This window comes from Alistipes sp. An116, assembly GCF_002161005.1.
In the GTDB taxonomy this organism is placed as follows: Bacteria; Bacteroidota; Bacteroidia; order Bacteroidales; family Rikenellaceae; genus Alistipes; species Alistipes megaguti.
This window is the reverse complement of sequence record NZ_NFLR01000011.1, coordinates 1-57671: the sequence shown is the minus strand read 5'-3', so window position 1 is coordinate 57671 and position 57671 is coordinate 1. Positions and strand designations below refer to the sequence as shown.

At 58.6% G+C, this 57671-nt stretch carries 53 protein-coding genes and 2 tRNA genes (1 of these 55 running past the window's edge); 37 read left to right on the top strand and 18 right to left on the bottom strand.

All coding sequences use genetic code 11. The features are described from left to right. Positions 1 to 59: the 5' end (the start) of a 50S ribosomal protein L34 gene (gene rpmH / locus B5E60_RS08835; RefSeq protein WP_087311176.1), read on the bottom strand. Its footprint begins 103 nt before the window's first position; only the first 59 of its 162 coding nucleotides appear in the window; its start codon is at positions 57 to 59; its stop codon lies off the left edge, out of view. A 225-nt stretch (positions 60 to 284) separates the two neighbouring features. Between rpmH and murA the strand changes: the two genes are divergently transcribed. Continuing rightward, positions 285 to 1610, top strand: coding sequence for a UDP-N-acetylglucosamine 1-carboxyvinyltransferase (gene murA / locus B5E60_RS08830; RefSeq protein ID WP_087311138.1), 1326 nt, complete (start codon positions 285 to 287; stop codon positions 1608 to 1610). Between the two features lie 98 nt (positions 1611 to 1708). Then, positions 1709 to 2302, top strand: coding sequence for a thymidine kinase (locus tag B5E60_RS08825; protein ID WP_087311137.1), 594 nt, complete (start codon positions 1709 to 1711; stop codon positions 2300 to 2302). A gap of 213 nt (positions 2303 to 2515) precedes the next feature. On the opposite strand, the gene B5E60_RS08820 is transcribed toward B5E60_RS08825, so the two are convergent. The 3 genes from B5E60_RS08820 to B5E60_RS08810 form a co-directional block, all read right to left on the bottom strand. Next, positions 2516 to 4060: a sulfatase-like hydrolase/transferase gene (locus B5E60_RS08820; protein WP_087311136.1), complete on the bottom strand. Its 1545-nt coding sequence runs from the start codon at positions 4058 to 4060 to the stop codon at positions 2516 to 2518. 164 nt (positions 4061 to 4224) lie between these two features. Continuing rightward, on the bottom strand, positions 4225 to 4917 hold the full coding sequence (locus B5E60_RS08815; RefSeq protein WP_087311135.1) for a hypothetical protein: 693 nt from the start codon (positions 4915 to 4917) through the stop codon (positions 4225 to 4227). Continuing rightward, on the bottom strand, positions 4898 to 5131 hold the full coding sequence (locus B5E60_RS08810; protein WP_239403295.1) for a hypothetical protein: 234 nt from the start codon (positions 5129 to 5131) through the stop codon (positions 4898 to 4900). The genes B5E60_RS08815 and B5E60_RS08810 overlap by 20 nt, the downstream gene beginning before the upstream one ends. A 245-nt stretch (positions 5132 to 5376) precedes the next feature. On the opposite strand from B5E60_RS08810, the gene B5E60_RS08805 reads away from it, so the two are divergent. The 18 genes from B5E60_RS08805 (at position 5377) to B5E60_RS08720 (ending at position 27106) form a co-directional block, all read left to right on the top strand. After that, positions 5377 to 5448 (top strand) — tRNA-Thr (locus B5E60_RS08805). A 155-nt stretch (positions 5449 to 5603) separates the two neighbouring features. Then, a complete protein-coding gene (locus B5E60_RS08800; RefSeq protein ID WP_087311133.1) occupies positions 5604 to 6818 on the top strand; it encodes a site-specific integrase in 1215 nt (404 codons plus the stop codon). Positions 6819 to 7002: 184 nt separating this feature from the next. Then, positions 7003 to 7926 carry a hypothetical protein gene (locus B5E60_RS08795; RefSeq protein WP_087311132.1) on the top strand — a complete coding sequence of 308 codons (924 nt, stop codon included), beginning with the start codon at positions 7003 to 7005 and terminating at the stop codon, positions 7924 to 7926. A 300-nt stretch (positions 7927 to 8226) separates the two neighbouring features. Beyond that, complete coding sequence (locus B5E60_RS08790) at positions 8227 to 8865, top strand: hypothetical protein (protein ID WP_087311131.1); 639 nt, start codon at positions 8227 to 8229, stop codon at positions 8863 to 8865. A 56-nt stretch (positions 8866 to 8921) separates the two neighbouring features. Beyond that, complete coding sequence (locus B5E60_RS08785) at positions 8922 to 10709, top strand: hypothetical protein (protein ID WP_087311130.1); 1788 nt, start codon at positions 8922 to 8924, stop codon at positions 10707 to 10709. Positions 10710 to 11042: 333 nt separating this feature from the next. Continuing rightward, positions 11043 to 11339, top strand: a complete 297-nt coding sequence (locus tag B5E60_RS08780; protein WP_087311129.1) for a hypothetical protein — start codon at positions 11043 to 11045, stop codon at positions 11337 to 11339. A gap of 414 nt (positions 11340 to 11753) precedes the next feature. Continuing rightward, a complete protein-coding gene (locus tag B5E60_RS08775; protein WP_087311128.1) occupies positions 11754 to 12476 on the top strand; it encodes a hypothetical protein in 723 nt (240 codons plus the stop codon). Between the two features lie 242 nt (positions 12477 to 12718). After that, positions 12719 to 12790, top strand: a tRNA-Thr gene (locus B5E60_RS08770). Between the two features lie 90 nt (positions 12791 to 12880). Then, positions 12881 to 13099 carry a hypothetical protein gene (locus B5E60_RS08765; RefSeq protein ID WP_087311127.1) on the top strand — a complete coding sequence of 73 codons (219 nt, stop codon included), beginning with the start codon at positions 12881 to 12883 and terminating at the stop codon, positions 13097 to 13099. A gap of 198 nt (positions 13100 to 13297) precedes the next feature. Further along, on the top strand, positions 13298 to 13519 hold the full coding sequence (locus B5E60_RS08760; RefSeq protein WP_087311126.1) for a hypothetical protein: 222 nt from the start codon (positions 13298 to 13300) through the stop codon (positions 13517 to 13519). A 500-nt stretch (positions 13520 to 14019) separates the two neighbouring features. Next, complete coding sequence (locus B5E60_RS08755) at positions 14020 to 16866, top strand: TonB-dependent receptor (RefSeq protein WP_239403294.1); 2847 nt, start codon at positions 14020 to 14022, stop codon at positions 16864 to 16866. Between the two features lie 53 nt (positions 16867 to 16919). Beyond that, the gene (locus B5E60_RS08750) at positions 16920 to 18122 is read left to right on the top strand and encodes a DUF4876 domain-containing protein (RefSeq protein ID WP_239403293.1); all 1203 of its coding nucleotides are present in this window, start codon (positions 16920 to 16922) and stop codon (positions 18120 to 18122) included. 113 nt (positions 18123 to 18235) lie between these two features. After that, the gene (locus B5E60_RS08745) at positions 18236 to 19801 is read left to right on the top strand and encodes a DUF6850 family outer membrane beta-barrel protein (protein WP_239403292.1); all 1566 of its coding nucleotides are present in this window, start codon (positions 18236 to 18238) and stop codon (positions 19799 to 19801) included. 29 nt (positions 19802 to 19830) lie between these two features. Beyond that, entirely contained in the window at positions 19831 to 22002 is a 2172-nt protein-coding gene (locus B5E60_RS08740) for a hypothetical protein (protein ID WP_087311125.1), read from the top strand. Beyond that, positions 22002 to 23546 carry a thiol protease gene (locus B5E60_RS08735; protein WP_087311172.1) on the top strand — a complete coding sequence of 515 codons (1545 nt, stop codon included), beginning with the start codon at positions 22002 to 22004 and terminating at the stop codon, positions 23544 to 23546. The genes B5E60_RS08740 and B5E60_RS08735 overlap by 1 nt, the downstream gene beginning before the upstream one ends. An 11-nt stretch (positions 23547 to 23557) precedes the next feature. Continuing rightward, positions 23558 to 23968 carry an HmuY family protein gene (locus B5E60_RS08730; protein WP_239403291.1) on the top strand — a complete coding sequence of 137 codons (411 nt, stop codon included), beginning with the start codon at positions 23558 to 23560 and terminating at the stop codon, positions 23966 to 23968. Between the two features lie 244 nt (positions 23969 to 24212). After that, complete coding sequence (gene lnt / locus B5E60_RS08725; RefSeq protein WP_087311123.1) at positions 24213 to 25802, top strand: apolipoprotein N-acyltransferase; 1590 nt, start codon at positions 24213 to 24215, stop codon at positions 25800 to 25802. 14 nt (positions 25803 to 25816) lie between these two features. Continuing rightward, a complete protein-coding gene (locus B5E60_RS08720) occupies positions 25817 to 27106 on the top strand; it encodes a bifunctional folylpolyglutamate synthase/dihydrofolate synthase (RefSeq protein WP_087311122.1) in 1290 nt (429 codons plus the stop codon). Between the two features lie 339 nt (positions 27107 to 27445). Here the strand turns inward: B5E60_RS08720 and B5E60_RS08715 are convergent, their stop codons facing one another. Continuing rightward, entirely contained in the window at positions 27446 to 27751 is a 306-nt protein-coding gene (locus B5E60_RS08715) for a DUF3467 domain-containing protein (RefSeq protein WP_087311121.1), read from the bottom strand. Positions 27752 to 27949: 198 nt separating this feature from the next. Here B5E60_RS08715 and B5E60_RS08710 point away from each other — a divergent pair, with 198 nt between their 5' ends. The 10 genes from B5E60_RS08710 (at position 27950) to yidD (ending at position 36612) form a co-directional block, all read left to right on the top strand. Then, positions 27950 to 28627: a LysE family translocator gene (locus B5E60_RS08710; protein ID WP_087311120.1), complete on the top strand. Its 678-nt coding sequence runs from the start codon at positions 27950 to 27952 to the stop codon at positions 28625 to 28627. Next, positions 28614 to 29336 carry a (d)CMP kinase gene (gene cmk / locus B5E60_RS08705; protein ID WP_087311119.1) on the top strand — a complete coding sequence of 241 codons (723 nt, stop codon included), beginning with the start codon at positions 28614 to 28616 and terminating at the stop codon, positions 29334 to 29336. Before B5E60_RS08710 ends, cmk begins: the two co-directional genes overlap by 14 nt. 262 nt (positions 29337 to 29598) lie before the next feature. Next, the gene (locus tag B5E60_RS08700; protein ID WP_204246463.1) at positions 29599 to 30465 is read left to right on the top strand and encodes a 4-hydroxy-3-methylbut-2-enyl diphosphate reductase; all 867 of its coding nucleotides are present in this window, start codon (positions 29599 to 29601) and stop codon (positions 30463 to 30465) included. A gap of 21 nt (positions 30466 to 30486) precedes the next feature. Beyond that, positions 30487 to 30969 carry a hypothetical protein gene (locus B5E60_RS08695; RefSeq protein ID WP_087311117.1) on the top strand — a complete coding sequence of 161 codons (483 nt, stop codon included), beginning with the start codon at positions 30487 to 30489 and terminating at the stop codon, positions 30967 to 30969. Then, positions 30962 to 32623 carry a S41 family peptidase gene (locus B5E60_RS08690; RefSeq protein WP_087311116.1) on the top strand — a complete coding sequence of 554 codons (1662 nt, stop codon included), beginning with the start codon at positions 30962 to 30964 and terminating at the stop codon, positions 32621 to 32623. The genes B5E60_RS08695 and B5E60_RS08690 overlap by 8 nt, the downstream gene beginning before the upstream one ends. Positions 32624 to 32651: 28 nt before the next feature. Then, positions 32652 to 33827, top strand: a complete 1176-nt coding sequence (locus tag B5E60_RS08685; RefSeq protein WP_087311171.1) for a sensor histidine kinase — start codon at positions 32652 to 32654, stop codon at positions 33825 to 33827. After that, positions 33824 to 35059: a DUF4271 domain-containing protein gene (locus B5E60_RS08680; protein WP_087311115.1), complete on the top strand. Its 1236-nt coding sequence runs from the start codon at positions 33824 to 33826 to the stop codon at positions 35057 to 35059. Before B5E60_RS08685 ends, B5E60_RS08680 begins: the two co-directional genes overlap by 4 nt. Positions 35060 to 35093: 34 nt before the next feature. Then, positions 35094 to 35957, top strand: coding sequence for a uroporphyrinogen-III synthase (locus tag B5E60_RS08675; RefSeq protein WP_162992820.1), 864 nt, complete (start codon positions 35094 to 35096; stop codon positions 35955 to 35957). Positions 35958 to 36026: 69 nt separating this feature from the next. Next, positions 36027 to 36395, top strand: coding sequence for a ribonuclease P protein component (locus B5E60_RS08670; protein ID WP_087311114.1), 369 nt, complete (start codon positions 36027 to 36029; stop codon positions 36393 to 36395). Next, positions 36352 to 36612, top strand: a complete 261-nt coding sequence (yidD, locus tag B5E60_RS08665) for a membrane protein insertion efficiency factor YidD (RefSeq protein WP_087311113.1) — start codon at positions 36352 to 36354, stop codon at positions 36610 to 36612. Before B5E60_RS08670 ends, yidD begins: the two co-directional genes overlap by 44 nt. A gap of 474 nt (positions 36613 to 37086) precedes the next feature. Here yidD and B5E60_RS08660 read toward each other — a convergent pair whose 3' ends face one another. The 6 genes from B5E60_RS08660 to B5E60_RS08635 form a co-directional block, all read right to left on the bottom strand. After that, positions 37087 to 37992, bottom strand: coding sequence for a cation diffusion facilitator family transporter (locus B5E60_RS08660; RefSeq protein WP_087311112.1), 906 nt, complete (start codon positions 37990 to 37992; stop codon positions 37087 to 37089). A gap of 21 nt (positions 37993 to 38013) precedes the next feature. Beyond that, positions 38014 to 38940: a helix-turn-helix transcriptional regulator gene (locus B5E60_RS08655; protein WP_087311111.1), complete on the bottom strand. Its 927-nt coding sequence runs from the start codon at positions 38938 to 38940 to the stop codon at positions 38014 to 38016. Between the two features lie 78 nt (positions 38941 to 39018). After that, complete coding sequence (locus B5E60_RS08650; protein WP_087311110.1) at positions 39019 to 40860, bottom strand: LTA synthase family protein; 1842 nt, start codon at positions 40858 to 40860, stop codon at positions 39019 to 39021. Positions 40861 to 40865: 5 nt separating this feature from the next. Then, positions 40866 to 41522 (bottom strand): uracil phosphoribosyltransferase, encoded by a 657-nt coding sequence (upp, locus tag B5E60_RS08645; RefSeq protein WP_087311109.1) that lies wholly within the window; start codon positions 41520 to 41522, stop codon positions 40866 to 40868. Positions 41523 to 41540: 18 nt separating this feature from the next. Continuing rightward, positions 41541 to 42758, bottom strand: a complete 1218-nt coding sequence (gene hflX, locus B5E60_RS08640) for a GTPase HflX (protein WP_087311108.1) — start codon at positions 42756 to 42758, stop codon at positions 41541 to 41543. Positions 42759 to 42909: 151 nt separating this feature from the next. Beyond that, positions 42910 to 43596, bottom strand: coding sequence for an energy transducer TonB (locus B5E60_RS08635; protein ID WP_087311107.1), 687 nt, complete (start codon positions 43594 to 43596; stop codon positions 42910 to 42912). A gap of 258 nt (positions 43597 to 43854) precedes the next feature. Between B5E60_RS08635 and rlmN the strand changes: the two genes are divergently transcribed. Continuing rightward, positions 43855 to 44886, top strand: coding sequence for a 23S rRNA (adenine(2503)-C(2))-methyltransferase RlmN (gene rlmN, locus B5E60_RS08630; RefSeq protein ID WP_087311106.1), 1032 nt, complete (start codon positions 43855 to 43857; stop codon positions 44884 to 44886). 25 nt (positions 44887 to 44911) lie between these two features. On the opposite strand, the gene B5E60_RS08625 is transcribed toward rlmN, so the two are convergent. From B5E60_RS08625 to B5E60_RS08610, 4 genes are all read right to left on the bottom strand, one after another. Further along, complete coding sequence (locus B5E60_RS08625) at positions 44912 to 45151, bottom strand: hypothetical protein (RefSeq protein WP_087311105.1); 240 nt, start codon at positions 45149 to 45151, stop codon at positions 44912 to 44914. Positions 45152 to 45527: 376 nt separating this feature from the next. Beyond that, entirely contained in the window at positions 45528 to 46151 is a 624-nt protein-coding gene (rsmG, locus tag B5E60_RS08620) for a 16S rRNA (guanine(527)-N(7))-methyltransferase RsmG (protein WP_239403296.1), read from the bottom strand. A gap of 120 nt (positions 46152 to 46271) precedes the next feature. Beyond that, positions 46272 to 46835: an RNA polymerase sigma factor gene (locus B5E60_RS08615; protein WP_087311103.1), complete on the bottom strand. Its 564-nt coding sequence runs from the start codon at positions 46833 to 46835 to the stop codon at positions 46272 to 46274. Then, complete coding sequence (locus B5E60_RS08610) at positions 46826 to 47980, bottom strand: glycosyltransferase (RefSeq protein ID WP_087311102.1); 1155 nt, start codon at positions 47978 to 47980, stop codon at positions 46826 to 46828. Before B5E60_RS08610 ends, B5E60_RS08615 begins: the two co-directional genes overlap by 10 nt. A 59-nt stretch (positions 47981 to 48039) precedes the next feature. Between B5E60_RS08610 and tgt the strand changes: the two genes are divergently transcribed. From tgt to B5E60_RS08585, 5 genes are all read left to right on the top strand, one after another. After that, complete coding sequence (gene tgt / locus B5E60_RS08605) at positions 48040 to 49170, top strand: tRNA guanosine(34) transglycosylase Tgt (protein WP_087311101.1); 1131 nt, start codon at positions 48040 to 48042, stop codon at positions 49168 to 49170. Positions 49171 to 49173: 3 nt separating this feature from the next. Next, positions 49174 to 50277, top strand: coding sequence for an LptF/LptG family permease (locus B5E60_RS08600; RefSeq protein ID WP_087311100.1), 1104 nt, complete (start codon positions 49174 to 49176; stop codon positions 50275 to 50277). A gap of 13 nt (positions 50278 to 50290) precedes the next feature. Further along, positions 50291 to 51259: a PASTA domain-containing protein gene (locus B5E60_RS08595; RefSeq protein ID WP_087311099.1), complete on the top strand. Its 969-nt coding sequence runs from the start codon at positions 50291 to 50293 to the stop codon at positions 51257 to 51259. Positions 51260 to 51324: 65 nt separating this feature from the next. After that, positions 51325 to 52557 (top strand): RluA family pseudouridine synthase, encoded by a 1233-nt coding sequence (locus tag B5E60_RS08590; protein WP_232009121.1) that lies wholly within the window; start codon positions 51325 to 51327, stop codon positions 52555 to 52557. Between the two features lie 70 nt (positions 52558 to 52627). Further along, positions 52628 to 54649 (top strand): YgiQ family radical SAM protein, encoded by a 2022-nt coding sequence (locus tag B5E60_RS08585; RefSeq protein ID WP_239403290.1) that lies wholly within the window; start codon positions 52628 to 52630, stop codon positions 54647 to 54649. Between the two features lie 63 nt (positions 54650 to 54712). On the opposite strand, the gene B5E60_RS08580 is transcribed toward B5E60_RS08585, so the two are convergent. The 3 genes from B5E60_RS08580 to prmA are packed head-to-tail and all read right to left on the bottom strand — an operon-like array spanning position 54713 to position 56741. Continuing rightward, a complete protein-coding gene (locus B5E60_RS08580; protein ID WP_239403289.1) occupies positions 54713 to 55126 on the bottom strand; it encodes a hypothetical protein in 414 nt (137 codons plus the stop codon). 45 nt (positions 55127 to 55171) lie between these two features. Then, positions 55172 to 55897, bottom strand: a complete 726-nt coding sequence (gene recO, locus B5E60_RS08575; protein WP_087311098.1) for a DNA repair protein RecO — start codon at positions 55895 to 55897, stop codon at positions 55172 to 55174. Between the two features lie 13 nt (positions 55898 to 55910). Then, entirely contained in the window at positions 55911 to 56741 is an 831-nt protein-coding gene (gene prmA, locus B5E60_RS08570; RefSeq protein ID WP_087311097.1) for a 50S ribosomal protein L11 methyltransferase, read from the bottom strand. 68 nt (positions 56742 to 56809) lie between these two features. Here prmA and xerA point away from each other — a divergent pair. Next, positions 56810 to 57671 (top strand): site-specific tyrosine recombinase/integron integrase (gene xerA / locus B5E60_RS08565; protein ID WP_143260701.1); only part of this gene is annotated, 862 nt, incomplete at its 3' end.

Sequence of the window (57671 nt, the reverse complement as noted above, 5' to 3'; positions counted from 1 at the left end):
GCACGGAATCCGTGCTTGTTGATACGCTTGCGACGCGAAGGCTGGAAAGTTCTCTTCATTGCCATAGCTATCTGTTTTTTGTTGTTTCAGACATTTTTACGGATTGCAAAAGTACAACAAAAAAACGATCCGCAAAAATTTTTCACGAAAATATTTCATTTCTACGGGTAAAACCCCCTTTTTCAATTATCTTTGTAGAAGAACAGTTCGCTCCGGAGTCCTCGACATAAACCGTCGCCGCATCCGGAGCCCCTGTTTTACGAATCCGTTAACAAACATCCGAAATGGCTATCTTCAAGGTCGAAGGAGGGCACCGCCTCCACGGTTCGATAACCCCTCAGGGCGCCAAAAACGAAGCCCTCGAAATCCTCTGCGCAACGCTCCTTACCCCCGAACGCGTCGTCGTGAGAAACATCCCACGAATCCTCGACGTCATGCAGCTCATCGAGCTGCTGCGACGCATGGGCGTCATCGTCGAACAGCTGGCCGATGACACCTACGCCTTCCAGGCCCGCGATATTGACTTCGAATACCTCCGCTCGGACGACTACCGACAGCGGTGCACCCGTCTGCGCGGTTCGGTCATGCTGATCGGACCGATGCTGGCCCGTTTCGGAGTCGGATACATCCCCAAACCCGGCGGTGACAAGATCGGCCGCCGCAGGCTCGATACCCACTTCATCGGATTCCAGAAACTCGGCGCCAAGTTCAACTTCGACATCGCCGATGACTTCTTCATGGTCGAGGGCCGCGACCTCCGGGGTAACTACATGCTCCTCGACGAGGCCTCGGTCACCGGTACGGCCAACATCATCATGGCCGCCGTCATGGCCCGCGGCATCACGACCATCTACAACGCCGCCTGCGAACCCTACGTACAGCAGCTCTGCCGCATGCTTAACCGCATGGGCGCCCGCATCTCCGGAATCGCCTCGAATCTGCTCACCATCGAGGGCGTCGACTCGCTCGGCGGCACCGAACACATGCTGCTGCCCGACATGATCGAGGTCGGCAGCTTCATCGGCATGGCCGCCATGAACCGTTCGGAGCTGACCATCCGAAACGTCTCCTACGAAAACCTCGGCATCATCCCGGCACAGTTCGCCCGCATGGGCATCCGCTTCGAACAGCGCGGCGACGACATCTACATCCCCCAACAGGACCACTACAGCATCGAAACCTTCCTCGACGGTTCGATCATGACCATTGCCGATGCCCCGTGGCCCGGGCTGACCCCCGACCTGCTGTCGATCTTCCTCGTCGTCGCCACCCAGGCCAAAGGCGCCGTACTGATCCACCAGAAGATGTTCGAAAGCCGTCTCTTCTTCGTCGACAAGCTGATCGACATGGGTGCCCAGATCATCCTCTGCGACCCCCACCGCGCCACGGTCATCGGTCACGACCACCGCATCTGTCTGCGCGCCACGCGCATGACATCGCCCGACATCCGCGCCGGCGTCGCCCTGCTCATCGCCGCCATGTCGGCCGACGGAGTCTCCACGATCCAGAACATCGAACAGATCGACCGCGGATACAAGGACATCGACGTGCGGTTGAATGCCCTCGGCGCTCGGATCACCCGGCTGGACGAATGTGAGATGCGCAAATAACCGGCCGGAAGACCCGATCGCCCGGACGTCGGTGGCGGCACGAAAAGCCCCGGCGGCCGATGATACCTCGTGTTGTATTCAAAACTTTCCCGATAGTTATGTTTCTTGAAAATGCCAGCCGAAAGGGCTGGATCGAAGTTGTCTGCGGTTCGATGTTCTCCGGAAAGACCGAAGAGCTGATCCGCCGGCTCAAACGGGCCCAGTTCGCCCACCAGCGCGTCGAGATCTTCAAACCCCGCATCGACGTCCGCTACTCCGAGGAAGAGGTCGTCTCGCACGACGCCAACGCCATTCGGTCGACCCCCGTCGAGTCACCGCAGAATATCCTGCTGATGACCTCCGACGTCGATGTGGTCGGTATCGACGAGGCGCAGTTCTTCGACGAGAGCATCGTCGACGTCTGCCGGCAGCTGGCCGACAGCGGGGTGCGTGTCATCGTCGCCGGGCTCGACATGGACTACACCGGCAAACCCTTCGGGCCGATGCCCGCCCTGATGGCCACGGCCGAATACGTCACGAAGGTCCACGCCATCTGCGTCCGCTGCGGCAATCTGGCCCATCACTCCCACCGCCTCACCAGCGACGACAAGCAGGTGATGCTAGGGGCACAGGACAGTTACGAGCCCATCTGCCGCCACTGCTTCCGCGAGTTGCGCCAGGCCGAGTTGGCCAAGGAGCAGGAAAAGGAGTAAAAACAGACGCTCGCCGACACGGACGCTCGAAAAGCAGCGTCACACGCCCGCTGCATCGGAAGGAATGGGGTTGCCGGAGAGACTGGGAAAAAGCGGCGAAGTTCTCCTGAAAAGCCGTTTCAAAGAAAACCCGGCCGTCCATACGACGGCCGGGTTTTCTTTCTGCCCAATCCGAAGAGGGACCCGCTTGAGCGAAGACGTGTCCGGATCCGGTTACCGGACCGTCGGCTTCACCGCCTCGCGCACCTCCGCAAGGCGTGCCGACAGATCGGCCACCACCTCCGGATGTTCGGCCGCCACGTTGTGCTGCTCGCGCGGGTCCTCGCGCAGATCATAGAGCTGCGGCTCGGGCGAGTTGCCCAGTTCGGTCCGGGTCCAGAACTCCAGCGCCGGACCGTCGCTCGGCTCAAGGTATTTCCACGGTCCCGAAATAAGAGCCAGCGTATTGTTCAGATTCTGCTCGACGATGAACTCCCGGTCGGTCTGCGTCTCGCCGAGAAGCACCGGCAGGCAATCGCGGCTGTCGGGGGCGGCCGCGGCGGGAAGTTCGGCACCGGTCAGGGCCGCCAGCGAGCGGTAGACGTCGATCTGCGAAAAAAGCGCAGGCTGTTCGCCCGGCTGCACGCGGGAGGGCCACCGCACGATGAACGGCACACGCGTCCCGGCCTCGTAGAGGCTGTACTTCCCGCCCCGGTAGATGCCCATCGGAGTGTGGCCGTTCAACAGTTCGCGGGCCTGGTCCTGATAGCCGTCGTCGATCACCGCACCGTTGTCCGACGTGAAGATGAAGAGCGTATTGTCGGCCAGCCCCAGGCTGTCGAGCGTGCGCATCACCTCACCGATCGTCCAGTCAAGCTGCAGGATCACGTCACCCCGAGTGCCGAGACCGCTCTTGCCCGCAAAACGCGGATGAGGAACCCGCGGCACGTGGACATCCTGCGTCCCCATATAGAGGAAGAAGGGTTCGTCGCGGTGGCGGGCGATGAAGCGCGTGGCCTTCGCGGTGATCGTGTCGGCGATATTCTCGTCGACCCACAGCGCCGACCGGCCGCCCGTCATCCAGCCGATACGCGGGATACCGTTGATGATCGTATTGTTATGCCCCTGGCTCGGCCGCAGTTTTACCAGTTCGGGATTCTCCGCGCCCGTGGGCCAGTCGCCCACCTTGTGGTCGTAGCTCACCGTGATGGGATCCGACGGATCGAGCCCCACGACACGGCCGTTCTCGACAAAGACACACGGCACGCGGTCGACCGTCGCCGGAATCAGGAACTCGTAGTCGAAACCGATGTCGCGGGCCCCCGGACGGATCTCCGTATTGAAGTCCGTTCCGCCGGCCGGGCCCAGTCCCAGATGCCACTTCCCGACGGCTGCCGTCGCGTAACCCGCATCGTGCAGGGCGTCGGCCAGCGTATAGCACGCCGTGTCGATGATCAGTTCGGAGTTGCCCGGAGCGATGCCCGTATTCTGCTGCCGCCACGGGTACATGCCCGTCAGCAGTCCGAAGCGCGACGGCGTACTCGTCGCCGAAGTGGCGTAGGCATTCGTAAAGCGCTGGCCCTGGGCCGCCAGGCGGTCGATGTTCGGCGTCGAGATCTTCGTGGCGCCGTAGCAACTCAGATCACCGATGCCCAGGTCGTCGGCATAGATGAAGATCACGTTCGGAAGGCGCGGCGAAGAGGTCGTCGTCTCTCCGCAGCCCGAAAGAAGGGCAGCTGCCGGCACGGCAGCCAACAGGCAGTAGAGGTTGGTTTTCATAGTCATCAATATCGAGTTTTTCATGCGATTCTCATACGGCCGGCAAGCTAACGGACAACCCGGACAACCCGGCAAACGGACCTCTGCGCCGGACAAGCGGGAAAACGCCGGCAAACAGCCGCGGCAACCACTTCACACCCCCGCAGGAGCCTCCTCCGGCTCCTTCATCGGGCCGCCCGAAGCGCGTCGATGAAGACCGGCCACAGCGACCACAGATTCTCGGTCTGCAGCCACAGCTCCCGGGCCTGGGCCGCCGCCGTGGGGTGTTCGCTCTCGATGTCGCGCAGGTAGGCCTCGTCGGCCGGGTGCTCCGCAGCCGTAAACTCCTCGAACCACGGTGCAAAGTGGCTCCGGAACCGTTTCAACTCCCCTTCGGGCAGTTTCCCGTCGCGGCGGTAACCCGACCACAGCAACAGCAGCTCCCGCGCCGGAGATTTGTCCGAGAGGTCGTTGATCACCTCGTCGAAAAGTTCGTCCTCGCCCATGGCCAAGTAGTCGAAGGCCAGCAGCTGGCTCCCCTCGAGGTGATCCTCCGGATCGAGGTCGAGCAGCATCTCCAGCAGCGCCGCCGACATCTCGAAATCGTTGATCAGAAAGTGGTCGATGGCCGAGGCATGGATCAACTCCAGCGCCGCACGCGAATTGCGGTGGTTCCACTCGAGATTCACCTCCTCGTCCTCGGGAATCAACTCCGCCAGGCGTTGAAACGCCCGGAAGCGGGCATTGCAGGCCCCTTCGACATCCCCTTCACGCTGCATCCGCCGCGTGTGGGCCAACACCTTCTCAAAATCATAGGGGCCCTCGCCGATCACTTCGAAGGTCTGATCCGGCGTAGGCTCAAGCATCGCCTTTTGCATAGTCGCGTCGCAATTTGAAAATCATCAACAAAAGAACACCCAACGTCACCACGCCTCCCAGCACATAGGCCCAAAGCCGGTTCTCCAATCCGAAGAACTGCTCCGAAACAAACAGAAACGATGCGCAGACATAGGTCATGAAGATCGCCGGAAGCAGCGCCACCCACACATTCCAGCGATGCCGCATCAGGTAGACGGCAATCGACCACAGCACCAGCGTCGCCAGCGTCTGGTTCGTCCACGCGAAATAGCGCCAGACAGATCAGAAAGGTTATCATAACACGACGGGGCGTCAGTTTTTCTGCGAAGATAACAAGAAATGAGAATTTTTTTGCAAAATTGTTGCAGAAAAAAAATTTTTTGCAGATATTTGCAGTCCCAAAGCGAACCGAACGGCTGCAGACCGGCGCTGCGAAGTGAGTCAAGGGGGGGGGTAGGGAAAGGAAATTTACCCCAAAGGCCGAATTAGCTCAGCGGTAGAGCACTTCACTCGTAATGAAGGGGTCCCGAGTTCAAATCTCGGATTCGGCTCTCAAAATCAAGAGGTTACGATTTAAGCAGCCTCTTTTTTTGTGCCGTTTCGGGAGTGAAAAAGGGGCAAAAAGGGGCTTCCGAGCACAAATGTGACACATAATGTTACACATAAAATTCAGACGCCCCGTGTTGTTTGCCTAATACGCAAACACATGAAAATCAAAACAATCTGCCGAAGCGAGATCATTTACAAAAACGGCAAATCCCCTTTGGCGATCCGCTTCACCCACCAACGAGCCCACAAACTCGTCTCGCTCGGCATCTCCGTAGAGCCGCATTACTGGGACAAAGAGGCCGAAATGCTGACAGCGGATTGCCCCGATCGTGCCGCTCTGCAAAGCAAGATCGATGGCACATTAACAGGATTTCAGAAGAAAATCAAAAGGCTGGAGGCGTTGGATATTCCCGTAAACTTCGATACGCTGTTCGAGGTAAAAACCGCCCATATTGCAGGAATCACCATCAAACAAGGATTCAACGAGGAGATCGAACGGTTGGAATCGCTCGGCAAGATTCATTCGGCGACCAAGCACCGATATGCCCTGCAAGTGTTGGAAGGCTACAAACCGACCAGCATGGCCATGGAAGCCATCGACCTCGACTATCTGAAAGGGATGGAACTATACCTGCGGAAACGCGGCAACAAGGACAACAGCATCGCCACACGGTTCGCCATCTTCAAGGCCATCTACAACAAGGCTGTCAAAGAGGGGCGGATCGAGACCAAACAAAATCCGTTCAGCCTTTACCAAGTGGGCAGTTTGTGGGCCAAGACCCGCAAACGAGCCATCGACAAAGAGGACATCCAACGGTTGATTGATCTCGAAATTACCGAGGAACATACGACGGAGTACCGACAACTTGCCAAGGATTTATTCCTGTTCTCCTACTTTACGGCAGGAATGAATTTCGGAGACATGGCACGGTTACGCTACAAGGACCTCATGAAAGGCAGAATCTATTACTCCCGCCACAAAACCCAGAAACTGTTATCCTTTCAGCTCGTGCCGAACGCCTTGCAGATTATCGGGAAATACAGCAGGGACAACCACGCACAAGAAGATTATATCTTCCCGATTCTCGACCGAGCGGAACACAAGACCGCACAGCAGATTTTCAACCGCATCCATAAGGTGCTGGCAAAGATCAATCGGGAATTGAAAGTGCTGGGAGGACAGATCGGATTGGAGGTTCCATTGACGACCTACGTTGCCCGCCACACATACGCAACCGTCCTGAAACGGTCAGGAGTAAGCGTGGCTCTGATTTCCGAATCGTTGGGACATTCCGACCTCTCGACCACGCAAATCTACCTCGATTCATTCGAGAACTCACAGATCGACGAGGCCATGCGGCATCTGTTATAGAGATTCGGACCGACTTGGTCGAGGGGTCTTAAAATAACCCCTCGGCCAAAGTTGGTCCTACCTCTCTATATATGTAAAAAGAGTTATCCGATGAGATTGGATAGTCCTTTTTCTTTTTCTACGTTCTGATGTTGTAGCAAAAAGTGGATTTTTATATATTCGTTCCCATATAAATAGCACCTCCATGCAAGAAGAACAGGTCATTTATTCAATCGAAACCGAATATTTCACGCAATGCCTACCGCTATTGGAAAAATATTTCGGGATTACAGCTGGCTACTTCAACGACGAGCTACAACAAGCTCGATGCCTAATTCCCCATAAAGAGGGAAACTCCATCACATACTCCGTCAAGGAAAACTGCAACCTCTCCTTATGGTTTCGGCATCTCGACTATGACAAATTGACCGCCCAAATAAAAGCCATTCCCGTTACCCCGTTACTGGAAGAGGTCCTCATATTGGTAGCCTATTGCATCCGCGAACGGCAGATCAACGACAACGATCTCAACGATCTGATTCAATTCCACATGTGGGACACCTATCAAAGCGAATGGGCACAACTGGTGCTTTTCATGGAGAAAATGGAGAGTCGATTCGCACAAATGAATCCAGACACAGAACAAACCGCCATCACGATTCAGACCGATAGCGGAATGACGGAAAAAGTTTCAATCCCCAACAGCAACAACTGGCTATTCCGTCTCATTAAAAAGGAACTCTCAAGTTATTTTCCCGAGGTTCAGACCGCAGACGATGCACGAAAAAACATCCTGAATCGTAAACCTACGGCAGGCCGAAAAAAAGACAACGCCATCTATTCCGCCGTTGCATACGGCATCTATCGAATGCTTCATGAGGAAAACATCATCCCCAACCAGCCCGATATGCCGAACGAATTATGCCAATTCATCTACAACTACACCTGCACAACGGAATGCTATCCCGACAACAAGGGTTGGAGCGGGGATTTCAACCCCAAGATACTCCGAGCCGATCTTTCCGCCTACCAAAAACGGGCTGCCTCCAACCAAGCCCCAAAATTCAGACCGATATATCTACGGAGACTCATCCTCTCACAGGACTTCAACTCCCCGATATTGGACTGACCGCCCCCCACATCCATGTTCATCCAAGGAACCATTGAAACGGTTCCTTTTTTATTTTCCTCCGTCCTGCTCGCAACACAAAAAACAGTCCTTGGGACACCATTAACAAACCATTGATTTTCAGAGGTAAATAATAGGTTTATATATAGCCTATATTGTCTACCTCCAAACCTTCGTAAATCGTTCCGATTCTCCCTTACTTTGCATCAGCAAACGAAACCAGAGCGTACGGCTGATAGAGGTTGCAAGGAGTGATGCCCAGCCTGCAAGAGGCAGCAAAACTTAAAAAAGATAACGATTATGACAACGAGTGTAAACACGAATACTAACGTTAACAAAGCCAATACGATGGAACAAATCAATGTAGCAGCGGAATCGCAGCACGTAGCTGACAGCCGCACAGAGGAACTTATGGCCACGGCAATCGCAAACGAGGCAGAGATGGTAACGATCGAAAACACCGAGGAACAAAAGGAGAACACCACTCTCCGAATAATCAAGATTAAGCCTGCAGAGAACCCCAAAATGTTCTGCACACTGGCCAAAGCAATTGCGGCAGGAGCGACGACGCTCATCGTAACCACCCGTGTAGACGTAGCAGGATGCGGATATGTGTGGTTCGGCATCCGCAAGGGTCACACCGAACTGGATGGCAAACTCCTGCTGAATGCTCAAATCTGGAACTACCTGCTGGCATTCCTCATGGGAAAGGAGTTACCCGAAGTCACGGACTTTGAACCCGACCGCACGATTTGCTGCCAGGCTGAGTGGTTGGAAGAAGTCACCGCCGAAGTGGAGAAGCTGACTTGCATATCCTCCGAAGAGTACAACGAGAACGAAGAAGGGATCGGCTATCTCGCCAAGAAGTACCACTTTCCCAACGGCAAAGTCGTGATGCCCGCCGAAGAAATTGAGGACGTAACGGCACTCCTCGCCTAACTGTAAGTCAAACGGGGAGCGGGTGCAACCGCTCGCTCCCCATAATTCTTCAAACCATGACCGAAAAACAGATTTTAATAAACCGAGGACAAAATCTATCAGACATACTTCCCAATAAAGAGATTCCAACTAACACAATCTTAAACAAGACGCTGACGGGATGTGGAGCTACCTATGGAGAAATTGTCCATGCAGCACGCAATTCGATCATCATTGAACCGAATGTTCCCGTCATTCTCGGGAAAAAAGCAGAACACCCATTCTTATTCGCCGTCTATGAGGGAATCACCAAAGAAAATGTCAAAGCGTTCCTTTCAGGAGACGAAGATGGATTCAGGAAAATCATCACAACACCCGAAGGATTCGATAAAAAGGTCCTGCCTGCCATGCTCGAAACGAACACACCCATATACGAGGATTATTTCTTACTGTTCGATGAGTGCGAAAAGACAATACAGGACGTGGGCTACCGTGGCGACATTTACCTCCCCGTCGAAGACTTTTTCAAGTTCAAGAACAAAGCGATGGTTTCGGCCACTCCGATTCTGCCCTCTGATCCTCGCTTCAAGGAACAAAACTTCGAATTACTGCGCGTTGTCCCAACATACGACTACCGACAACCGTTGACACTATGCATCACGAATAACACGATACACGTGCTGCGAAAATTACTCTCTCGGTTAAAAGATGAAACAGTCTGCATCTTCATAAATTCGACTGACACAATTCTGGAACTGATTCAAACTTTCAGGCTGGAGGAACACAGCAAGGTGTTTTGCTCCGACAAAAGTGTACGCAAACTCAAGCAACAGAATTTTACAGCGGCAAGTGACCAACTAACCGAATTGGCAAAAATAAATTTTTTCACCAGCCGATTCTATTCGGCCGTAGACATCAAACTGGACTACAAACCACATGTAATCATACTGACGGATGTGTTCCATGCCCCCTACTCGATCATAGACCCACAAACCGAGGTAGTGCAGGCAATCGGGCGGTTCCGCAATGGCATTGAAAAAGCCTACCATATTACAAACACATGCGACAGGCTGCCCTGCGTTTCGCGCGACAAGTTATTTCACTCCCTCGAATGTCAAGAGAAGGTTTACACACAAATACAGGGACTACCGATCGAAGGCGCAATCGAACTTCAGGCCCGCGCACAAGCATTGGAAGGAATGGACTACAAACGCTTCGTAACGCGCACAGGAAATCGGAACTGGTTCATGTGGGACAATGCGTGGACAGACGTTCGACTGAACACAATTTACCAATATTCCACAACGCTTGAAGAGGAGTACAAAAAAGCCCCATTCCTGCTGGATGTTTATACAGCAAATTACGACATAACCGACGAAGATCGATTGAGGCGAACTCAAGCCCAAATAAAAGGAACGACAGAATTATGGCGCGAGGTGGTAGGACAAGTTAACCGCATCCTACAACAAAATCCAAACGCTGAACAAATGTTCCTCAACGAACAATTAGGTTGTGCTTTCGGAGAGATCATCGAGGCCACGACAATTCTTGGCAAAGAACGAATAGAACAACTCGGCTACAACAGGCGCAAAATCAAAGCCGCTTTAGGCAATGTGGCCGAAAACCGATTGATGACCTCCGAGAAAATGAGACAAGCCGTTTACGCGAGATACAATACTGGAGATGTGGTTATCTGCTCCGAAATCCTCAATTTCCTGCGAGAACTGATAACCAACAACGGGATTCCATTTAAAAGTCGTTTAGACAAACAAGTGGTCAAATTATTTTTCGAGATCGACGACGACAAAGTTCGAGTCAAAGGGAATAAAGCCTATCTACTCGGTAAAAAGATGTTCGAAATCTAACAAGAAAATCGGACCGACTTTTGCAAAGGGGTCTAATTAAGACCCCCATGCAAAGTTGGTCCTAACTTTACTCTTACGACGATACTACCTTTTTCGCACCCCGCCCCGTTTTCGATGGGGAAGGATCTTTTTGCACCTATCCTCTTAGTAAGAATCCACTTCTATTTCTGTTCCTGCATTCCCATCCTGAAAAGCCCATATAAAAGGCAGGCATGATGCTCATTCGATAATCGAAAAGATGCTTTACAGAGTTGAATGCTCTCGGATTCAATTCCCTTTTCGATGGAGTTATGTTTCTATGGTTATTTGGGAATATTCAAATCACAAACAATCATGAGCACAATTCAGGAACAAGCACGACGCTTGGCGGATCTCCATGTCCTTTGGGGACAAAGTTCGGTGATCGACGAGTTAATCCAAGCGGGACGAATCGACGAAGAGTTCATCTATCCCTTTAATGGGGAAGAGGTGTTGGAATGGTGGTTGGTCACACCGTGGCTGGCCGATCGGTTGCGAGAGCAGGGCGAAACCATCATCGACGAACTGGGCAGCCATTGGTGGGGACGAACTTCGAGCGGACAGGCCATTTACATGGACCATGTAATTGAACAAATCTGCGAGGACAACTAACCCCATGTTACAACGAATAAAGTTTCAAATCCAGACGGTTCGCTCTTGGAGAAAAACTTTGTTTTCAGGAACTTTGCAACAAATCCAAACGGCAACAACACCCGAAAGGGCAAGACGTTTTGCATTTTCCGCCGAATGTGTTACTTTTGCAGTAACATATTGAATACACGGAGAGTGTAGCTTATTCTCGCTAAACGAACGTAGGAAATTCGATTGAGAGAAGAGAATTGGCGAACATCTTGCCGCGTCATATCCATTCATGGATACGGCGTGGTGTTGTTGCTTGTTTATTCTCAAGGTTTCCTACGACCTGTTTAGCTAAATAAGCGTTCAGCACCACGCTTTCTGTTTCTCTAAACTCAAACTTTAACCGTCGTACAGGTGCTGGGACGACAACCAAAACTTCTTACAACTATGAAAAAGTTGTTCTTTATTGCGGCCGCTCTGTTTGCGGCAGTCTCTTTTTCGGCTTGTTCCGATGAAGACGAGTCAAGCGGAAACGTCCCAACCGAAATGCGTTATGTGAAAACGATTGCTACGGATCGTTACACCATCAATATTGAATATGACGATCAGCACCGAATCATAAAATTTGGAGATTATGATCTCGTTTATGACGGGAATACCGTTCTCATCTCCCAATCCAAAAGAATTCAACTGAACAATGCTGGCTATGTGATTGCAGAGGAATCTTATGATGGATCCAGTCAGACATACAGGACTGACGCAACATATGAATATGATGCCGCAGGTCAATTGATCGCAAGCAACGAAAACTCCAGCGTCGAACTCGGTTATCGCTATCAATGGGAAAACGGGAATCGTTACACCAGCTGGTCTACCGACAGCGACGACTACGTGTACAAAGAAACCTACACGACCCTCAAAACGCCGCCCTGCAATCTGGACTTTTCTAACCCCAATAACTGGGCACAGGCATACGGTCTGCCGCTCGGCAAGCAATGCTCCAACCTGATCGAAATAGACGAAACCTCCTCGAAAAACAGTGACTACATGGAGGGTTATCGATATGCATACGAATTCGACCAGGACGGTTATATCTCGAAAATCATAGAGACTTGGTACGCTAACGGGAATGAGGACGAGGTAACTACTTATGAAATAAGTTATTATTGACACACAAACAAAGACTGGCTTGCTGCAAACTTGTCAAGGTAAAATGTAATCCAATGACAGACTTCGTGAAAGGCAAATAAGATCCTTTAGCGGGGTCTGTCTCTTTTTTATTTATCAAACAATCAATCAGTTCACTATCGTTTAACTGCAAGCAACACAGGCCGTCATGTTACACATAATGTTACACATTACGCCCGAATCTCTCTTTTTTATCATCGTAACAGGTTGATTTTCAATCGAAGGCCGAATTAGCTCAGCGGTAGAGCACTTCACTCGTAATGAAGGGGTCCCGAGTTCAAATCTCGGATTCGGCTCGAAAGAGGAGGCAAGGAAAGATGCCTCCTCTTTTCGTATACAGGCCTCAACAGGGCTGGCGTAAACGGGCGGCTACAAAACCCAGAGCAATGCCGACCGCTGCCTCCATAAAGCCGGCAGTCTCCGATCTCTATGGTACGGTCGCTATTGGCCTGCCCGGTGCGGTTCTCTTCAACCTGTCGGCACGCCATTCGGGGCCGGTCGGGGAGGTTTGGCCCCTCGTAACGGCCATCGTCATGACGGCCGGCGCCATGGTCTATCTCGCCGTCCACAAACGCTGGAACAAACTCTCGATCAAAACCATCTAAGGCACCATCCGCTCAAACGGCCTCAAAGTCGTCGACGAGAAGTGGCTGCGCAAAAATCTCCAGCAGATCTGCGGCGATGCCTTCTCCTGCGAATGGGATGTCTTCCGCATCAAATCCATCAACACCTACGGCTGTTACAAACTCTTCGTCTACGAATTCCCCGAACCCCGCGAAATCCCCGAAGCCCGTTACGGCGCCGTGTGGATCGATACCTCGACCAGGCAGTCCGAATACTACACGCTCGAATACTCGTTAGACAACCGGTGGGTGCTGGGCAGCATGACCGAAAAGCAGCACGCCAATGACGGCAGCATCGATTCGCCCGATCTGAAACGCTTCATCCTCTGGATCCTCGAATCCAACAAGGAGCCCGAATGCACCCTCAAACACCGCGACGAAGACTCCGAACCGGTCAACTGATCCCCACTCCGCCCCCGAAACCAAAACCCGATATACCTATTTTTGGCGATTGACCGCTTCGGCGGACGGCCCTACCTTTGCCGGCGAGAAAAAACCCAAGCCATGCCCCAGCATCCATCCGCCAAAAACGACGCCGCACCCGTGCGGCAAATCCGTCCATACGACATTCCGCCAGCCAATTGCCACAAACGGTCCATGCAGGTCCTCGTCTCAATCAGTCATAAACGGGGGAATCTCCAAAGAAAGATTAATTAAAAAACTTTCAAACTCCGATACATTTCCTGAATTTATCATTATATTTGCACCGTAACGATTGTTTCTTGCCAATCAACGCAAGCTATAATAAAATATTGAAACGCCGCGATTCCGCTTACAGAAAAAATCCAAATCAAGCCAATCGACGTCATAAAATATATTTATTTAATACAATTGATTACAAATCGTAACTTTCCCCGCCGGTTGGAACGAGGAATTAGAAGAGAAACCGATTAGATGACCCGATGATGAGACGATTTTTGCGACTTCTGACCCTGACCCTGCTCTTTTTGCCGACCGCATACACCTCCCGAGCCCAAAAGAATACCACCCCCCTCTACTCGATCTCGGGACAGGTTGTCAATGCCGAAACCGGTGCCCCCGTGCCCCTGGCTTCGTTCGTGGTCAACAACACCCTCGGCGTGGTCACCGATGAGGCCGGAAAATTCAAACTCGACCGGCTGAAGGGCGGCCAAATCACCTACCACGTCTCCTTCCTCGGATTCAGCCCCGTAGAGCGAAAGATCACCCTCTCGGCCGACATCAAGGATCTCAAGATCGCCCTTGAACCCCTCACTCTCGGTCTCGAGGAGGTCGTCGTCACGGCTCAGCCCACCGACGCCGGTTCGACCTCCAAGATCGGCGAAGAGGCCATCCGCCACATTCAGCCCATGAGCATCAGCGACATGTTCCAGCTCCTGCCCGGAAACCTCTCGACTAACCCCGGACTGAACGTCGCCAGCCAGGCCTCGATCCGCGAAATCGGATCCAACGCGAACAACGCAATGGGTGCCGCCGTGGTCGTCGACGGCGCCCCGCTCTCGAACGACAGCAACCTCCAGGCCCTCTCGCCCTCGCTGGCCGGCAGCGCCTCCAACCAGTCGATGAACGGCATGAACGATCAGACCACCGCCGGAAAGGGCGTCGATCTGCGTTCGATATCGCCCGACAACGTCGAATCGATGGAGGTCATCCGCGGAATCCCCTCCGTCGAGTACGGGAACCTCACCTCCGGCGTGGTCATCGTCAAGACCAAGACCGGAGCAACCCCCTGGGAGGCCAAATTCAAGGCCGACCCCTACTCGAAGATGATCTACGCCGGAAAGGGCTTCGCCCTCGACAACGGAGGCGCCATCAACGCCGGCGTCGACTGGACCCAGTCGTTCGGCGATACCCGCAAACGCTATCTGGGATACGACCGCATCACCGCCACGATCGGCTACTCGAACAACATCGATGTCGCCGGACGGCCCATGCTCCTGCGCATCAACGGCACCTTCTACTCGAACGTCAACAACAGCAAGACCGACCCGCAGATGCAGATCACCAGCAGCACCTATGAAAACCAGTACATCGGCGCCCGCCTCAACCTCGAGGGCAGCTGGAAACTCAACGGCACCGTGCTCTCGGCCCTGGACTACAACCTGATGGTCTCACAGTCCTATCAGAGCGACCGTCTGCACGAGTATGTATCGTCCCCGAGCGGCGTGATCACCAACACCACCACTCCCGGCATGAACGAGGGTATCTTCCTCCCGTCGACCTACTACTCGGACTACGAAATCGAAGGCAAACCCCTGAATATCTATCTGCAGGTCAAGGCTAACAAGATTATCCAGTTCGGGGGGGGGAACTTTACGAACCTGCGCATCGGCGCCGACTGGCGGTATGACACCAACTACGGCCGCGGTCTGATCTTCGACGTGCTGCTGCCGCCGCAGAGCACTTCGAGCCAGACGCTGCGTCCGCGTTCGTTCCGCGACATCCCGGCGCTGAACAACCTCGCCCTCTTCGCCGAAGACCGTCTCAACCTCAAGCTCGGCTCCACGTCGCTGGCCCTGCAGGCCGGTGTGCGTCTGACGAACATGTTCCTCGATCCGCAGGCCCGTCAGGACGACATCTTCACCGTCGAGCCACGCGTCAACCTCACCTACACGCTCTTCGACGGACCGAAAAGCATGCTCGCCCTCACCGGCGGCTGGGGTCTCTCCTACAAGGCGCCAACGCTGCTCTACCTCTATCCCGACAACGTCTACTTTGACCGCGTCAGCCTGGCCAAGGTCTCGAATTCGGACCCCAACGGCTCGCTGGCCGTCCTGTCGACCGACATCCTCACCAATCTGGCCAACCCGGATCTCAAACCCGCCCGCAGCCGCAAGTTCGAGGCCGGTCTGACCTTCCGTCTCGGAACCGTGCGCGGCGCCGTGACCTACTTCCACGAAAAACACACCAACGAGTTCGGTTTCGCTTCGCGCCCCCACTACATGCACTACGTGACCTTCGATGTCCCGACCTCGGCCACCGATCTGCGGTTCGAAGAGGGACAGGTCACCTACACCGACCAGGCAGGCCAGAAAACAACCGCCGCAACCCGTCAGGATGACTACATCGGGACCTATTACACCCCGACCAACAACTCGCGCAGCGAAAAACAGGGCGTCGAATACAGCCTCGATCTGGGAACGTGGCGCGCCCTGCGCACCTCGCTCTTCATCGACGGAGCCTGGTTCCACATCCGACGCACCGACGAACAGGACTATTACTCGAAAGTCACCGAAAACGACGACTACATCCGTCTGATGCCCGCCGGAAGCGGCACGATTCAGGATCGCGTGAACACCAACTTCCGATTCATTACCCACATCCCGCAGCTGAAGCTCGTCTTCTCGACCACGATGCAGGTCGTCTGGTACGAAAGTGAACAGAACATCTGGCAGGACGAGGCCGGAAACAACCGCTTCCAACCAACCGCCGACGGACAATTCCTGCAGATCTGCCCCCTGGGATTCTACGACAAACAGGGCAACTACACCCCCTGGCAGACGGAATTCGCCTCCGACTCGCGGTACTCGCAGATGGTCTCCCGATCCCTGCTGACGGCCTACGACCGCGAAACGTTCCGCCCGTGGGTGATGTTCAACTTCCGCCTCACGAAAGAGATCGGCCGGATCGTCGAACTCTCCTTCACGGCCAACAACTTCACCCGAACCTCCCGCTGGCACTACTACGACACCCGCACCGGATACAAGCAGATCTACCCCGACATGTACTTCGGCGCCGAACTCAAACTCCATATCGGCAGCAAACGCTGATCCTTCCGATATTTCTTCGAAAACAACCCAGAGTAATTTAAAACAGAAAGACGATGAAAACGATGAATCTGAGGGCGAAAGTCCTCCTGCTCCTGGCCTCGGGAGCCCTCTTTGCGACCGGCTGCAGCAGCAGCGACAACGATGATAATAACGGAACCGGCGGTGGCAGCGGTTCGAACAAGTTCAACCTTACGGTCACGCTGACCGCTCCGTCGGGATACGAAACCTCCGACCTGCCCGCCATGTCCGTGACGGCCGTCAACGCCGACAAGGAACTCACCTATACCGAAGAGCTCGCCGCCGGCGAAAACTCCGTCACCTTCGAAGTCTCCTCGGGCCAGTACCGCATCACCGCTACCGGCCAGTATTCGAATACAATCTCCTTCACGGGTGCCGCCCAGGCCGATGTATTCGCCGATCAGAGCGCTACGATCGCACTGGCCGAAGTCAACGAATCGCCTCTGATATTCAAGGCTATCTACTCGACGTCGAGCCCCGCATACTCGATTACGGACACCTATTTCGAGATTGTCAACAACTCGGACAAGGTGCAGTATCTCGACGGTCTGATCGTCGCCTCGGTCACCCCGTCGACCACCGCCACCAACCCCTGGGAGACCGTCTACCCGCTCTATCCCGTCTATGGCGTGGCTGCGGCTTTCCCCGGCTCGGGAACCGAACATCCGCTGCAGCCCGGTGAGAGCATCGTCGTGGCCAACGACGCCACCGACTGGACTGCCCAACAGGGCGCCGACCTCTCGAATGCCGACTGGGAAATCTACATCCCGAACGTCTCCGTCCCCAGCGCCGACGTCGACTACGATGCGGCCAACCTGACCATCATCTTCAACGAAAACACCCAGCGTCAGCTCAATCCCGGATTCATGAAGGGCGCCTTCCTGCTGGCCAAACTGCCCGACGGCATCACCCCCGAAGCCTATGCCAGCGACAGCGAAAACTACATGGTCGAACCCAATACGACCAAAAGCCAGCGCAACCTGATGATTCCGAGCAGCTATCTGCTCGACGCCGTCGAGATCTGGGACGCCTCCGAACCCGAACAGGCTCAGCTGCTCATGGCGCAGGATGATGCGGGCAAGGCCTATGTCACCGGATTCTCCGGCAAGTGCATCCGCCGCAAGGTCACCAAGATCGAAAACGGCCGGGCCTACTATCAGGATACCAACAACTCGTCGAACGACTTCCTGACGGATCAGCCCCTGACCCCCGGTCAGGAGCCCACGCAGGCCGACTGACGGTCCTCGTCTGCCGCCGTCCGCGGACGACCCTTCCTCAACCGAAACGGCTCCCTCGTCAAGGGCAGAGCCGTTTCGGTTCAAAACAAACCTTATCTAACGGATCTACTGTCATGAAAAAATTCCCGACCAGCGTTCTGTGTCTGATGTGTGTGCTTGCGGGCGGGGCCTCGCTCCGGGCTCAGGAGAAGGTGCAACTCCCCGTCTACAAGGAGTTGGAACGCTCCGGAAACCTCTTCTCCGAAAGCCACAACCCTACGTCGCTGTGGTTCTCGCCCCTGAGCAATATGATCGACTTCCAGGCCGATTACAAGCTCGAACGCGGCGACTTCCACGACCTGGACGAATCGTCCAAAACCGGACACTTCGGCGTCGGAATGGCCGGCCGGCAGCGCTTCAACAAGGTCGTCTGCGCCGGAAGTATCCGATACGACGACGGAAAGGAGTTCGCCCGGCGTTGGAACTCGACCCTGCAGATTGCCGACGACAATCCGTTCATCCTCGGCGATTCGATCCCCTCGGACTTCAACACCCAGCGCTTTGTGCTCTCGGGAAACGTGGCCTACCATCCGTTTGACAGGCTGACTCTCGCCCTCAAACTCGACTACGATACCGGAAGTTCGGCCAATCAGACCGACCCTCGTCCCAAAACCGACGGCATGCATTTCGTCATCACGCCCGGGATCCAATACGGACTGGGCGCCGGATTCTCGCTGGGCCTCTCCGGATCGTTCAACCTCATGAGCGAATCGATCACCCACACGGTGCTCGATCCCCGCGAATCGTACGTCTACTTCCGGTTCAACGGTCTGGGCGACTACAGCACCATCTCGACCGGTACGTCCCAAAGCTACCCGCGCGACTACAACGGCACGGAGTATACCGGGGCCCTGCAGCTGGCCTGGGATTCGGGACGCGGCATCGCCAACCTGCTCGAGGTGCGCTACGCCTCGAACAGCGAAGAGGCCCGCGACGGCGGAGCCACGTTCACCTTCCTCGGCGGAGACTACTCGCGGACGGGATTCTCGGTCAGCGACCGCATCCGCTTCGGAAACGAACGCCGCGTCCACAACCTCATCATCGGCTGGCAGCACAAGACCGTCGAGGGCATCTGGTACGAACAGACGGCCTACTACGATCCCGAAAAGAATAACCAACTCGCATTCAAGATCCAGACTTCGGGCCTCAAAAACCGGGAAACCGCCTCCACCCTGCAGGGTGAATACCGTTTCGACCTGCTGCGCGAAGGGACTCCCAGTTTCTCGCTCGATGCCGGCGCACGGCTCGAACAGTCGGAAACCATCCACTACGAAGGCGACGGAAACAGCCGCAAATATACCCGCGTAACGGGCGGCGTCACCGCCTCGAAGTTCTTCTTCTTCGGTCGCAACCAGCTGACGGCGGCACTCGGCGTAGCCGGCGGCAGCGCCCTCAACGCCTCGCAAACCGTACAGGAGCGTCTGCGCGAGGTATACACCGACCCGCAGTTCGAATACATGACCGGAACCTGGATGGGCGGCAACGTCGAAATCCGCTACCGGAGGCTCTTCGGCAATCTCTGGGGTGGTCTGTTCGCCCGCGCAGCCCTCAAATACTACCTGGGCGCCAACACCTTTACCGACCGGTACGATGCCACCGACCGCCGTTGCTTCACCTTCGGCGCCGAAATCCTCTTCTGAAACACAACACCTCAAACACGACCAACAACATGCATTTTCTGAAAAAAGTGCTCCTCGCAGCGCTTCTTCTGTGCCAGGCCCCGCTCCTTGCCGCCTCGCACAGTGGTTTCGCCGTCGTCATCGACGAAAAAAGCTACGCCGAAGCGCGTCCCCAGGTCGACGCCTACATCGCCCAGATCGAAACAAGCGGTCTGAAGGTCCATCTGGTCATCGACCGAACCTCGCAACCCGATTCGCTGCGGAATCTGCTCCGAGACCTCCACGCCCAGAAAGAGGCCCCGATCGAAGGAGCCGTGCTGATCGGCGATATCCCGGTCGTCATGGTCCGCGACGCCCAGCATCTGACCAGCGCCTTCAAGATGGATCAGGAGGCCTTCGACCGCTGGGAATCCTCCGTGCCGTCGGACCGCTTCTACGATGACTTCAGCCTCCGGTTCGAACCCATCGGCCCCGACTCGATCCACCCCGGCTGCTGCTACTATTCGCTGACGGCCGAATCAGCCCAGCAGACCCGTCCCGACATCTACTCGGGTCGCATCCGCCCCACGGACTGCAACGGCACGAGCCGTTACGAAAAGCTGCGCCATTATCTGGAAAAGGTCGTGCAGGCCAAGCAGCATCCCGAACCCGTCGATCAGATCCTCTTCTTCAGCGGCAACGGGTTCATCTCCGAATCGATGGTGGCCCGCATCGACGAAAAGGCAACCCTGCTCGAACACTTCCCCTGGCTCGAGCGTCAGCGCAACGGTATCAGCTACATCGACCACAAACGCGACGTCCATGTCAAGTCGCGTCTGAAAAACGAAATGCGCCGCCGCGACCTCGACTACGCCGTCCTCCACCATCACGGAGACTGGAATACGGAGTACCTGAACGACCTGCCCAAAACCAACGACACCCGCGAGCAGATCGAACAGATCAAACTCTATCTGCGCGAATCGATGCGCCACGCCGCCGCACACGACATCCCGGCCGACAGCGCCCGCGCCCGCATCGCACGCCGCTACGGCGAGTTCCCCGACGCGTGGTTCGACGGAGCGGACGATGCCTCGCTGCGCACCCGGGACTCGATCTATCTGAGCGATCTGGACCTCTATCTCGAGGATTTCGACAACTATGAACCCGGCTGCCGCGTCGTGTCGCTCGACGCCTGCTTCAACGGATCGTTCCACCGCGACAACAGCATCGCCAACGCCTATATCTTCGGCCCGGGTCAAACCGTCGCCGTCCTGGCCAATTCGGTCAACGTTCTGCAGGACAAGTGGATCGACCGCTATGTCGGACTGCTCGGTCTGGGCATGAACGTCGGCAATCTGGTCAAGTACGCCCCCTATCTCGAACAGCACATCATAGGCGACCCGACCTTCACCTTCGCATCGGCCGACCCGAAGATCGATGTCAACCGTCTGCTGCGCGACGACAAGACCTCCACGTGGCGCCGCATGCTCCGCGAGGAACGTTACCCCGCCCTGCAGGCCCTGGCCGTCGAAAAACTCTTCCGCCGCGGTGAACTCTCCTCGCAGGAATTGCTGCGCATCTTCCGCGAAAGCCCCAGCCATCAGCTGCGCATGCAGAGCTTCATCAACCTCTCGGAGTGCCGCGACGACGCCTTCATCGAGGCCGTCTCGCTCGGTATGACCGACAGCTACGAAATGGTCGAGCGTTTCGCCGCCAACGTCCTCGCCCGCAGCGGCGACGAGCGGCTTATCCCCGCCATGATCGCCGCCTCGATCCGCAACAACACCTCCGAACGCGTCGAATTCGCCCTCAAACAGGCCATGCCCATGTTCGAAGAGAAGAAACTCCTCAATGAGTTCGAACGCCAGTTCCCGCAGACAAACTACCTCGATGCCCGGAACGTCCACGACCAGATCCGCCACGCCATCGAGGTCAACGCCAACCGCTGGATCGCCCCCATGCAGAAGATCATGAGCCCCGACTGCTCGAAAAAGAGCCGTCTGCAGGAGATCCGTTCGATGCGGAACTACCACATCCACTTCCTCGTGCCGCAGCTGCTCGAGTACATGCGCTCGTGTGACGACCCCGACGTGCAACAGGCCATGCTCGAAGCCTTCGGATGGTTCACCCTCTCGGTCAACCGGCAGATGATCGCCGACACGGCCCTCGAAATGAGCCACGACGAGAAGCTCGCTCCCGAAGTCCGCAACGAGGCTCTGAAAACCTTTAACCGGCTGAAATGATGAAACGTCTGCTGCTCGCAGGGCTGCTCGCCGCCGTCATCCTGCCCGTCGCGGCCCAGCCCTATCGCAAAAGCTATGCGGTGCCGACGCCCACCGAAGAGGTGCTGAGGATCCGTCGCTCCAGCGCCTGGACCCCCTCGACGCCCGACCCGGTGCAACTCCCCGCAAGCGTCGACAACTCGACGCTCAAGTTCTTCCCCAAAGTGTTCTACCAGCAGGGAGGTTCGTGCGCCCAGTCGTCGGGCATCCGCTACCTGTTCACCTATGAGATGAACCGGGTGCGCGGTCTCGACGCCCAGGCCTCCGACGAGAACACATACAGCTACTTCTTCACCTGGAACTTCCTCAACGAAGGCATCGACCAGGGCGGGTTCGCCGAACAGGGCCTCAACATCGCCAAACAACAGGGTGCCATGTCCCTGGCCGACTTCCCCGATCCGACGTTCATCTCCGGCTACATCTGGGCCTCGGGATATGACAAGTACATCCGCGCCATGCACAACCGCGTGAAGGAGATCTTCACTATCGACGCCACCACCCAGGAGGGCATCGATCTGGCCCGCCGTTACCTCTACGACGCCGGAAACGGAAGCCCCCACGGCGGTATCCTCTCCTATTCGGCCCTGGCCAACGGCTGGACCTTCGACACCGACTACTCCGGCCCCTCGCAGACCGGGTACAACTACCTGCTCACCAAGCTGGCCACGGACGGAGCCCACGCCATGACCATCGTCGGGTATGACGACACGGTCGAATTCAATGACGGGCAGCAGACCCATCGCGGCGCCTTCATCGTCGTGAACTCCTACGGCGAATGGTGGGGCGACCGCGGACGGTACTACCTGCCCTACTACTTCTTCCTCACCGATCGGACCCCCTCGGTGCTGAGCCACGAATTCACCGGCTGCTCCTGCACGGAGTATACCCCGAAGGTCATCTTCCGCGTCAAGGTCTCCTACACGTCGCGCAACGACCTCGCCTTCACGATGGGCGTCGCCGACAAACCCTACGCCGTCACCCCGACCATAACCGTGCAGCCCCCCATCGCCATCAACCAGGGCGGTGACCACCCCATGCAGGGCGAATATGTCGACAACGGTAATACGATCGAACTGGCCTTCGACTTCTCGGAGGTCGCCGACCGATACGCCGGCTATGCCGAACCGAAATACTTCCTGTCGATCACCCGCTCGGAGATCGGCAAACTCGGAAGCGGTACGCTCGACGCCTTCTCGGTTGTCGATGCCCGCGATGCCGACCATCCGCAGACCTACACGTGCGAACTGGAGAACCCCGTTCCGCTCGAAATGGGCGCCAACCTCTTCTCGATCGCCACCACCGCCCTGCAGACCACCTCGGCATCCGCCGTATCGTGGATTGACAACTTCGGCGTGCCGTTCACCTCGCCCTACGTGCTGCGGACGGCCAGCGGCAAGTATGCCAAGTTCTCCGTCACGGACTACGATGCGGGCAGCGGCCGCCTGACGATCCGTTACCTCTATCAGCACGACGGATCCCGAAACCTGAACAGCTTATCGGATTAAATCGCATGCGTATGAATACACGACACAGGATCATCGCGCAAATGGCTCTGGCCGGCTGTCTGTGGCTGGGAGCCTGCTCGCAGGACAACAGCAATACGCCGGGCACACCCGCCGAACCCGCCCGCGTCGAAAGCCTCACCATCGAAGGGCTCAACGACCAGACGTGGGTCTACGTCTCGCTCGAACAGGGCAAGGTCGTGGGCTCAAGCCCGCTGGGCGACGAGGAGCAGGATGCCGCCTGGAAGGCCCGCACCGATTGGGATTTCGCCCTCTGCGGCGAGCTGATCCGCACCAACAGCGGAACCTCCGGCACGGGCAACGGCGGTATTCAGTCGGTGACCAACAAGAGCTTCAACGCCCTGGACGAGGCCCCGACCGACGGATATACGGTCGACACGGACGACCGCATCATACGGCACTGACCTCCCCGCACCGAACTCACCCGAAAAAGGGACGTTTGCCCGTCGGCAGACGTCCCTTTTCACAGGCTGTCCCGCCGGCCCGAAAAGACCGGTCCGACACCGGTCGCCGACTGCTCCCGCAAACAACCGACCGTCCCGCATCCCGGCGCCCTCGGGCCACTCGGCTCCCGCACGGCCAAATCACGAAAATATTTTGAAATATGACGGCATTTGACTACTTTTGCGCCATAAAAACACCCCCTTGATGTTGCGCAGATTTGCAGCGGTAATCTATTCGGCCATCTTCCTTGCTCCGGGATGGCTCGGCGCCACGGGCTTCACGCTCTTCGCCGGACTCGTACCCCTGCTCTGGATCAGCGATTCGCTGAGCGCATCCCGTCGCGACTGGTGGCGGATGTTGGGGTGGGCCACGCTGGCATTCGTGCTGTGGAACGCACTGACCATCTGGTGGATCTGGTATGCAACGCCCGTCGGACCCGTGGCCGCTACCGTCGCCTCGACGTTCCTCAATCTGATCGCTTTCATGCTCTTCCACACCGTCTCGAAGCGTGCCCACAAGGCCCTGGCCTACGTCACGCTCGTCACGGTCTGGATCACGACCGAATACTGGTACACCGTCGGCGACTTCTCGTGGCCCTGGCTCATCCTCGGAAACGGCTTTTCGCACGCGGTCTGGATGGTGCAATGGTACGAATACACCGGCGTCTTCGGCGGTTCGCTCTGGGTGCTGGTGGTCAACATCCTCTTCTTCGAGGCCTGGAAGGAGCGCCGCAATCCGCGTAAATGGGGTGCCGCGGCTGCAGCCCTGATCCTGCCGATGGGAGTGTCGCTGGCGGTCAGCGCCGGATGGAAGCAACCCGACGAGGGAACGGTCCGCGTCAGCATCATCCAGCCCAATGTCGACTGTTACGACAAGTTCCACGGCGACGCCGAACGGCAGGAGCAGAATATTCTCGATCTGCTCGGACAGGTGCCCGACGACGCTCAGTTCATCCTGCTGCCCGAAACCGCCGTCCCGGGATATTACGTCGAACCCGCACTGAGCGACTTCCCCTGGAGCAGCGACGAGGCCGGGGCCTTCTGGCTGCAACTCACCGATTCGCTGCGCCGCAACCATCCCGACGCCCTGCTCGTCACCGGCGCCAATACCATCCGCCGCTACGCCCCCGGCGCACAGACCGAAACCGCCCGCCGCGACCGCTTCTCGAACGGGTACTACGATGTCTTCAACACGGCCGTGGGACTCGACTCCGCCGGCCGCATGCAACTGCACCACAAAGGCCGGCTGGTCATCGGCGTCGAAAACACCCCGACGTGGGTCTTCGACGTCTTGCGTTTCCTGGTCATCGACCTGGGCGGTGTCGTCGGGCAGATCGGAAAAGGAACCCACGGATCGGCCTTCGAGCATGACGGCGTCCGGATCGGCCCGGCCATCTGTTACGAGGGACTCTACGGCGACTTCTACGGCGATTTCGTCCGCCGCGGCGCCCAATTCATGACCATCGTCTCCAACGACGGCTGGTGGGGCGATACCCCCGGCTACAGGCAACTCTTCTCGATCTCGAGACTGAGAGCCATCGAGCACCGCAGGGCCATCGCACGCTCGGCAAACACCGGAGAGTCGGGTTTCATCTCTCCCACGGGCAAGGTCGGACAGACGCTCGGTTGGGAGGAACGAGGCATTCTCTCGGCGGAGGTGACCCTCAACTCGCAGATGACCTTCTACACTCGCTACGGAGACTTTGTGGCCCGCATCTCGGAGTATGTGCTGCTGCTCTGCCTCCTCTATTTCGCAGCCTATCGCGTCAAGCGACGAAACCATCTTGTGAAATAACTCATTTTGCTGTCATGAACTATAACCAGACTCTCGAATTCCTCTTTCAGTCGTTGCCCGCCTTCGAAACCCAGGGCGCAACGGGGTACAAGCCGGGATTGGAGCGGATCTCCGCATTCTGCCGACACATCGGAAACCCCCAGCGGAACTTCTTCACCATCCATGTGGCCGGTACGAACGGCAAGGGCTCCGTGGCACACATCATCGCCTCGGTGCTCCAACAGGCCGGATACCGGACCGGACTCTTCACCTCGCCCCATCTGATCGACTTCCGCGAGCGCATCCGCGTCGACGGCGAGATGATCCCCAAACAGAAGGTCGTCAACTTCGTCGACAAGCATCATGACAAGATGGTTGAACTCGAACTCTCGTTCTTCGAAATGACCGCGGCCATGGCTTTCGACTACTTCGCACAGAGCGACGTCGAGGTCGCCGTCATCGAAACCGGCCTCGGCGGCCGGCTCGATGCCACGAACATCATCGTCCCCATTCTGAGCGTCATCACCAACATCGGCCTCGAACACACCGCCCTGTTGGGCGACACTCTCCCGAAGATCGCCCGCGAAAAGGCCGGAATCATCAAGAAGAGCATTCCGGTGATCATCGGCGAAGCCGATCCCCGCTACAACGAGGTCTTCGAACAGATCGCAGCAGCCAACAAGTCGCGCGTGATCTATGCCGAAAAGGAGTTCCGCTGCGAGGAGCACCACACAGAGGGTGATTACCAGCACTTCCGGCTCCGCCGCACACGCGACAACCGGGAGTTCGATGCCGAACTCGATCTGAAGGGCGAATACCAGGTCCGCAACATCGTGACGGCTTCGGCCGCCGTCGACTTCCTCCACGAGGAGACCCCGCTGACGATCTCCCGCCGCGCCTATCTCGAGGGTCTGCGCAATGCGGCTGCCAACACCTCGCTCATGGGCCGCTGGCAGAAGCTGGGCGACGCCCCGCTGACGATCTGCGACACGGGGCACAACGCCCACGGAATCGCCTGGGTGGCCGAGCAGCTCCGCTCGACGCCCCACAGGGAGCTCTACTGCGTCATCGGATTCGTCCGCGACAAGGATCTGGCCCACATTCTGCCCCTGCTGCCGCGCGAAGCCCATTATCTCTTCACACAGGCCCGCTCCGAAAGGGCGCTCCCCGCCGCCGAACTGGCTGCCAAGGCTGCCATCTACGGGTTACAGGGTGAAGCCTTCGGGGAGGTGGGCGAGGCCCTGAAGCGGGCTCGCGAACTGGCTTCGGCCGAAGACATGATCTTCATCGGCGGAAGCACCTACGTCGTGGCCGAGGTGCTCTGATCCCGGCGGGCGAAGGGGCGAGCGGAAAGGCCGGCGGGCAGAGAAACCGGCGGGCGGACGAAGGGGCGAGCAGAAAGGCCGGCGGGCGGACGAAGGGGCGGGCGGAAAGGCCGGCAGGCAGAGAAACCGGCGGGCGGAGAAGTCGGCCGAACAGGTGCGACCGTCGCAGACCTCCAACGAAAAACCGGCCCGGCAACCGACACGCAGCATCCAGCCCCCGTAATTGACTCGCTGAACCCGTTCCCGCCATTGACTCGCAGAATCCGACAGACTCGTAGAATCCCGCCCCCGCAAACAGACAAAAAAGAGCGAAACCCCGCAAGGTTCCGCTCTTTTGCATCAGGCCTGGCCCATTTTGGGACCCGTATCCGGAATCGGCGTCGGGGTCGGAATCTCAATCTTGCCCACGTTGCTCTCGTAACGGATGATGTTGTCCTGCAGCGAGCGAAGCAGCCGCTTGGCATGCTCCGGCGTGAGGATAATGCGACTCTTGACCCGCGCCTTCACTACCCCCGGAAGCACCGTCGCAAAGTCGATGATGAACTCCGAGGTGGAGTGCGATATGATGGCCAGATTCGAATAGTGTCCCTGGGCCACCGAATCGTCCAACTCAAGGTCGATACCAAACTGTTTCATCTCTGCCATTCCCTTCGAAAGATTTGGTTTATGCAAATTTAACCGCTTTCGGCCCTCGATGGACACCCCCCGGACCAAAAGTTTTCGATATTTTATCAACAGTCCCGACCTCCGGAACATACTCCCGGACCCTTTTTTCCCGTTTGTTGCCGCGGATACGATCCTTTTTCGTATCTTTGTCATCCAAACCTGCACACTCCGGGCATTATGGCATTCGAGATCGTTGAAACCCTCTTCCGCGGAATCTGCGTGGGCGTCGCGGCTTCCATCACCGTCGGCCCCGTAGCCGTGCTGTGCATCCAGCGAACCCTCTCCAAAAGCCGACGGTCGGGAATCGTCTCCGGAATCGGAGTCGCCTGCGCCGACACCTTCATGGCCATGGCTGCCCTCTTCTTCTACTCGATGCTCCAAACCCAGATCGAGCAGTACAACACCCTGCTCAGGGTCATCGGCGGCATCTTCGTCGTCATCGTCGGCGTCTTCATCTTCGCCCAGAACCCCGTCCCCCAGATCCGCCGAAACAGAGCCGGGAAAAGCTCCCTCTGGCAGGACTTCGCATCGATATTCGGCCTGACGATCGCCAACTTCATCATGGTCGTCCCCTATATCCTCGCCTTCTTCGCCGTCTTCAAAATCTCGAGCGGCGAAATGACCGACCACACCGTCGGCGGATTCTTCCGCGCCCTGTTCGTCATCGCCGGATTCTTCTGCGGCGCCGCCACCTGGTGGACCTTCCTGGCCTGCGTGATCAACCTCTTCCGGAGAAGATTCCGCCCCCGCCACATGCTCACGATCAACCATGTTGCCGGTATCATCATCGGCATCCTCGGCATTTACACCATATTATCCACCTTCTTTGACATCTTTCCAAATGTCGGACACTAAAAAGACAAATCCCAAAATCATAATCGCCGTCGACGGATACTCCTCCTGCGGCAAAAGCACCTTCGCAAAGGCCATTGCCGCACGGCTGGGCTACATCTTCATCGACACCGGCGCCATGTACCGCGCCGTGACGCTCTACGCGCTGGAACACGGCGCCATCCGCTCGGGAATGGTCGACGAAGAGGCCGTCGTCAAGCTCCTCGGCGAAATCTCGATCACATTCCGCTTCAACCCCCAGCGCGGAGCCAGCGACATCTACGTCAACGGCGATCTGGTCGAGGGAAAGATCCGAACGATCGAGGTCTCGAACTGCGTCAGCCAGGTCAGCGCCATTCCCGAAGTACGCCACAAACTGGTGGCCATGCAGCAGGAGATGGGGCGCCGGCGCGGAGTGGTGATGGACGGACGCGATATCGGAACGGTCGTCTTCCCCGATGCCGAACTGAAACTCTTCATGACGGCCGACCCCAAGGTGCGGGCCGAACGCCGTTACAAGGAGTTGCGCGAAAAGGGAATGGAGGTTTCGCTCGAGGAGATCGAGCGTAACGTCCGCGAACGCGACAAGGCCGACATGAGCCGCGCCGTCTCGCCCCTGCGTCAGGCCGAGGATGCCATCGTACTGGACAACAGCCACATGACCGTCGACGAACAGATGACATGGTTCCTCGACCGTTTTGCCCGGGTGACCAGACAGCACCCGGATCGGTAGAACCGGCTCCGAAGCCCCGAAACGAGTGAAGCAAGGACCTGCGGATGGAGAAAACCGAGCAGGGAGAAGCGGGCCGAGCGAGGGGGGGGCAGAGGGAAGAGAGGAATAGGAAGAGAGGGACTCGAGCGTAAGGAGAGGGGCACACTGGAGAGGCCGGACGGAAAGAAGCCGGACGGAAAGAGAGGTCCAAACGCAAGGCGAAATCCGAACGGGCAGGAGCCTCAGGACAACGCGAAGAGTCGAAATAACTAAAATTGGACTTATGCATATCGAGATAGACGACAAATCGGGATTCTGCTTCGGCGTGGTCCGGGCCATCTCGCAGGCCGAGGAGGCCCTGGCGGAAGGCGGGACGGTCTATTCGCTCGGAGATATCGTCCACAACCGCATCGAGGTCCAGCGCCTCGAGGAGCTGGGGCTCCACACCGTGACCCACGACCGGATGGAGGGGATTGCCGGCGGCCGGCTGCTGATCCGAGCCCACGGCGAGCCTCCCACAACCTATGAACGGGCACGAAAGTTGGGGATTCACGTCATCGATGCCACGTGTCCCGTCGTGGCACGGCTCCAGCGGAGAGTCAAGCAGGCCTACGAGGCGATGCTGCCCGTCGGCGGACAGGTCGTCATCCTCGGAAAGCGTGGACACGCCGAAGTCGTCGGTCTCACGGGGCAGGTCGACGGACCGATCCTCGTCATCGAACGAGCCGAAGATCTGCGGCAGATCGACTTCGCGCGCCCGATCCACTTCCTCTCGCAGACCACCCAGAGCATCGCCCTCTTCGAGGAGCTCGGCGCCGAGATGAAACGTCGCGCCAAAGTCCCCGAAGACGTCCGCATCGACGACACGATCTGCCGACAGGTCGCCAACCGCGAGCAGTATCTCACGCAGTTCGCCGCACGCTTCGATGTGGTGATCTTCGTCTGCGGCCGCAAGTCCTCGAACGGAAAGGTTCTCTCCGAGGTCTGCCGCCGCGCAAACCCGAAGACCCACGTGGTCGAAGAGCCCGCCGAGATCGACAACGGTTGGTTCGCGGGGGCCCGAAGTGTCGGAATCTGCGGCGCCACCTCCACCCCCAAGTGGCTGATGCAGCAGGTCGCCGATGCAATCGATAAAAGAACAGTTCAGTGAATCATAAATAGTAGTTTTTCCATGAAATACTTCATCCGTTCGCTAAAATATTTCTGCGCCCTGTGCGTTCTCTGCCTGGCGATCATGTATCTGAACCGTCTGGCCGGCACGGCACGGCTTTCGGTGAGCGACACCTTCTACGTGATGTTCCACACCCCGCGAGGCATGATGCTCCCCGTGGTAATTGTCATCCTGGCCGCCTTCTACCCCAAATTCGGATTCGTCTCGCGCCAGGTCGAGGGCGACATCGACGAAAACCGGCAGCAGATCCTCAACGCTTTTGGCTCCGAAGGATTCTCGCTCCGCAGCGAAGAGGAGGGCACATTGACCTTCCGCGCCGACAACTGGGGCAAAAAACTCCTCATGCTCGGCGAGGACGAACTGAAAGTATCACAATATGGACAATGGATCCGCATCGAGGGTAACCGCCGCGGCGTGGCCCGCGTCCAGTACCGCCTCGACTCCTACATGCAGATGATTCGTCACGATGAAAAGAATGAATAGAAAATACCGCCGTTGGACCGTCGCAGCCGCCGTCGTGGCTGCGGCTGCCGTCACCGTTTTCGCCGCCCGAAACGACTTCGGGCTCGGCCGCAACATGGAGATCACCGTCAACATGATGCGTGAACTCTCGCTCAACTACGTCGATCCGATCGACCCCGACCGTCTGATGGAGGGGGCCGCCGCCGGCATGGTCAGCGATCTGGACCCCTACACGGAGTACATCCCCGAAAAGAACATGCAGGACTTCGAACTGCTCACGACCGGCAAGTACGGCGGCATCGGCGCCCTGATCCGCCAGAAGGAGGATTACGTCCGCATCGCACAACCCTACGAGGGTTCGCCCGCCGATCTGGCCGGTCTGCGCATTGGTGACAAGATCCTCGCCATCGACGGAAAGGATGCCCGAGGCTTGACCACGCAACAGGTCTCCGACCGGCTGAAGGGACAGCCCGGCAGCAAGGTCCGCGTGACGGTCGAACACCTCGACGGCACGCAGGAGACCCAGAGCATCCGCCGCCAGCGCATCGCCATCCCCGGAGTCCCCTATGCCGGGTGGATCGCCGACGGCATCGCCTACATCCGCCACAGCGACTTCACCGAAGGATGTTACGAGGAGATGCGCGCCGCCCTGGAGCGTCTGCGCCGGGAGGGCGAGCTGAAGGGGCTCGTGCTGGACTACCGCTCGAACGGCGGAGGTATCATGCAGGAGGCCGTCAAGATCCTCGGCATGTTCGTCCCCAAGGGAACGGAGGTCGTCAGCACGAAGGGCCGCTCGGAGAATTCAAAGCAGGCCTTCCGCACCGAGACGGAACCCATTCTGCCCGATCTGCCCCTCGTCGTACTGATCAACGGCAACACGGCCTCGGCTGCCGAGATCGTATCAGGGGCCCTGCAGGATCTCGACCGAGCCGTCCTGATCGGCCAGCGCAGCTTCGGAAAGGGGCTCGTCCAGACAACCCGCCCCCTGGGTTACAACACCATGCTCAAGCTCACCACCGCCAAGTACTACATCCCCTCGGGGCGCTGCATCCAGGCCATCGACTACTCCCACTCGCAGGAGGGGAGCGTGCGCACGGTGCCCGACTCGCTGATCTCCGAATTCTCGACCCGCGCCGGCCGGAAGGTCTATGACGGCGGCGGAATCATGCCCGACATCCGCACCGAACCCGAATACATCTCCCGCTTCGCCGTAACGCTCTATGCCCTGGGATTCATCGAGGACTTCGGGGATGAATACACCCGCCGGAACCCCGGCAAGCAGATCGACATCCGCTCGTTCTCGATCACCGATGCCGACTATGCCGATTTCGAGGCCTTCATGAAGGACAAGAAAGTCCCCTATGAATCGGATACCCGCCGGGCAATCAAAGCCCTGAAGAAGGCGGCCGAGGAGGACCGGTTCACCGATCTCGAAGAGCGCTTCGAAAAACTCGAGGCCGAACTCAAGGACGACACCCAGACCAATCTCGAAACCTATCGCGAACAGATCGTCGACGCCATCAACAACGACATCGTCCTGCGCCACGGCTATCAGGCCGGCGTGATCGAACACTCGCTCGGAGACGACCCCGAAGTCAAACGCGCCCTCGAGGTGCTCGGCGCCCCCGAAGAGTATGCCCGGATCACGACCAGTCAGGATACCGCCCGCAAATAGTCTGCAGTTCCGATAAATGCCGCCGGCCATGAAAATCCATGCGCACAAATTCTCGTTCCGAAACCGCGTCGTCGTCATCATCGTCGGCGTGGCGCTCGGCGCCGTGTCGCTGCTCTACACCAACGAAATGGCCCGCAAACTCAAGGGTAAGGAGCAGCACGACGTGGCCCTCTGGGCCCACGCCATGGAGCGCGTCAGCCGCGATATGATGGGAACCATTCAGGACCCCCTGGTCGCCGATATCATGTCCACCGGAAACAACATTCCGTTCATCATCACCGACGAAAACCTCGAGGTCATCAACTCTCACCTGATCCCCGACAAGATCATCGACCACCCCGATCGGCTCCGCAGGCAGATCGACAAGTTCATGTCCGAAAACCAGCCCATTCCCGTGCGGTTCCGATTCTCGTCGGAACATTACCACCTGATCTTCTACGGAAAATCGACCCTGCTCAAGTCGCTCTACTACTTTCCCTATATTCAGATCATCGTCATCGCGGCGTTCATCACCCTGGGATTCATTGCCTTCCGCTCGTCGAAGCACGACGAGCAGAACCGCGTCTGGATCGGTCTGGCCAAGGAGACCGCCCACCAGCTGGGCACTCCGACCTCCTCGCTGCTCGGATGGATCGAGTATCTCCGCTCGCAGAATATCGACCAGGCGGCCGTCGAAGAGATGAACAAGGACCTCACCCATCTGATGAAGATCACCGACCGCTTCTCGAAGATCGGCTCCGAAACCCCGCTCACCCCGGCAAACATCAACGAGGTGGTCGGAGAATCGGTCATGTACTTCCGCAAGCGAATCCCCCGCAACGTCACCCTCGACTACAACGGGCTGGCCATCGCCCCCGTACAGGCCAACATCAATGCCGCCCTGTTCGAGTGGGTGGTCGAGAACCTCATGAAAAACTCGCTCGACGCCCTGCAGGGACACGGCACCATCGACGTCAGGATCTCTTCGGACGACAAACACGTCATGATCGATGTAAAGGATACCGGAAAGGGAATCCCCAAAAGCAACTGGAAACGCATCTTCGAGCCCGGATTCACCACCAAAACCCGCGGCTGGGGACTCGGACTGTCGCTCTCGAGACGTATCGTCGAGGAGTATCACCAGGGTAAGATCGCCGTGATCGACTCCGAAATCGGCAAGGGAACCACCATCCGCATCACCCTTAAACGCACCTTTGCCGCATGAGCCGGGATTGGGCACATAGCATCGTGGTGACCGAGATCCCGAATACGACGGCGGAGCCCGTCAAGGAGACCTTCCGGGAGGCCGGGGATGAGGAGCAGGACCTCGCGAGCGAAAAAACCTCGACAGCGGGACAACATGCCGTAAAGAGCAAGCCGGCGACCACGGGACAGCACGTCGCAAACGGGAAACCGGTGGACTCGGAACAGCATGCCGCAAACGAAAAACCGGCGACCGTGCGGCCAAGAGCCGAAAACGGGGCAGGAAAGGCTCAAGCAACATCCGGAGCCGCGGTTCAAACCGCCGACGAAGAGTCGGTGCGGAGCGTGGCCGATTCGCTGGCGGCAAAGTCCGACTCGCTGAGCCTTGCGGCCGATCCCGCCTACTCGTACGAAGCCGAGGCCTTTCACTATTCGGAGCTCGATTCGGTCCGTTTCGGATGGAGCTCCAGCGGAACTCCACGCCCGAATTCCGCGCAACTCCCCGGACGTGACACCACCGTGGAGGCCCTGTTCGGCGCACAATCCTGCACCGTACAGACAGAACGCATCGAACGACCCGTCAGCGATTCATTCACCGACAATGCCGTTTTCCAGAGTTTCGTGCTGCTGCTCGCCGCAACCTATGCCACGCTTCTCTATCGCAATCTGGGAGACGTGAGAACCCTGCTGAAACGCATCTCCCGAGACTCGGCTGCCGGCGAACGCCTCTCCGAAGAGCCCGGCGCAAACGGCTTCTCCCGCTTCCTGAACGTGACGGCCGCAATCGGCATGCTCTTCATGGGTGTCATCGTCGTCAAGTACGGCGACACGCTCATGCCCCCCGAATTCGGACGCGCGCTGTCCCATGCCGCCGTCCTCGCGCTGAGTCTGACGGCCTCGCTGCTCTGGGCCGTCATCATCCTCTTTCAATCCTCGATCATCCGTATCACCGGAGCCATCACCCTCACCCAGCCCTTCACAGCACAGCTCTCCCTGCTGCGCCGAACCTATTTCGCGCTGGCCGTCATCGTCACCTCCCCCACGCTCCTCCTCTTCGCACTCTGCCCCCGCGGCACCGGCGGTGCCTGGTTCATCCTCGGAGCCGTCGAGTTGATCATTACGGCCGTTTTATACCTCAGGGAATCCCTGAACCTCTTTATTTCTAAAAAAATTTCGATTTTGCATTGGTTTTTGTACCTTTGCACCGTGGAAGTCTTCCCAATCAGCCTCTTATGGCTCCTGGCGGCAAGATGATACACGACGAAGGTAAAACTAAACATCCGTAACGTTGAAAGTAAAGAGCGTACTGGTTTCGCAGCCCAAACCTGCTGTCATCGAAAAGTCCCCGTTCTACGATCTGGCCCAGAAATACCAGGTCGAAGTGGCCTATAAACCCTTCATCCGGGTCGAAGGTGTCTCGCTGAAGGAGTTCCGTGCCCAGCGTGTCGAGATCCTCGATCACACCGCCGTCATCTTCACCTCCCGCACCACGGTCGACAGTTTCTTCCACATCTGCGAAGAGGCCCGGATCACCGTCCCCGAAACCATGAAGTACATCTGCCAGACCGAGGCCGTCGCCCTCTATCTCCAGAAGTACATCGTTTACCGAAAACGAAAGATCTCGTTCGCCGACGGGTCGTTCACCTCGCTCGTCGAACTGATCATCAAGCACAAGGAGGAGAAGTTCCTCCTCGCCCTGAGCGAACCCCACAAACCCGAACTCCCCGAAACGCTCGCCAAACTCAAGCTGGCCGTCGATCCCGTTATCCTGGCCCGTACGGTCGCCAGCGATCTCGAGGCCGTCAAGATGGAGGAGTATGACCTGCTGGCACTCTACTCCCCCTCGGATGTCAAGGCCCTGGTCGAAAAGTTCGGAAACGAGGGGCTGCCCGCCGTCGCCGTATTCGGCGAAGGTACGCTCAAGGCCGCCCTGGAGGCCGGACTCACCGTGCTGGCAAACGCCCCCACGCCCGTAGCACCCTCGATGGTCAAGGCGATCGATCTGCTCATCCAGAAGATCCAGAAGGGCGAAGAGATCTCGCCCGTCGAACTCGTCACCGACGCACGCAAGGAGGAGTTCATCCGTACGCAGCAGCACAAACTCGCCAAGAAGAGCCGCGTGCGCCGTACCACGACCGAAACCCGAAAATAACAGCTCCGAAGGGTCAGCCCCCCCTCGGGCGACCGGCTGACTCCCGAGAAGGCCCAAACTTCGAAAAACATGTCTACGCACTCGCTTCCCCGCAACGAAAGACTTCGCTCGCTGGGAGCGGTGCGCCGACTCTTCGACGACGGCGAGAGCGGCTTCATCTTCCCGTTCCGCTACGTCTGGTTCGCCGAACCCGACACCGAACGCAGCGTCGAAATCCTCTTCTCGGTCCCCAAGAAGTTCCATAAACGCGCCAACAGGCGAAATCTCCTCCGCCGCCGGACCAAAGAGGCCTACCGCCTTCAGAAACAGATCATCACGGAAGGTGGGGAGCTGAACCTCGACATCGCCCTGATCTACTCCTCGAAAGAGGTCCTCTCGGCCAAATCCATCAGCCATGCAGTCCGCCGGATTCTGGAAACGGTTGCTGCACGTCTGTAAGCGGATCGGCGTCCTGCCGCTGATCGTGCTCGTGCGCTTCTACCAGCTCTGCATTTCGCCCTTCACCCCTCCGTCGTGCCGCTTCACGCCCACCTGCTCGCAATATGCCCTCGAGGCGCTGCGCAAGTACGGTCCGCTGAAGGGGCTCTGGCTTACCATCCGCCGTCTGGCCCGCTGTCATCCCTGGGGCGGCAGCGGCTATGACCCCGTGCCGTAGCGGCCGGCCGGGCAATCGGAAAGGGACCGTTACTCCCTCCGCAAGAGACGTCACCCGTCACGGCACAAAACCGGGTAAAAAAAGACCGACTCGTCGCCGAGCCGGTCCCAAGGGAAGTTGCGTCACCCTTACAGAATTCCTGTTGCATCACTTTCAAACACAAAGATCGTGCCCCTGCCCCAAACAAACAATTCCGACCCCAACTATTCGGATCGGAATTGCCAAAAAATCCGCTTTTTAAAGGATCGGAACGTAATTCGCGGCGTCACGGCGGCCCGAGTCCGTCTCTTCGACAGTCTCAACCGGCAGAAGCCCCATTGAATGCGGTCGGCCCTCCGGACGGATTGACCGGAGCGGCAGGCGGCAGGCGGCGGGCGGTGGGCAGACGGACAGACGGGCAGACGGACAGACGGACAACGGGCAGACGGGCAGACGGGCGGCGGGCAGACGGGCAGACGGGCAGACGGGCGGGAATCAGTCCGAAAAATCGGAACAACACTCCTCCGGGGTCTCAAACTCCAGCGTCGCGTGCGAGATACCCAATTCGCAAAGCAGGTGCTTCAAATCATGCTTGATCCGCTCCTGGGCCGCAAGGTCCGTCACAACGACGTGGGCCGTCAGGGCATTCTCGGTCGTACTGATGGCCCAGACATGGATGTGATGGACCGTCCGGACCCCCTCGACCGTCGACATGCGCTGTCCGATCTGTTCGACGTCGATCCCCTCGGGCACACCGTCGAGCGACAGGCGCAGGCTGTCGCGCGTCAGCGACCACACCGAAGCGACAATCACACACGCCACGGCCAGTCCGACAATCGGGTCGATCAGCGTCCATCCCGTCCACGAGATCACCACGCCCGAGAGAAGCACCCCGATCGAAACCAGCGCATCGGCCGCCATGTGCAGGTAGGCCCCCTTGACATTCAGGTCACGGTCCTTGTCCTTCATGAAGAGCCAGGCCGTAAAGCCGTTGACCACGACGCCGATACCCGCCGTCCAGGCGATCGCTCCGCCCTCGACCGGTGCGGGATGGAACATCCGGCCGATACTCTCGGCAATGATCATCCCGACGGCAATGAGCAGGATCACGGAGTTGAGCAGCGAAATCAACACCGTACTCTTCTTGTAGCCGTAGGTATAGTGCGGCGTGGCGTGGACCTGCGCCAGACGGAAGGCCAGCATCGCCAGCAGCAGACTCGCCACATCCGAAAGGTTGTGACCGGCGTCCGACAACAGCCCCATCGACCCGTAGAAGAGGCCGACGGCAAATTCGATGATCACAAAGCCCGCATTGAGCGAGATGCCCCACAGAAAGGCCCGGTTCAGCGAGGTCAGCGTGTGGGTGTGATGGTGATGATGAGGTTTCTGAGTGGGTGTCATGGTTGTCCGTACGTTTAAAGGCTATGTTTCCGGGATGGTATCCTTGATCTCCGAGAGTTCGACCAGTTTGTTGACGATGGCGTAGATCGTCAGACCGGCCGCCGAGTGGATCTGCAGCTTCGAGGCGATATTCCGCCGGTGGGTGATCACCGTATGGGCCGAAATGCAGAGCGCATCGGCGATCTGCTTGTTCGTCATCCCCTTCACCACGCAGACGACAATCTCCCGCTCACGGGCACTCAGCGCCTCCGATTTCGGACGCTCCATCCCCTCGGCCGCCAGCCGTTCGACGGCCGGAACGAGGATCTCGTCCTCGACGGCGTTGTGCGACGCCAGCTCCTGTTCGCAAGTGAAGATGTCGAACAGCACACCGTTCAGTTCGTTTGTGCTCCCCGAGGGGTAGTACTTGATGATGATGTTCTTCAGTTCGCCCAGTTTGGCGTCGACCTGGTCGTGGTGGCGCCGGAAGATCTCCATCGAGTAGTCCGCGCTCCGCTCCCCGGCCAGCAGCTTCTCCACGTAGGGAAAGACCCGCTGCTCCTCGTAGGACATATGCCGCTGGACCTCGGCCACGTACTCGTCGAAAAAGCGCAGAATGGCAAACGAAACGTCGTTCTGCGCGCAGTCGACCGCCTCGATCAGCTTGCGGCGGATGGCCGGCAGGCGGAAATTCAGAAAATATCCGTGCGAATTGTGCAGGTAGTCGGTCAGCGCCCGCACCGAGATCCCGTCAGCAAGCTTCTCCCCGAGGCCGTGGTTCATCAGCAGGTTGACAACGGCCAGGAAGGTCGCCGTATCGACCTGATTGTCGGCACACACCTCCGCAATGCTCTTGTCCCCGAAGCCCAGCGCAATGCCGAAACGGCTCATCACCTGAAGCACCGCATAACGGTCGCAAACCAGGTCACACATGCGGTCATCACCGCCATATCCTCCGGATTTATACATAAAATCAGGTATTTTTTCATTCTGCCGCAAAATTAATCCGGCAATCCAGATGCCGCAATACCCACCATGCGGTATTTTTCAACGCCGCCCGATATCCGTATAGGTCATCTGAAGCATCGTGCGGCCGACATCCAGCAACTCGGGATTCGTCTCCGTCACCACACGGTCGCCCGTGGCATCCCACACCGCGGCACCCAGCGAATCCACCACCCCGAAGCCGTCGTTGAACGTATAGTAGGCAAACTTGCGCGGCGGCGCCGGCGCGAAAATATCCTTGCTGTAGTCGAAATCCGTGTGGGCAAGGCCCAGCTGTCCGAGCAGCGTCGCCGCCAGGTCGATCTGCGAGGCGTAGGTCTCGATCCGCTGCGGACCAGCCACCGCTCCGCCCGTCCAGATCATCGGGATCCGATGGCGCAGCGGTTCGTTGTAGGAGAGTGTCGCCGGGTAGGGGTAACCGTGGTCGGCAACCAGCACCACCAGCAGGTTCCGCCAGGCGGGCGAGGCCTTCAGGCGGTCGAGCATCCGCCCCACGCAGGCGTCCGAGAAGGCCATCGCATTGAGCACCGGATCGGCGAACTTCGAGTAGGGAACATCGAACGGCGTATGGCTGCTCAGCGTCAGAAGCGCCGCCAGGAAGGGTCGTCCGCCCTCGTCGAGCGAGATCACCCGCTCGGCAAACCAGTCGCACATCACCTCGTCGTCGTAACCCCAGTCGGCCGCCTCGCGGTCGAAGTGCAGATCCTTCTGCCAGACCAGCTCCTGCCACCCCGTGGCATAGAGGTACGACGCCTGGTTCGTGAAGTTCAGGTCGCCGCCGTAGGAGAAACTCGTCGCATACCCCTCCCCGGACATCGTCCGGGCAATCGAAGGCAGGTTGTGGCTCTTGGCCGGGAGTTTCATGATCGACATGCGCGTCTGAGCCGGGAAACCGCTCAGAAGGGCCACCTCGCCGCGGTCCGTGCGGTAGGAGTTGGCAAAGAAGTTCTCGAACCAGAGCCCCTCCTCCTTGAGCCGCTGCATGTTCGGCATCACCGGCTCGCCGTCGACCCGCTCGTCCATCACCGTGCGGGCGAAACTCTCCAGGATCACCAGCACCACGTTCGGCCGTGAGGTCGTAAGCACCCGTCGGGCCGGCGCCTCGGCCCCGGGGGCATTTCCGCGCAGCGCCGCAAAGCGCTCCGTGAGCTGCGGCTCGTCGTAGAAGGGGTACTCCGCGGCGTAGTCCGTATTCCGGTCGCCGAGGCTCGAAAGAAACGAAAAGACGGGATTCGTCGCCGCATGATTCAGAAACATCTCCGAGCTGAAGTAGACCTTCGAGACGTTGGCCGTCGAGGCCCCCATGCCGCCGCGGATCGCCAGAAAGTCGAAGCCCGCCAACAGCAGCATCACCAGACTCCCGACCGAAGCCGTGCGCCAGCCGACCCGCTGGCCGTCGAAAAACCGCAGCGTGCGGCGGTAGAGCCAGATCATCAGCGCGGCATAAAGGGCCGCCAGCAGCGTCTGACGCACCCCGAGCCAGAAATCCACACTCGCCATCGCCTCCTTCGGATCGGAGAGGTAGATCAGGATCGTCGCATCGAGGCGGAAGCCCCAATGTTCGTAAAGGGCCACGTCCACGGCAAAGATCACCGCCGTCAGGACCGACACCAGCACGAAATACCCGGTAAGGATTCCCCGCCACAGCCGCTCCGGAAGGCGCACCCACAGCGACGCGAGCATCACCAGCAGCGGCACGGCCGTCACGTAGCCCGCCACCGTCAGATCAAGCGAAAGACCGTGCCAAAGCACCGCCATCCAACCCCCGAAACCGGCTCCGGCCGCCTCCGCGGCGTACCACGCCATGAAAACCGGCTTCTGGAGCACCATCAGTACCACCGTGGCCGCAAAAACCGCCAGAACAAATCCGATCTTCCGCCTCATCACCGTCAGATCTTTTCGCCGTAGGCCAGGTCTCCGGCATCGCCGATGCCCGGAACGATGTACGAACGCGAGGTCAGCTCCTCGTCGACCACCGCCGTCCAGATCGTCGTATTCTGGTGAGGCATGTGCTTCATTGCGTAGTCAACACCCTGCTCGCTGGCAATCACCGACGCCACGTGCGTGCAGGCCGGTACGCCGCCCTTCTCGCACAGCGCATTGTAGGTCAGAACCAGCGACGAGCCCGTCGCCAGCATCGGATCAACCAGCAGCAGCGTCTTCCCCTCGAGGCTCCCGCACGAGATATACTCGACCTTTACCGTGAATTTCCCGTCCTTCGTGCTCTTGCGGTAGGCCGATACAAAGGCATTCTGCGCATCGTCGAAATAGTTCAGAAAGCCCTGGTGGTAGGGGAGTCCCGCACGCAGGATCGTCGCAATGACCAGCTGGTCGTCGATCACCTGTACCGTGGCCTCGCCCAGCGGCGTCTCAACCACCTGCGGACGGTAATTCAGCGTCTTCGAAATCTCATAGGCCGTGATCTCGCCGATCCGTTCCATGTTCCGTCGGAATCGCATCGAGTCCTTCTGGATCTCGCGGTCGCGGATCTGCGAAAGAAACTTGTTCAGAACCGTGTTCTGTTGGGAAAGTACGTGAAGTGTCATAGGGATTTGGGATGTTTGTCAATAGAGAAAATTGTTGAACGGATAACGCCCGGCATGAATCTCTCGCACCATCCCGTACAGATCCGAGCGGAATTTTTCCAGGTTGATCTTCTGCAGCGCCGAGAGGAAGATGCACGGCGTATTGGCCCGCGCAATCCAACTCTTCTTCAGATCCTCGAGCGAAAGGTTCTCGCGCGTGGCGGGCGTCAGGTCGTCCTCGGCCTTCTCCACCCACCGGTAGGCATCCACCTTGTTGAAGACCAGATAAACCGGCTTGTCTCCGGCACCGATCTCCTGCAGCGTCTGCTTCACTACGGCGATCTGATCCTCGAACTGCGGATGCGAAATGTCCACCACGTGGACCAGCAGATCCGCCTCGCGAACCTCGTCCAACGTCGACTTGAAGGATTCGATCAGTTCGGTAGGCAGCTTGCGGATGAAGCCCACCGTGTCCGAAAGCAGGAACGGCAGGTTGTCGAAGACCACCTTGCGGACCGTCGTGTCGAGGGTCGCAAAGAGCTTGTTCTCGGCAAAGACGTCGCTCTTCGAAATCAGATTCATCAGCGTCGACTTCCCGACGTTCGTATAGCCCACCAGCGCCACCCGGACCAGCGATCCGCGGTTCGAACGCTGGACGGCCATCTGGCGGTCGATCTTCTTCAGATCCTCCTTCAGCTTGGCGATGCGGTTGCGGATGATTCGGCGGTCGGTCTCGATCTCTCGCTCACCGGCACCGCCGCGCGTGCCCGTACCGCCCCGCTGCCGCTCGAGGTGGGTCCACAGTCCCGACAACCGCGGCAGCATGTATTCGTTGTGGGCCAGCTGGACCTGCGTCTTGGCATAGGCCGTCTGAGCCCGCGACAGAAAGATGTCCAGAATCAGACGCGTGCGGTCCAGCAGCCGGCACGGAAGCTCCTTTTCGATATTGCGCGTCTGCGACGGGCTCAGTTCGTCGTCGAAGATCACCACGTCGATCTCCTCCTCCTTGCAGTACTCGACGATCTCGGCCAGTTTGCCCGGCCCCACGTAGATGCGGGCCGAAGGCTGCGGCAGACGCTGCGTAAAGCGTTTCACAGCCCGGATATCGGCCGTCTCGGCCAGAAACTCCAGCTCGTCGAGGTATTCGTCGGTCTGGCGCGCATCCTGATTGTCACGTACCACGGCAACCAGTACCGCCCGTTCACGCAGCTCCTCCGTTCCTGTTTCGTTTGCCCCCTCCTGTTTCGACCGGGGCATTTGTCTCTTCTCTTCCAAAATTTTCCTGATCAACTATGTTTCCCGCGACCGAAGCCGGCAAAAACCGCTCCCGCGGATTGACTCCATGCGACAAAAAGGGTATCCTCCACGAAGCAGGATACCCTATATTCAAATGATCCGAAGATCCGCATCAGTTCTGTACGCGGAAATCCACCGGCAACGTATACTTCACACGTACAACCTGGTTACGCTGTTTGCCCGGCGTCCACTTCGGCGACTTGCTCAGCACGCGGACGGCCTCCTCCGACAGCGAACGGTCCGGAGTCTGCAGCACCTGGATGTTGGTCAGACGGCCGTCCTTCTCAATCACGAACGACAGAACCACTCGGCCCTGAATACCGTTCTCCAGGGCAATCTGCGGGAACCTCACATTCTGCTGAACCCACGCACGGAACGTATTGAGGTCACCGCCCTGGAACGAGGGCATCGTCTCGGCAATCAGGAACGGCTGGTCATCCTCGACAACCTCCTCCTCGACGACACCGACCGTCTGCACGACATCCACATCCTCGTCAAACTCCGTAAAGTCGACCTCCGTGGTAATCTTCGTGTCATTGGTCACGACCTGAAGCAGGTCGGCAATAACCTTTACCTCCACCTTTCTGGGGGTCTCGGGCGGTTTCTGATCCTGACGCGTGATCTCTACGATCTGCTCTTCAACGATAGGCGCCTGCAGGTCCACTTTCTCGATACGCTTCTCTTCGGGGGTGTACGAGAAGGCCCCGATCACGAGCAAGAGTGATACGACAAGACCGATCTCAAGCAAAAGGCCCCGTTTGTTGTTCAGGTCCGCTTTGGGTGATTTTTTGATTTCCATATTTCAAGTTTTAATTGTTCCGACGTGTTCGGGTTGCGGTCCGGTCTCAAGGGCTTACGACAGAGGGCACTCCTCCCCCCCCCGCTTCGTCATCAGCCCCTCGGTCCGGCCGGCGCATAATCTCCCAACCCCGATACGGGACAGGCGCGCTATGCACCACAAATATAGAGATAAAAATTCAAAATTGAGCGCCTCGGAATAAAAATCTTCATTTTTTACCTACTTTTGTCCTCGAAAACCAAACCTCAGGATGCAAAAATGACTGATCGTGAGCCGTTATACGGGAAAAATCCACAGGAGCTTGCCGCCCTCTGCAACGAACTGGGTCTGCCGCGGTTTGCGGCCCGGCAAATCGCCCGCTGGCTCTATGTCCGCCACACGGAGGATCCGCTGCGGATGACCGACCTCTCGGCTGCCAACCGCCAGCGGCTGGCCGAACGCTTCACCCCGGTGCTCTCCGCGCCAGAACGCGAAACCCGTTCGGCGGACGGCACCAAGAAGTATCTCTTCCGTACGCTCGAAGGGCATTTCATCGAGTCGGCATATATCCCCGACGGCGACCGTGCGACCCTCTGCGTCTCGTCGCAGGCCGGATGCCGCATGGGCTGCCGCTTCTGTGCCACGGGACGACAGGGGCTGCAGCAGTCACTCTCGGCGGCCGAGATCCTCAACCAGGTGGTTTCGCTCCCCGAACGCGACCGGCTCTCGAATCTCGTCTTCATGGGTATGGGCGAACCGCTCGACAATGCCGACAACGTGCTGCGGGCCCTCGAGATCCTCACCGCCGAGTGGGGGTTTGCCTGGTCGCCGACCCGCATTACCCTCTCCACGGCCGGCGTCGTCCCCCAGCTCGAGCGGTTCCTCAACGAGTCGAAGGTCCATCTGGCCGTCAGCCTGCACAACCCTTTTCACGACGAAAGGGCCGAGATCATGCCCGTCGAGAAGGTCTGGCCCATCGCCCGCGTCATGGAGATCCTGCGCCGGTACGACTTCACCCATCAGCGGCGCGTCTCGTTCGAATACATCGTCATGAGCGGACTGAACGACTCGCCGCGCCATATCCGCGAACTCTCGCGGCTGCTCAACGGCATCAAGTGCCGGATCAATCTGATCCGTTTCCACCGCATTCCCGATTCGCCCTACTTCTCGCCCGACGCCGAAGCGATGATCCGGTTCCGCGATGCCCTGACCGCCCGCGGCATTCAGACCACCATCCGCGCCTCACGCGGGGAGGATATTCAGGCCGCCTGCGGACTGCTGAGCACCCGAATGAAAAACGAACCCGCTTAATACGCGATCAGCTTACCCAATCTTTTCATCGCTTGCCTTCTTTATGCCAAAGGCATATGAACAGGAATATCGTCAAGGCAAAGTTCAGCCACATCCCAAAGGATAATGAGCCAATACGCATATACATACGCTCTGCCAAAAAGTTATTTCCATTGGGCTCTACTATGTACTTCATATCTACATAGGCATTTACCCATATCAATAACTCATATATGACAATCAGCGCAAATGCAATAATACCGACTGTTTTCTGCCATTTCTTCATATGCGAAGATATTCATTATAAGCTGTACAAAATTACAAAAAATGCCATTCATTTGTCTATAATGAACAGCATTTCTTTTTGAGATTCAGCAATATAAAAAGCGGGACTCAGAGAGCGAAAGGAGGCTTGTTCGGATTCGGTCCCCGTTCTGCGGGGAGAGGCAGAGAAGAGACAGAGTGGGGGGGGGAGACCGGGAGAGGTTGAAAAAGCAGAGAAAAGGCGGGAAGGGGACAGTTCCGCGGACGGCGGCGGAGCGTTGCGGCCAAAGCGTGCATGGTCAACAGATTGACCCCGGCGATCAGGCAGCCCGCCACGGCGTAAAGCACGAACACCACAGGGAACAACCTTAGCAGCGTTTCGGAGAGCTAAACCGACGCTATTTTTTCGGGGTGTAGACCACCTTTTTCGTCTCGAAGAACTCTTCGTCGAAGAACGTATGTATATCGTAGAGATCCCAGTGTTTACCCGTACGGGCCAGCTCCTCGGCCAGATCGCCCCCTTTGAGGTAGAGGATGCCGTTGGGCAGCGTGCCATGCCGACCCCGTTCGAGCTTCGGCCACACCCACTTCACGAACTCCGGCATCGCCGTCACGGCCCGCGACACCACGTAGTCGAAGCGTTCGGTCAGCGTCTCGACCCGCACGCAGCGCGGCGTCAGGTTCTCAAGCCCCAGGCTCCGCGAGACCTCCTCGACCACTGTGATCTTCTTGCGGATCGAATCCGCCGCCATGAAGTGCGCCCCCGGGAAGAGGATCGCCAGCGGAATGGAGGGGAATCCCCCGCCGCATCCCACGTCGAGAATCCGCGCCCCGTCGTCGAAGCGGCACACCTTCGCGATGGCCAGCGAGTGAAGCACGTGCCGCACGTAAAGCTGGTCGAAATCCTTGCGCGAAACGACGTTGATCTTCGCGTTCCAGTCGGCGTAGAGATCATACAGGGCCGCCAGCCGCTCACGCTGCACGGCATCCAGTTCGGGGAAGTATCCGTAGATTTTTTCCAGGTCGTTCATCGTCTTTCGGTTTTTCGGTTTCTCCGGCCGCAGCCGGCATGTCCGGGGTTTGATTTATCAGGGGGGGGGCATTCCGGCATCGGTCCGGCATCCCGGGCGGGTTCAACGGCCTCACCGATTCTCGCCTTCGGCGATCAGCCGGCACATCTGCTCCCGGGCCCGGTGGATCTGCGTCTTCACCGTCCCGAGCGGCAGCGAGAGCTTGGCCGCAATCTCCTCGTAGGAGTACTCGTCGAAGAAGCGCATGACAATCAACTGCCGGTAGCGCGGAGCCAGCCGTTCGAGATAGTGCTCGATCTGCGTCCGCTGCTGCAGGTTGATGACACTCTCCTCGGGGGTCGGGGCACTCGAGGCCGGAGCGGCAAAACGTTCGTCGATCGGAAGATCATCCTGACGCCGCCGCACAAAATCAATGAAGGTGTTCCGCGCAATGGTATAGACCCACTGTCCGAAGGTGAATTCACCGCTGTAACGGTGCAGGTTGATATAGACCTTGATGAAGGTCTCCTGCAGCAGGTCGTCGGCATCGTTTGTCCCCCCGAGCCGCTGCACGAAGAGGCGGTGGATCGCATCCCGATAGCGGTTGAACAGGTACTCGAAGGCCGTGTCGTCCCCCTTGAGCGCCTGCGTAACCAGCTCCCGGTCGTCGGCTACGATATAGTCGGCTATCTCCATACGCGTTCGTCTCGACGCACCAGCGTCAGGGCCAGCGCCGCCGCCCACAGCGGGCTCAGCAGATCATACAGAAAGTAACGCCCCAGGATCCCCTCTTCACCCAAACGACGTGCCACCCGCCGGACCTCCCACACCACAATGCCGTAGCGCAGCAGCAGAAAGAGCAGTGCTCCGAGCTTATACTCCAGCGGCATGACCGCCAGCGCGCAGATCACCGTCACGAAGAAGAGACTTCGCGACACCGGCTCCCAGCGGATATAACTCTTCACGTCGCGCGGATAGAACCGGAAGGCCGAACCGTAGTAGCGCAGCTGGCTCATCCACCAGCCCAGTCCGCCCCACGTCCTCTCGCGAAGCGTCGCCCGCGGCGAAAGAATCACACTCACGTTGTCGCGCGTCATGATCCGCTGCATGAAGAGATCATCCTCACCGATGTTCATGTTCAGGTGGTCGAAGCCGTTGACCCCGAAGTAGAGGCTCTTGGTGAAACCCAGGTTATGAAGCGTCCCCCGGTAGGCCCGGTTGCGCACCGCACGCGCGATCCAGTCGGCCGCGTGCATCATCCGCCACGTCCGCATCAGGTAGTTGGCAAAACCCTTCCGACGCTCGACACCGCAATAGCCCACCACGATGTCGCCCCGCATGAAGCCCTTGGCCATCAGCGACAGCCAGCGGTCGGTCTGCGGGCAGGCATCCGTCGAAGTGAAGAGCAGATGCTCGCAGTGCGCCGACTTGATGCCCACGTTAAGCGCCATCTTCCGCGAAATCGGGAAACGAGGATCCAGATGAATCTTCGTCGTCGTGATCTGCGGGAAGGACTGCTTCAGCCGCATGAGATCCTCATAGAAATCCGTATCGTGACCCACGTAGACGATCACTACCTCGAAATCGGGATAGGCCTGCGCCAGTATCAGCGGAAGACGCTCCTCCACAAACGTGTAGTCCTCCGAAAACATCGGAATGATCACCGAAACCGGAGGCTCCCGGTCAAGAATCGCCGCCCGACGGTTGTTCTTGTAGCCTGGAATGCGACCGTAGACAAAGATATAGTAGTAGAGCTGTACGCCGAACATCAGAAGGATCGACCCCGCAAGCGCAAGGCCCTCCCAGCCATAGCTGACCAGAATTTGTTCGAAGAATCGCATATTGACAAAATATGCGCAAAGATACGAATATTTTATGTATTTTTGCCGAATAGATGCATATGAAATTTACCCTCCAACACAAAGACCCCGCCTCGGCCGCCCGCGCCGGTGAGATCGTCACCGACCACGGAAAGATCCTTACGCCGATCTTCATGCCCGTCGGTACGGCCGCCACCGTCAAGGGAATCTTCCACCGCGACGTGAAGAACGAGGCCCGTGCCCAGATCATTCTGGCCAATACATACCACCTCTATCTCCGACCCGGAATGGAGATCATCGAACGCGCCGGTGGCGTCCACCGCTTCTCGACCTGGGACGGCCCGATGCTCACCGACAGCGGAGGTTTCCAGGTCTTCTCGCTGGCCGACTGCCGCAAGTTGCGCGAGGAGGGGTGTCATTTCCGCTCGCACATCGACGGCTCGAAGCACCTCTTCACGCCGGAGAGCGTCATCGACACCGAACGCACGATCGGCGCCGACATCATGATGGCCTTCGACGAATGCCCCCCCGGCGACGCCCCGCGCGACTACGCCGCCCGTTCGCTCGCCCTGACCGAACGTTGGCTCGACCGATGCTTCAACCGATACCACCAGACCGCGCCCAAATACGGCCACTATCAGGCGTTGTTCCCCATCGTACAGGGCTGCTCGTACCCCGATCTGCGGGCCCATGCCGCCGAAAACGTCAAGCAGTACGATGCCGACGGTTATGCCATCGGCGGTCTGGCCGTCGGCGAACCCACCGAAGTGATGTACGAGATGATCGAGGTGGTCAACGCCATCCTCCCCCAGGACCGGCCCCGCTATCTGATGGGCGTCGGCACGCCCGTCAACATCCTCGAGGCCATCGAACGAGGCGTCGACATGTTCGACTGCGTAATGCCCACCCGAAACGGCCGGAACGGGCAGCTGTTCACCGCCCAGGGCGTCATCAACATCCGAAACAAGAAGTGGGAGGACGACTTCTCGCCGATCGACCCCGAAGGCTTTGCCTTCGTCGACACGCTCTACTCGAAGGCCTATCTGCACCATCTGGCCGTCTGCGGCGAGATGCTCGCCGCACAGATCGCCTCGCTGCACAACATCGCCTTCTACCTGCGTCTGGTGGGCGAGGCACGCAGCCACATCCTGGCCGGCGACTTCGTCCCGTGGAAACAGGCAATGGTCGAAAAACTCACAAGAAGACTCTGACCGATGAAATTCCGCTTCCCCGGCTTCAAGATCCTGGACCGGTACATACTCGGCAAGTTTCTGTCGACCTACTTCTTCGCCATCGCGATGATCATCGTCATCGTCGTCATCTTCGACTACGCCGAGAAGATCGACGACTTCACGGCCACACATGCCCCGATGAAGGCCATCCTGCTGGAGAACTACCTGAACTTCGTCCCCTTCTTCATCAACCAGTTCAGCGGCCTGTTCACCTTCATCGCCTGCATCTTCTTCACCTCGAAGATGGCCTATCAGACCGAAATCGTCGCCATGCTCTCGGGCGGAATGTCCTTCCGACGGCTCATGTGGCCCTACTTCCTCGGCGCACTGATCATCGCCTCGCTCTCGCTGACGCTCAACCTCTGGGTCATCCCCCGGGCACAGAGCCGCGTGATCGCCTTCCAGCAGAAGTACATCCCCAAAAAACAGAACACACGCTACGACCGACACATCTACCGGCAGATCGAACCCGGAACGTTCGCCTACATCCGCGGCTACAACGGAAACGCCAACCAGGCCTCGTTCTTCGTCCTCGAGCGCTACGAGGACGGCGAGATGGTCCGCTCGCTCGAGGCCGCCGACGCGCGGTTCGACCCCGAAACCAAGCGCTGGACAGCCTCCCGCTACACCAAACGTGAATTTACGGCCGACGGCGGCGAAACCTTCGAACAGTTCCGAAACCTCGACACGCTCATCAACCTCGAAGTGGCCGAACTGGGCGCCATCAACGACCTGATTCAGACCATGAACATCTCCGAGCTGAACCGCTTCCTCGAACAGCAGCGTGCCAAGGGTTCCGACTCGATCAACATCATCGAGGTCGAAAAGCACGCCCGATACGCCTATCCGCTCTCGACATTCATCCTCACGCTGATCGGTGTCTCGCTCTCCTCGCGCAAGGTCCGCGGTGGAACGGGCCTGCACATCGGCATCGGCACGGGACTCTGCTTCTCGTACATCCTCTTCAACCGATTCTTCGAGGAATTTGCCAAGAGCGGAACGCTCCCCACGGGTCTGGCCGTCTGGCTGCCCAACATCATCTACCTGTTCATCGCCGTCTACCTCTACCGGAAAGCGCCGAAATAGACTCCTCAACACCATGCAGAAACCATCCACCAGCCTCATCGATCGTCTCCGGGAGCACAAACTCCTCTGGAACCTCCTGCTCATCGTCGTGATCATCCTGGCGATGGCCATCGTCGCACATCTGCTCATGCAGATCGGAACCCGCCACGGAGCCCGGCGCACGGTCCCCGACTTCTCCGGCATTCCGCTCGACGAGGCTCGCCATCTGGCCCGCAAGCACGACCTCAAACTCCAGATCAACGACTCGCTCTTCGTCCCGGCATACGAGGGCGGAATCATCCTCGACCAACTCCCCGAGGGCGGCGTCGAGGTAAAACCCGGACGGACGGTCTACATCACGATCAACTCCTTCCGCCAGAAGATGGTCCCCGTACCCTATGTCGCCGGGCGTTCGCTCCGGCAGGCCAAGAACATGCTCGAAATCGCCGGTCTGGAGATCGCCGAAATCGTATACCGCCCGGACATCGCCACGAACTATGTCCTCGAAGAGGTGTGTGACGGCAAGCCCGTCCAGCAGAACTCCCGCATCGAGGCCGAAATGGGCTCCGGCGTGACGCTCTACGTCGGTCTCGAGGAGGGCGCCTCCTCGACGATCGTCCCGCAGGTGGTGGGGCAGCCCCTCGCCCAGGCCAAGGGGCGCCTCTGGGAATCGGGCCTCAACGTCGGTCGCATCGACTTCGACGAAGGGATCAATCTGCTCAATCAGAAGGAGGCCCGCGTCTACATCCAGATCCCCGGGGCGGAGCACAGCGCCTCGCTGGGTTCGCGCATCGATCTGCGGCTCACGCTCGACATGGAGAAACTCGGGAAGTACCGCTCCGAGGCCGAAAAGCTGGCCGCTCAGGCGGCCGAAGCCCGCAAGGCCGAGGAACAGCTGGAGGCCGATTCGCTGGCCCGGATCTCGCTGGATGAGACGCTGGAAGGCCCCCGGGAGGCGGACCGCACCCGGGAAAACGACGATAACGAAGGCTTTTTCGACTGATGAAGCGCGATTTGCTGAATAACACTTCGCCGTCGAAGCCGACGGGGGCAGAGACGAGGACGGAAATGGGGACGGAGACGTCCGCAGAGATGTCCGCGGAGATGTCCGCGGGCGGAACAACGGAAACGTCGGCGGGGGCCCGTTCTGCGGAGCGGACGGTCAAAGAGAGGCTCGAGTCGGAGGGTGAAGAGGGTGCAAAGGCCCGGACCTCGAACGGAAAAGAGGCCGCAGCCGACGACGAACTGTCCGATATCGACGAATCCGGCGATGAGGGCGAAGAGGAGGCCGGGCTCTATGAGCACTTCGCCGTGACGGCCGACAAGGGGCAGACCCCGATGCGGCTGGACAAGTTCCTCACCGTGAGGATGGAGCACTGCTCGCGCAACCGTATTCAGGCCGCGGCCGACAGCGGAAACATCCTCGTAAACGGCAAGCCGGCCAAGTCGAGCTACAAGGTCAAGCCGCTCGACCGCATTCAGATCGTGCTGCCCTATCCGCGGCGCGAAACGGAGCTCGTGGCCGAGAACATCCCGTTGGACATCCCCTACGAGGACGAGCATCTGCTTATCGTCAACAAACCCGCCGGAATGGTCGTCCATCCCGGTGTGGGGAACTACACCGGAACGCTGGTCAACGCCCTGATGTACCACCTCAACGCCCAGGGGATCCCGGCCGAGGAGCAGAACCGCGCCGGACTGGTCCACCGCATCGACAAGAACACCTCGGGGCTGCTCGTCATCGCCAAGGACGAACAGACCCATGCCCGGCTGGCCAAGCAGTTCTTCGACCATACGATCCAGCGCCGCTACGTCGCACTCGTCTGGGGCAACCTCGAAGAGGATGAGGGAACCATCACCGGAAACATCGGCCGAAGCCCCAAGGACCGGCAGAAGATGTATGTCTTCGCCGACGGGTCGCAGGGCAAGCACGCCGTGACGCACTGGAAGGTGCTGCGCCGATACGGATACGTCACCCTCGTGGAGTGCCGGCTCGAGACGGGACGCACCCATCAGATCCGCGTCCACATGGCCTGGATCGGACATCCGCTCTTCAACGACGAGCGTTACGGCGGCGACCGCATCCTCAAGGGCACGACCTTTGCCAAATACAGGCAGTTCATCGAAAACTGCTTCGCCGTGATGCCACGCCATGCGCTCCACGCCCGGCTGTTGGGTTTCGAGCACCCGGCCACCCATCAGCAGGTCCTCTTCGACAGCGAACTCCCCGACGACTTCAAGGCCCTGCTGGCCCGGTGGGACACCTACGTCGCCGGCGCCCGCGGTCAGGAGGAGCAATAGACCCACAAAACCAGACACATGACCGGATCCGGAAGGCCTGCGTCTCCGGAACAACCCTATTCGCAAGAAGATGTTTCTGCCCACAACCATCAAGGAGGTCCGCGATCGCGGATGGGATCAGCTCGATGTGATCCTCTTCTCGGGCGATGCCTACATCGACCATCCGGCTTTCGGGGCGGCGGTCGTCGGACGGTTGCTCGAGGCCGAAGGCTATCGCGTGGCAATCGTCCCCCAGCCCAACTGGAGGGACGACCTGCGCGACTTCACCAAACTGGGCGCGCCGAGGTTGTTCTTCGGCGTGACGGCCGGAGCCATGGACTCGATGGTCAACCACTACACGGCCAACATCCGGCTGCGCCATGACGATGCCTACACCCCGGGCGGAAAAGCCGGTTTCCGGCCCGATTACGCCGTGACGGTCTACTCGCAGATCCTCAAGCGCCTCTATCCGCACGTCCCGGTCGTTGTCGGCGGCATCGAGGCCTCGCTCAGGCGGCTGACCCACTACGACTACTGGAGCAACCGGCTCAAGCCTTCGGTGCTGGTCGAGAGCGGCGCCGATCTGCTGATCTACGGCATGGGCGAACGCGTCATCCAGCAGGTCGCACGCGCCATGCGCAACGGATACAACGCCAAACTGCTGCGCAAGATCCGACAGGTGGCCTTCCTCTCCGACAAAAGCTACGTCGCGCGGCTCGATCCCGAGCGGACGATCCGTCTCCACTCCTTCGAGGAGTGTGCCGCCGACAAGCGCGCCTTCGGCGAAAACTTCACCGTCATCGAGACCCAGAGCAACCTGATGGAGCCCGAAGCAACGCTCGTCGAACAGGTCGGCGACCGCTATGTCGTCGTGACGCCGCCGAACGCCGCCCTCTCGACCGAGGAGCTCGACCATTCGTTCGACCTCCCCTACGAGCGAGCCCCCCATCCGCGCTACAACGGCCGCGGAGAGATCCCCGCCTGGGAGATGATCAAGTTCTCGGTCAATATCCACCGCGGATGTTTCGGCGGATGCTCCTTCTGCACCATCTCGGCCCATCAGGGCAAGTTCGTCCACTCGCGCAGCGAGCGCTCGATCCTCGCCGAGGTCGAACGCGTCGTGAAAATGCCCGGATTCAAGGGCTATCTCTCCGACGTCGGGGCCCCCTCGGCCAACATGTACCGCATGGGCGGCCGCGACCGGACACTCTGCGCCCGCTGCCGGAGGGCCTCGTGTCTCCATCCGGCGAAGTGTCCCAACCTCGACAACGACCACCGGCCGCTACTCGATCTCTACGCCAAAATCCGCGCCGTGAAGGGGATCAAGAAGGCCTTCATCGGAAGCGGCATACGCTACGACCTCTTCGACGACTCGCCCTACCTGCGCACGGTGCTCGTCCACCACACCTCCGGCCGGCTGAAGGTCGCCCCGGAACACACCGAAGAGCGCGTACTGCGGCTGATGCGAAAACCGCCGTTCACCCTCTTCGAAAAGCTCAATACGGATTTCCACCGCATCTGCCGCGAGGAGAAGCTGCCCTACCAGTTGATTCCCTACTTCATCTCCTCGCACCCGGGGTGTACGGAGCAGGACATGAAGGCGCTGGCCGAAAAGGTGCTGGGGCGCCTGCACTTCAATCTGGAGCAGGTGCAGGACCTCACACCCACGCCGATGACCCTCTCGTCGGTGATGTTCTACACCGGAGAGAACCCCTATACGCACGAGGCGGTCTACGTGGCCCGCTCGCAGGAGGAGAAGCGCCGGCAGAAGAGTTACTTTTTCAGCCGCACGGCCGAGGCGTCCGGCAGCGTCCGGCAAGGAGGATTCGGAAAGAGGGTGGAGGAAGGAGCCCGTTCAAAGGGGCTGCCGCTTCATCCCGGATCGGGAAAGCGTCTCACGGGACTGGAAGAGGCCCGGAACCGGTCGGAAAAGCATGACACAAGCCCGGCAGGGACCCGGGCAGGAAAGCGTCTCACGGAACTGGAAGAGGCCCGGAACCGGTCGGGGAAAGGGGCGGCGCAGGAAAAAGGCTCCGCGTTAAAGAGACCCGCGCTGAAGAGATCCGCGCTGAAGAGATCCGCGCTGAAGAGACCCGCGCTGAAGAAAAGATGAAAAAAGCCGGTCCTTTCGGGATCGGCCTTTTTTGTTCCGGGAGGATTCATCCATATCCGGAGATCAACGCATCGGGAACGAGAACGTCCGGGCATCGAGGTAGGCATCCGGAAAGGGGCCCCAGTTCCACGCCTGACCGTTCGAAACCGTAAAGTGCGGACCCAGACGCAGCGTGTTGTTGTCAATCACCGTCACCCGCGACGGCAGATTCTCCCGCTGGATCTCCACGATCGACGACATCGAAATCTTCGGCTTCGTACGCATCGGTCCCATTGTCTCGTAGTCCGGCCGCCACGGTGACAGGTGGGCCAGCGAATCCGGAAGCGTAAAACCCGGATTCGTATGGCGAAGCAACGTATCCGGTTTGAACACCACTTTCGACTCCGGTTCCAGCAGCAGCGGCTCCGGCTGCTGGGCCTCGACGCTCCCCCCACATGCCGCAATCGCGGCCAACATTACGATGATACGCTTTTTCATACGATCTGCTATTATTTTACTGTTATCCCTTCTGTCAATCAAACGTCAAAACACCTCCCGCAGTATGTGCACCGAACGAACCGAACTGATCGCATCGAGATGGTAACCGAAATAGGTCAGCATCGCATTCAGAAACTCCGAACGCTGCGCACGGTTCAGTCCGAGCGACCCCAGTTCGCGCACGTCGAGGCCCAGCAGCCGGTCCAGCAACGCCGCACGGGCCGGATCCATCGATCCGGGGTGGAGCGGTGGCGTCGGGGTATAAAGCCCCTCCCGGATGTCGAACCACCACCCCGGCCGATAGTCGTTGCCCGGCCGGAAACCCAACAGCAGGCTCAGATTGGCCAGAAACCACAGGTGAAAGTTCGAAACCCCGCTCTCCAGGGCATCCAGCGCCAGCGCCGAGTTCCACACAAAATCGAACAGCGGCTCGTTGGGCTCACTCTCGCGGACCAGCCGGTAGAGCGTCTCGGCCATGAAGAGCGCCATAGTCGACTTGCGTACGTCGAACGGCAGGCTCTGCAACGCAAATCCCGCCCGGACCTCCTTAAAGCGGTCCATCTGCTGGCGCGATGACTCCAGCCCCTCGAACTCCACCGGAAACATCGGCTGGAAAAGAGCCAGTTTCGAACCGTGGCCCCGGCGGCTGCGGACCCCCTGGACCATATAGCTGCGGCGTCCCCCAACGTCGGTCAGCAGGTAGGCCACCAGCGATGAATCGCCGTATTTGAGCGTATGCAGCACGATGCCGCGCCCCTTGTAACTTCTCACCGCAGCGTCTGCGTCACTTCGTCCGCCGTACGTGGACCATCATCCAACCGTCGCGCATGGCCGTCGAAACGGGCTCCATGCCCAGTTCGGAGGCCGCCGCCACGATCAAGGGAACATCCGCCTCGAGGAAGCCGCTCATCAACAGATCGCCTCCTTCGTTGAGCGTCGCCGCATAGGAGAGCATGTCCGAAAGCAGGATGTTGCGGTTGATGTTGGCCAGAATGAAATCGTAGCGGCGGCCGGCGATCCGCCGCACGTCGCCCAGCATCGGCGTGATACGATCTTCGACGCCGTTCGCGACGATATTCTCCCGGCAGTTGGCGTCGGCCCAGTCGTCGATGTCCACGGCGTCCATGTGCGTGGCGCCGCACTTCACCGCAACGATCGACAGCACCCCCGTGCCGCTGCCCATGTCCAGTCCGCTGCGCCCAGCTACCCCCAGGTCGAGAATCGCCCGCGACATGAGCCATGTCGTGGCATGGTGACCCGTGCCGAACGACATCTTCGGCATCACAACCACCTCCAGCTCCCCGGCCGGGGCCGCCTCGTGGAACGGTGCCCGGATCCGCAGCCGACCCTCGACGTCCGTGGCCGGAAAGTTCCGCTCCCAGAGGGCGTTCCAGTTCTGGGGCTCGATGGCGATGTAACGCCCATGCACCCCGTAACGCTCCAGCAGGGAATCAACCTCCGACTTGCAGTCGGCAAGCCGCTCCTGAGGAATATAGGCCTTCAGCAGACCACCCTCGGTCTCGAAACTCTCGAACGGATAGTCGGCCAGTTCCGCCGTCAGGATCTCCCCCTGTTCGGCCTCCGTCACCGGAATCTGCAACGATACGTACTCCATATTATGTAAAATTTTCCTATCTTCGTACGGACAAAGTTACGATTATTTCCCCGGATAGCTCCACCATCATGGCAGAAAATACAAAAAAATGGGCCGATGCCGGCCGGCGGTACGCCACCTACATCAAGCTCGAAAAACGACTCTCGGCAAACTCCGTCGAGGCCTACATGCGCGACCTGAGACAGTTCGCGCACTTCATCCTCCGGATGTGGGACGTCCCGCCCCGAAAGGTCGAGGCCGCGATGGTCGAGCGTTACATGGCCTGGCTTTACGACCGGGGCCGCGAAAAAAGCTCCCAGGCCCGCGCGCTGAGCAGCGTCAGGAGCTTCTTCAACTTCCTGATGATCAACGATCAGATCGATGCTTCGCCCGCCGAATTCGTACAAAGCCCCAAGTTCGGACGACAGCTCCCCGACGTCCTCTCCACCGACGAAATCGACCGCATCATCGCCACGGTCGACACCTCGACGGTCAAGGGGCTGCGCGACCAGGCCATGCTCGAAGTGCTCTACTCGTGCGGACTGCGCGTCTCGGAGCTCACCTCGCTCCGGATTCAGGACCTCTTCTTCGGCGAAGGGTACATCCGCGTCATCGGAAAGGGCGACAAACAACGGATCGTTCCCATCAGCGCCGTGGCACGCGAACGCATTCACCGCTACCTCGACAAGCGTCCCGGAGCCCGTTCGAACGAAGACATCCTCTTCCTGAACAACCGCGGCGGTAAACTTACCCGCGTGATGGTCTTCACCATCCTCAAGGAGGCCGCCCAAAGAGCCGGCATTCACAAGCACATCAGCCCCCACACCTTCCGCCACTCCTTTGCCACCCATCTGCTCGAGGGAGGAGCCTCGATCCGCCAGGTGCAGGAGATGCTTGGTCACGAAAGCATCCTCACCACCGAAAGCTACACCCACCTCGACAACAGCCATC

What these genes read in the sequence shown, in the direction of transcription:
- B5E60_RS08585 (WP_239403290.1), top strand. Translation starts at nt 52,628, where the DNA reads ATGTTTCTGCCCACAACCATCAAGGAGGTCCGCGATCGCGGATGGGAT.
- B5E60_RS08700 (WP_204246463.1), top strand. Translation starts at nt 29,599, where the DNA reads ATGCATATCGAGATAGACGACAAATCGGGATTCTGCTTCGGCGTGGTC.
- B5E60_RS08685 (WP_087311171.1), top strand. Translation starts at nt 32,652, where the DNA reads ATGAAAATCCATGCGCACAAATTCTCGTTCCGAAACCGCGTCGTCGTC.
- lnt (WP_087311123.1), top strand. Translation starts at nt 24,213, where the DNA reads ATGTTGCGCAGATTTGCAGCGGTAATCTATTCGGCCATCTTCCTTGCT.
- B5E60_RS08750 (WP_239403293.1), top strand. Translation starts at nt 16,920, where the DNA reads ATGAAAACGATGAATCTGAGGGCGAAAGTCCTCCTGCTCCTGGCCTCG.
- B5E60_RS08755 (WP_239403294.1), top strand. Translation starts at nt 14,020, where the DNA reads ATGATGAGACGATTTTTGCGACTTCTGACCCTGACCCTGCTCTTTTTG.
- B5E60_RS08730 (WP_239403291.1), top strand. Translation starts at nt 23,558, where the DNA reads ATGAATACACGACACAGGATCATCGCGCAAATGGCTCTGGCCGGCTGT.
- B5E60_RS08690 (WP_087311116.1), top strand. Translation starts at nt 30,962, where the DNA reads ATGAATAGAAAATACCGCCGTTGGACCGTCGCAGCCGCCGTCGTGGCT.
- B5E60_RS08765 (WP_087311127.1), top strand. Translation starts at nt 12,881, where the DNA reads ATGCCGACCGCTGCCTCCATAAAGCCGGCAGTCTCCGATCTCTATGGT.
- B5E60_RS08795 (WP_087311132.1), top strand. Translation starts at nt 7,003, where the DNA reads ATGCAAGAAGAACAGGTCATTTATTCAATCGAAACCGAATATTTCACG.
- B5E60_RS08825 (WP_087311137.1), top strand. Translation starts at nt 1,709, where the DNA reads ATGTTTCTTGAAAATGCCAGCCGAAAGGGCTGGATCGAAGTTGTCTGC.
- B5E60_RS08735 (WP_087311172.1), top strand. Translation starts at nt 22,002, where the DNA reads ATGAAACGTCTGCTGCTCGCAGGGCTGCTCGCCGCCGTCATCCTGCCC.
- upp (WP_087311109.1), bottom strand. Translation starts at nt 41,522, where the DNA reads ATGACACTTCACGTACTTTCCCAACAGAACACGGTTCTGAACAAGTTT.
- B5E60_RS08580 (WP_239403289.1), bottom strand. Translation starts at nt 55,126, where the DNA reads ATGAAAAAGCGTATCATCGTAATGTTGGCCGCGATTGCGGCATGTGGG.
- B5E60_RS08780 (WP_087311129.1), top strand. Translation starts at nt 11,043, where the DNA reads ATGAGCACAATTCAGGAACAAGCACGACGCTTGGCGGATCTCCATGTC.
- B5E60_RS08775 (WP_087311128.1), top strand. Translation starts at nt 11,754, where the DNA reads ATGAAAAAGTTGTTCTTTATTGCGGCCGCTCTGTTTGCGGCAGTCTCT.
- B5E60_RS08790 (WP_087311131.1), top strand. Translation starts at nt 8,227, where the DNA reads ATGACAACGAGTGTAAACACGAATACTAACGTTAACAAAGCCAATACG.
- hflX (WP_087311108.1), bottom strand. Translation starts at nt 42,758, where the DNA reads ATGCCCCGGTCGAAACAGGAGGGGGCAAACGAAACAGGAACGGAGGAG.
- B5E60_RS08595 (WP_087311099.1), top strand. Translation starts at nt 50,291, where the DNA reads ATGCAGAAACCATCCACCAGCCTCATCGATCGTCTCCGGGAGCACAAA.
- B5E60_RS08745 (WP_239403292.1), top strand. Translation starts at nt 18,236, where the DNA reads ATGAAAAAATTCCCGACCAGCGTTCTGTGTCTGATGTGTGTGCTTGCG.
- yidD (WP_087311113.1), top strand. Translation starts at nt 36,352, where the DNA reads ATGCAGTCCGCCGGATTCTGGAAACGGTTGCTGCACGTCTGTAAGCGG.
- B5E60_RS08740 (WP_087311125.1), top strand. Translation starts at nt 19,831, where the DNA reads ATGCATTTTCTGAAAAAAGTGCTCCTCGCAGCGCTTCTTCTGTGCCAG.
- B5E60_RS08590 (WP_232009121.1), top strand. Translation starts at nt 51,325, where the DNA reads ATGGGGACGGAGACGTCCGCAGAGATGTCCGCGGAGATGTCCGCGGGC.
- B5E60_RS08610 (WP_087311102.1), bottom strand. Translation starts at nt 47,980, where the DNA reads ATGCGATTCTTCGAACAAATTCTGGTCAGCTATGGCTGGGAGGGCCTT.
- B5E60_RS08715 (WP_087311121.1), bottom strand. Translation starts at nt 27,751, where the DNA reads ATGGCAGAGATGAAACAGTTTGGTATCGACCTTGAGTTGGACGATTCG.
- B5E60_RS08635 (WP_087311107.1), bottom strand. Translation starts at nt 43,596, where the DNA reads ATGGAAATCAAAAAATCACCCAAAGCGGACCTGAACAACAAACGGGGC.
- B5E60_RS08655 (WP_087311111.1), bottom strand. Translation starts at nt 38,940, where the DNA reads ATGTATAAATCCGGAGGATATGGCGGTGATGACCGCATGTGTGACCTG.
- B5E60_RS08615 (WP_087311103.1), bottom strand. Translation starts at nt 46,835, where the DNA reads ATGGAGATAGCCGACTATATCGTAGCCGACGACCGGGAGCTGGTTACG.
- B5E60_RS08710 (WP_087311120.1), top strand. Translation starts at nt 27,950, where the DNA reads ATGGCATTCGAGATCGTTGAAACCCTCTTCCGCGGAATCTGCGTGGGC.
- B5E60_RS08785 (WP_087311130.1), top strand. Translation starts at nt 8,922, where the DNA reads ATGACCGAAAAACAGATTTTAATAAACCGAGGACAAAATCTATCAGAC.
- B5E60_RS08660 (WP_087311112.1), bottom strand. Translation starts at nt 37,992, where the DNA reads ATGACACCCACTCAGAAACCTCATCATCACCATCACACCCACACGCTG.
- B5E60_RS08815 (WP_087311135.1), bottom strand. Translation starts at nt 4,917, where the DNA reads ATGCAAAAGGCGATGCTTGAGCCTACGCCGGATCAGACCTTCGAAGTG.
- prmA (WP_087311097.1), bottom strand. Translation starts at nt 56,741, where the DNA reads ATGGAGTACGTATCGTTGCAGATTCCGGTGACGGAGGCCGAACAGGGG.
- B5E60_RS08720 (WP_087311122.1), top strand. Translation starts at nt 25,817, where the DNA reads ATGAACTATAACCAGACTCTCGAATTCCTCTTTCAGTCGTTGCCCGCC.
- tgt (WP_087311101.1), top strand. Translation starts at nt 48,040, where the DNA reads ATGAAATTTACCCTCCAACACAAAGACCCCGCCTCGGCCGCCCGCGCC.
- B5E60_RS08625 (WP_087311105.1), bottom strand. Translation starts at nt 45,151, where the DNA reads ATGAAGAAATGGCAGAAAACAGTCGGTATTATTGCATTTGCGCTGATT.
- B5E60_RS08695 (WP_087311117.1), top strand. Translation starts at nt 30,487, where the DNA reads ATGAAATACTTCATCCGTTCGCTAAAATATTTCTGCGCCCTGTGCGTT.
- rlmN (WP_087311106.1), top strand. Translation starts at nt 43,855, where the DNA reads ATGACTGATCGTGAGCCGTTATACGGGAAAAATCCACAGGAGCTTGCC.
- B5E60_RS08600 (WP_087311100.1), top strand. Translation starts at nt 49,174, where the DNA reads ATGAAATTCCGCTTCCCCGGCTTCAAGATCCTGGACCGGTACATACTC.
- B5E60_RS08800 (WP_087311133.1), top strand. Translation starts at nt 5,604, where the DNA reads ATGAAAATCAAAACAATCTGCCGAAGCGAGATCATTTACAAAAACGGC.
- B5E60_RS08820 (WP_087311136.1), bottom strand. Translation starts at nt 4,060, where the DNA reads ATGAAAACCAACCTCTACTGCCTGTTGGCTGCCGTGCCGGCAGCTGCC.
- B5E60_RS08650 (WP_087311110.1), bottom strand. Translation starts at nt 40,860, where the DNA reads ATGAGGCGGAAGATCGGATTTGTTCTGGCGGTTTTTGCGGCCACGGTG.
- cmk (WP_087311119.1), top strand. Translation starts at nt 28,614, where the DNA reads ATGTCGGACACTAAAAAGACAAATCCCAAAATCATAATCGCCGTCGAC.
- murA (WP_087311138.1), top strand. Translation starts at nt 285, where the DNA reads ATGGCTATCTTCAAGGTCGAAGGAGGGCACCGCCTCCACGGTTCGATA.
- B5E60_RS08680 (WP_087311115.1), top strand. Translation starts at nt 33,824, where the DNA reads ATGAGCCGGGATTGGGCACATAGCATCGTGGTGACCGAGATCCCGAAT.
- B5E60_RS08670 (WP_087311114.1), top strand. Translation starts at nt 36,027, where the DNA reads ATGTCTACGCACTCGCTTCCCCGCAACGAAAGACTTCGCTCGCTGGGA.